This window comes from Chryseobacterium sp. II3a, from assembly GCF_057815135.1.
This window is the reverse complement of sequence record NZ_JBYPZJ010000002.1, coordinates 519,043-574,305: the sequence shown is the minus strand read 5'-3', so window position 1 is coordinate 574,305 and position 55,263 is coordinate 519,043. Positions and strand designations below refer to the sequence as shown.

Here is a 55,263-nt window from a genome sequence, read left to right as displayed (position 1 = left end):
GGAAATGTTTTTATCAATTTTCCAAAGGTTTTCTTCGTTTTGATAAGCTTCAACTTCAGTTTTTAACTTGTTTAAATCTCTTTGATAAAGAGAACGTAAGGGTGTTGTGATCATTGTGGTTCGCTTTAAAATTAAAAATGGGACAGCTAAGATGTCCCATTTATATTGTATATTATTTCTGCTTTTTCGCCCAAAGTTCCATCTTTCTGTTCAAAACATCCAGTGGAAGACATCCCTGGCTTAGTACTTCATCATGGAAGCTTGCCAGATTAAACTTATTACCAAGCTCTTTCTGATACTTTTCTCTCAATTCACGGATTCGTAAAGACCCGATTTTATATCCTAAAGCCTGTCCCGGCATAGCCATATATCTTTCTACTTCAGCAACTGCAGATCCTTCATCATAAGAAATATTGCTCAGGAAATATTTAATAGCCTCTTCTCTGCTCATTTTTCCCGTATGTAAGCCTGTGTCTACCACTAATCTTACTGCTCTCAGCATCTGATCGCTTAAATACCCCATTTTTTGATAAGGATCTGTGTATAAGCCAAATTCAGGGCCTAGAGTTTCACAATAATGTGCCCATCCTTCCCCATAAGCACCAAACCATCCGAATCTCATGAATTTTGGCAGCTTTGTATTTTCCTGCTGAAGGGAAAACTGATAATGATGCCCTGGAATAGCTTCATGTAAAAATAAAGACTCCATTCCTGAAGTAACATTGAATTTGGTGGGGTCAGGAAGTGGAACATAGAAAATTCCTGCTCTTTTTCCATCCGGAGTTCCTGGAATATATTCAGCACTTGCGCTTGCTTCCCTGAATTTCTCTGTCTGTCTGATTTCAAACTTTGTTTTTGGGGTAACATTAAACATCGTCTTCAGCTTCGGAGTAATCTTGGCCAGAATACTGTTGAAACCGTTTAAAACCTCTTTGGATGTCTTATAAGGCATTGCTTTTGGATCTGTTTTCACAAAAGTGATAAATTCTTCCAGTGTTCCTGTAAAACCAACCTGCTGTTTTACTTTTTCCATTTCTGCACGAAGCATAGCCACTTGCTGCTGTCCGATTTTGTTGATCTCTTCCGGAGATTTCTTTGTTGTTGTCCAGCTTTTTACATAATAACCATAAATTTCATTTCCGTTAGGTAGGCTGTTGTATCCATCCGTATCTCTGCCTTTTGGTAAATATTCTTTTTCAAGGAATGTTCCCATTTTAGTATAGGCCGGAATGATTTTTTTAGTAATCGCTTCTTTATAAAGTGCTGAAAATTTATCTTTTTGAGCCTGAGTAAAATTCTTTGGAAAGTTCTTGATAGGACCATAGAAAATATTTTTTTCCATATCCTGAGTAGTGATTTCCTCTGCTTTCATTTGAGGAATCATTTTGACAATCAGTTTTTTAGGAAGAACTACTTTATTACTGATCCCATCACGGAAGTTATCTGCTGCTGCATCCATCCATTCTGGGAACTTTTCCATTCTTTTCAGCCAGTCGCTGTAATCTTTCTCCGTTTTGAAAGGCTGGCTTCCCTGCCCGCTTCCATATAAAGGAAAATTCAAAGGAAGACCCCCAAACTGGGTGAACGGGATATATTCCGGATGATAGGCATAAGCTTCAATTTTATCTTTTAAAGTATAATCCAATACATCGTATACCACCTTGTCTTCATCAGAAAGAGCCTTGTAATCTACGTTTTCCAGCTGCTTCTGTACTGAATTGTAAAAAGCAACCTCTCCTGAAATAAAATCTTTATCAATAGTAATAGGAAGCTGGTCATTGTATCTCAGGTCTCCTTGGGCTGTCGCATCTAAAGGATAGAGTTTAAGATACTGTTCATAATAATTGGATGCAATAGAATCCAGATTGGTAGGGGTCACCTTCGTAAGGGGAGAATCGGTCTTCTTGCATGAAGCAAGGCCGATCATCAATCCCAGTCCCAGAATACTTTTCGATAAAATGTTTTTCATTTTCAGAATCTTTATAAAACAAAAGTAAGTATTATTGGCAGATTCAGACCCATTGTATGAATTGATTTTAAAAAATAATATTCAAAATCCTTTTCACATTAAATCAATTTTTTATCTTTGTCTAAAACGTTTAACAATCATATTATTACAGTTCTTTTTTAAGAAAAAATGAAAGGGATTTTAAAAATTTACCATCCGGAGGAAACGCTAAAATACAATATCAGAAATACTTATTGTAAAGCAGTTTACAGCAACCAGCAACATTTTCTAGAGGTTGAAATTATCACGGATGACGGTTTGGATCACGTAGATGATGATTCATTACAATACAACTTTCCGCAGCTTTCACTTGAGGTCTTCGATTTTCCTATCGACTCTGCGGAAATAGAAGGGAAAACAATCAAAATCAATGATTCTGACGAAGAAACCTATACAGAGGTAGATCTTTTCGATGATGAAGAGGCCTATATCTACGACAACGAGCTTCTTTTCGAAAAGAACGAAGAGGGAGAACTTCAGGTGATATGGAAGGGAACCATTGATGATTTCTATACCGGATCAGATACTCCGATTCCTTTTAGGCTAAAATGCGAGTTCAAGCAGGATGATATTGAGGTAGACGAAGATTAAGCGTCACTTATCATTCTTTTAATATCAAATTTCTTTTCAAAATTTCTTTTGGAAAGAAATTTGCTGTTTATACATCATAACAAAATTTAAGTTGTTTTTAAGCAATTTTTAAGAGAGCAATTCATAATATTCCACTACATTTGTCGTTGAAACTTTAATAAAATTCACATTTAATGCTGTTAACGGAACTTTCTCAGATTTTATTTGCACAAATCACTACCCCTGCAGTTGCCGCAGACAATTTAGAATTTTCATTCTGGAAAATCATGTTCCACGGAGGAGCTTTCGCTAAAATAGTGATGGTAACTGTATTGCTTTTGGGAGTATTTTCTCTGTACCTGTTTTTTGAAAGATTTTTCTTTATTAAAAGGCTGACTTCAAAGACAGATTCCAACTTCATGAATAATATTGAAGACTTTATTAAGGAAGGAAAAATAGAAGCAGCTGCTGATTATTGTAAAACACAGAATTCCCCAGAAGGAAGAATCCTTGAAAAAGGAATTTCAAGACTAGGTCGCCCAGTTTCTGATATTGTAAGTGCGATGGAAGCTCAGGCTCAGGTAGAAGTGGCCAATATGGAGAAAAATCTGAATCTTTTGGCAGTTGTGCCCAGTATTGCACCAATGTTAGGACTTTTAGGAACGGTAATCGGGATGATTATTGCCTTCTTTAATCTATCACATGCAACAGGATCATTCTCTCCGAAAACACTTTCGGAAGGTATTTATACCGCTTTAGGACAGACGGCTGTTGGTCTTGCAGTGGCTATTCCTGCAAACTTCTGTTATAACATCCTTCTAACAAGGATTGATAAGTTTGTACTGAAGGCTCAGAATATGTCAGGAGAATTTTTAGACCTTATCAATAAACCTTTATAAATCTTTCTTAAGATGAAAATTCAGAGAAGAAATAAAGCGAATCCGGAATTCAGTTTAGCAGCGATGACAGACGTTATCCTGTTGATGCTGATTTTCTTTATGATTACCTCTTCTGCAGCCAATCAGAGTGCTATAGAAGTGAATCTGCCAAAAGCCGGAGCTGTTGAAGATAATATTCCAAATCCTGTGGTTGTAAGTATTAAACCGGATGGGGCTTATTTTGTAGATGACAATCCTGTAAATAGAGGTGATTTAGAGAGGGTTATTGTAGATAAACTGACAAGTCAGACCAATAAATCGTTTACCATCAGAGCTGATGAAAACACCATGCATAAAGATGTTGTTTTCGTGATGGAAATCGCTGAAAAACATAAGTTTAACATTGCTATTGCAACCGTTAAGGATAAATAAATGCTAAGATTCATTTTTTAAGATGAGAAGCTATACTGCAAACAAAAACGAGGAAAACCGGGACAGGATAAAGAGTGCATTGCTTTCTATTCTGATTTGGTGTGCCATCTTGCTTTTTGTTTTTTATTATAAATTAAAACCAGAACTGGACAAAGAACCCGAGGTTGTGACTACCATGCTGGTCAACTTTGGGGACAACAGAAACGGTAATGGAACTGAAGAACCTGCTGAACAGCCGGGAAGTTTAGCAGCAGAAACAGAAACGGTAACACCAGAACCGGTAGAAGTTCCTGTTCCTGAAACAAAAACTGAAGTAAAGCCTGAACCTGTTGTGAGACCTGAGCCTAAGAAAGCGGAAGTGAAGGATAAAGTCATTACAGGGAATAATTCAAAAAATACAGTTGCTAAAAAAGAAGAATCTAAAAAAGCAGAGAAAAAAGAAGCAACAAGTACCAGTACTGCTAAAAACACTAAAAAATCAGGAGCAGCAAAAGCTAATTCAAAAACCGGAAATGGTGATGGACAAGGAAATGCTGCAATCGGTAAATTTCTTGGTGGAAAAGGGCAGAAACCTGGTGGACAGGGTGATGGAAATGGGGCAGGAAATGCAGGAGATCCATTAGGAGGAGAAGGAAACGGAGACAGTAAAGTAGGAATCGACAGAAAGTTGGTAGGATATATTCCCGGAACAATGGGTAGAGGAGGAGCACAGCCATCTCACAGTTGTACAGCCAGCGGATCTATAACCATTGCTTATACGGTAGATAAAGCCGGAAATGTGGTGTCAGCCAAAAGAGCAGGAGGAATTTCAGATCCTTGTGTGTCATCTACATCCGTCGCCTGGGTTAAGAAATATGTAAAGGCAGAGAAAGCCAATGTTTCTTCCAGTGGAACTTATAAAATTACATTCTAAAAATACAAAAGCACTTTATTCAAGTGCTTTTTTTAATTCATTTATTCTGTTGATTACAGGAAGGGCAAAGATTCCGCTGGTTTGAAGATACAGCTCATAGAATGTCTTGGCTTTATCCTGAAAGTCTTTATTCTGTTCTTCTCTGCTTTTGAAGTAGAAAAGGTTTCCAAGCATTTCGTAATAGTCTTTATGATCTCTTTCCTGTCTTTCGTTAACAAGAGCGATCATTTCTTCTTTAGTCATTGATGACACCTCTGTGAAATTCATCTTGAAGATATCCCTCATCAGAGTATCAAAATCAAGCTCTTTCTGTAGTAAACTTTCTTCAGGTTTGTCCAGAATTAATTTTTCCAGCGCCTGTGTAAGCTGACGGATAAGTCTTAGGGTGAATTCTTTATCTGTAATCATATACTGATATTTATTTTAATTAAAAGTTTAAATAATCTTCTGTTTGAGTGAGTTCACTCCATCTGGCAGAAAGAAATTTTGCGTAATTAGAAGGGGAAATTCCATAGGTTCCCAAAGAATGTCCGTCATTTACTTCTACCAAAATTGTTTCTCCATTTTCATTTACTCCGAAATCCAAGGCATAAGAACGAGGCTGGGACTGAAATGCTGAGATTGCATTCCGAACAATTTTTAAATCAATTTTTTTATCCCATTCTCCTTTGTATCTTCTGATGTCCAGAATTTCTTTATATCGAATAAAACACCTCCATTCCGTTTTAAAATCTATCAGTTCAGAACACCATATTCTAATATCATTTTCCGGATCAATAAGACCTACGAAATCGATTTCGTTTTTGATTACCTTGCCTGCGAAAAGCTTTGTTTCCGTTTGTGGTTTTATGAAAATGTTCCAGTTTTTGCTGTTGAATGTTTCATTGATGGTTGAATCCCAGATCTTTCTTTTTAAATAGGCTTTCAGTTCAGTGGGATAATCAATCTCTTCATTTTCACGAATGATATTTAAATTTTGCAGACGTTTTCTAACATTTAGAATACCTCCAACGATAATATGCTCAGGGTTGTTATCAGAAATTTCGTCTGAGTCTATGAATTTTTCAACCTCGAATCCAAAGTTTTTAAAACCTTCATATGCTGTAAATGCATTCACATTATAAAACTCACCATCTTTATTGGTCTGAATATATGCTTTCATAGCGTAATAAGGTTAGGCAAAAAACAAATAAGCAAGCGCTATAGAGGTAATAATACCTACCAAATCAGCCAAAAGCATAGCAATTACCGTATATCTTGTATTCTTGATGGCTACGGCACCAAAGTATACTGCAATTACGTAAAACGTTGTATCTGAGCTTCCCTGAAGAACAGCTGCTAATTTCCCCTGGAAACTGTCTGCTCCGAAAGTAGCCATTGTGTCTACCATCATTCCTCTTGCTCCGGAACCGGATAAAGGTTTGATTAATGCGGTAGGGAGACCATCAACGAATCTTGGATCCAGGTGGGCTACATTGGCTACCCATTTCATTCCGTCAATAATAACATCAAAAACGCCGGAAGTTCTTAATAAAGAAATTGCGATCAGCATTCCAACCAGATAAGGAATAATCTTTACGCAGGTAGTAAATCCTTCTTTAGCACCTTCAATAAAGGCATCAAAAACGTTGATTTTTTTATAAACAGCTCCAAGTACAATCGCAAGGAAAATAAAGAGAATAAGGCCGTTACTTAATACTTTACTGAAATCATCAAGTTCGTCTTTACTTAATTGTACCAAATAGACAACTAATAAACCTATGATTGCAGAAATTCCTCCTACATAAGCAATCACTACCGGGCGAAGAAGGTTGATCTTCTGGTATAAAGAAACAATAATCATGGCCGCTAAAGTTGCTGCAAAAGTAGCAATCATACAAGGTAGAAAAATATCAGTAGGCGTTTTGGATCCCATTGAAGCCCTGATCGCAATGATTGATACTGGAATAAGCGTCATTCCTCCTGCGTGAAGGCACAGGAACATGATCTGTGAGTTGCTGGCAGTGTCTTTATTGGGATTTAAAGTCTGGAGGCTTTCCATAGCTTTTAATCCAAATGGAGTGGCTGCGTTATCCAATCCCAGAAGATTGGCACTGAAGTTCATCAGCATATGTCCGAATGCCGGGTGGTTTTTGGGAATATCAGGAAATAATTTAGAAAAGAAAGGTTGAATAAACCGGCTTAAAAGATTGATTCCGCCTGCTTTTTCAGCAATGCTCATGAATCCCATAAAAAGAGTCATGATTCCAATTAATCCCAAACATATTTTTACAGCAGTTTCTGAAGTTCCGATAACGCCATCAGCTTCCTGAACACGGTAAACGATTACATTTTGCTTTAATGAATCTGTTTTATAGTGAATTCTGCTGTCTGCAAAATCGTTTTTTTTCATCAGGCTGTCCTTCACAACAGGAGAGAGGGCGTTCATCGGTTGAGTCGCGATCTTTACCGTGTCACCACCTTTTCCCACTACCATATCATTGAAAATGGTTTTGTAATGGCTTGATGAAATGTATTTTATACTGGCAATGGCAATGGCAATGATAATGAAAGCCGACCAAATTCTGCTGAGAACCATTCGATTGATTTAATTGTTTAAACTTATCAAAAATACTTTAAACCACAAAAGTTACAAAAGAATTAAACACTTAAGTTTTTGAGAGGTGAGAAGGATTCTGTTGATAATAGTTTCAAGTTATTGAAAATCACTTGTTTTAACGCAATGTTCGCAAAGGTTTTTATAGGAAGATGTATATTTTTCGTTCGCAGCGGCATTAACACTTAGCAGAGTACGCAGGTTAGAAATCCTTGCTGAACGAAGTGCCTTTACGCTCAAAAATATGCATAAAGGTTTATAATTTCTTTGCGTATTCTTAGCGTAAAAAATAAAATATATATTAGTCTTCCAGATAAACAAGATGCCCCTCAAAATCATCATCCAGGTTTCTAAGAACTTTAGCATCATTCATTTTTTTGACCAATCCATCTACAAAAAAACTCTTTTCGAAGAATTGGCGGTGGATGCCGGGTAATAATTCCATGAAATAATCCATTCCTAATTTGTTGTTGTGGAGATCCATTTTGGTTTCCAAAGGCTGATTGGGAAACAGTTCTTCGTGAAGATCTGTCATTCTTTTACAGAAATCCAAAGCTTTTTCCGGGGAAGAAATTTTGCAGCAATACATCATGATAAAACAGCACCATAAGGCATGTCTGAATGCATTTCCGATTCCATTATTAGAGGCGGTTTCAGGGAATTTTGCCTGTGCAATGGTAAATGCTTTAACCGTAGCATGAAAGCTCAATATGGCAAAAAGAGGATGGGGGAGAACAAGGGATAAGAGACGCATAATCTTCTTAAAACTCATACTCCGGATGGTGTTGAAAAATATTTTAAAAGTCCTCATAAATAAAAATCTCTCCCTAATTAGAGAGAGATTGTATTGTTTTTGTTACAGAAACTATGCTTTTGCAGCTAATAAATTAACGGTTTTAGCAACAGTGTCCTGAATTTCAGTTCTTTTTACTATGAAATCTACAAATCCTTTTTCTTGTAGGAATTCAGAAGTCTGGAATCCTTCCGGTAAATCTCTACCGATGGTTTCACGAATTACTCTTGGGCCTGCAAAACCGATTAATGCTCCCGGTTCAGCCATGATGATATCAGCAGTCATCGCGAAAGATGCTGTAATTCCACCAAAAGTTGGATCACAAAGGTAAGCGATGTATAAAAGACCTGCTTCTGAAAGCTGAGCCAGTTTAGCCTGTACTTTAGCCAATTGCATCAAAGAATAAGTAGCTTCCTGCATTCTAGCACCTCCGGACTGACAGATAATCATATACGGAAGTTTGTGCTGGATACAGTAATCTACAGCTCTTCTGATCTTTTCACCCATTACAGAACCTAAAGACCCACCAATAAAAGCGAAGTCCATACAAGAAACTACCATTTCAGTTCCTTTTACAGTTCCTACAGCATTTCTGATAGAGTCTGTAAGCTTAGTTTTTGCTTTTACTTCTTTTAAACGGTCTTTATAAGGCTTTGTATCCTTAAAGTTTAAGATATCAATACTTTCAACATTGGCATCCAGTTCGGTAAATTTACCACCGTCAAAAAGGATGTCAAAAAATTCCGCACTTCCTATTCTCACATGAAATCCATCTTCAGGAGAAACGTAGTTATTTCTCTTTAATTCATCATGTTCCACAACTTTTCCGGATGGAGTCTGATGCCAAAGACCTTTGGGAACGTCTTTTTTCTCATCAGTAGAAGTGGTAATGTTTTTTGCTTTTCTTTTAAACCAGTCGAATGCCATTTTTAATTGTATTAATGTATAAATGTAAAATGTACCAATGTAAATGTACTCTGGGAGTCCTTTTTACATTGGTACAAATGTACAGTTCTTATTTTAAAGTATTTACGTTATTTAAATCTTCAAATGCTTGTACTAATCTTGTAGAGAAAGTTTCTTCACCTTTTCTTACCCAAACTCTTGGGTCATAGAACTTTTTGTTAGGTTTTTCTTCTCCTTCAGGGTTTCCGATTTGAGCTCTTAAATAATCAATATTGTTAACCATATAATCTCTTACTCCTTCTGTATAAGCAAATTGAAGGTCAGTATCGATATTCATTTTGATTACTCCGTAGTCAATTGCCTCTCTGATTTCTTCCAAAGTAGATCCAGAACCTCCGTGGAATACAAAGTTAATTGGCTTATCAGCAGTTCCGAACTTCTCCTGAACATATTTCTGAGAGTTGTCAAGGATTTTTGGAGTAAGAACCACGTTTCCTGGCTTGTAAACTCCGTGTACGTTGCCGAATGCTGCTGCAATCGTAAAGTTGTCAGAAATAGCTTTTAATTTTTCATATGTATACGCTACGTCTTCAGGCTGAGTATATAATTTAGAGTTATCAACGTCTGAGTTGTCAACACCGTCTTCTTCACCACCAGTTACTCCGATTTCTACTTCAAGAGTCATCTGAAGCTTAGCCATTCTTTCGAAATATTTAGCTGAAATCTCAAGGTTTTCTTCTAAAGATTCTTCAGAAAGGTCTAACATGTGAGAAGAGTAAAGAGATTTTCCTGTCTGCTTGAAGAATTCTTCGTTAGCATCCATTAGTCCATCGATCCAAGGCAATAATTTCTTTGCACAATGGTCTGTGTGAAGAATTACTGTTGCTCCGTAAGCTTCTGCAAGAGTGTGAATGTGTTTTGCTCCAGCGATAGCTCCTAAAATTGCAGACTTTTGTCCGTCATTGCTTAATCCTTTCCCTGCATTGAAAGCAGCACCTCCATTTGAAAACTGAATAATTACAGGAGAGTTTAATTTCGCTGCAGTTTCCATCGTAGCGTTTACGTTGCTTGATCCAATTACGTTTACTGCAGGCAATGCAAATTTGTTTTCTTTAGCATACTGAAAGATATCAGTAACTAACTGACCTGTGGCAACTCCTGCCGGAAAAATTCTGCTCATGTTTTACTTTTTATTATAAATTTATTAGGTGTTTATTTTCGTGTAAAGGTAATCATTTTTAAGAAATCATTAATTTCTTTTGTCACGCCCCCAAAGTAGCTTCTGACGGATGGTTTCGTAAAAGCTCAGATTATTAGGCTGCACCAGAAGAAGCTGAAAATCGGCTTTCCTGATGATAATTTCCTTATCGGTTTCAATATGAATCAATCTGGAGTCTAAAGACAATGAGTATTGGGGCACTCTGCTTTCCACTCTGAATTTAATTTCTACTTTATCGTTAACTACTAAAGGTCTCACATTCAGATTGTGAGGGGCGATAGGAGTGATGACGAAGTTTTCGTTATTCGGGGAAATGATAGGTCCGCCACAGCTTAAAGAGTAAGCCGTAGAACCAGTAGGAGTAGAAATAATAACTCCGTCGCCCCAGAATACATTTAAAAACTCATTATTGATATAAGAGTCTACCGTAATCATGGAAGTTGTTTCCTTTCTGGACACGGTAACATCGTTCAATGCATAGGGGAAAAAACCTTCAAGGTTGGGGGAAACCACTTCGATTACGGATCGGCGGCTTGTTTTTACATCTCCTTTTAAAATGGAATCCAGTTCTTTAAAAGCTTCCTCTTTTGTGAAGAAAGCAAGAAATCCTAATCTTCCGGTATTTACACCCACCACGGGTATTTCAAGATCTTCAATGAAAGTAAGGGAGTTTACAATGGTTCCGTCACCACCGAAAGTAAAGAAAAGGTCCACCTCTTTATCTAAAAGGTCCTGTTTATTGTTGAATGTTTCGAAAATCTTCGAAAATTGAAGTGCTTCAGCCATTTCATCATACAGAACAGATTTTACACCTCTGGTTTCAAGTTCAGAGATAAACTTGCTTAAATATAAAAAAGTATCAAGATCTTTTTTCTGAGAATATATGGCTGCCTTCATGTTATATTTCTATAAATTTTTGGAAAAAACCGAATCGGTCCTTAAACAGATCGGATTTCTCATCAGAATAGTATTTTTCAACAATTCTGTAGTCGTACCGGTCAAAAGTTGAGTCTATCGAGGCTAGGTTTTCATTGCTGATCTTGATGGTAATATGAATTACTTCATCAGACATAAAGCTAATGAACCCACCATAAAATTTCGAATTATTGCTTTCTACAATATTGGCAATTTCCGTCATGGAATACTTTCTGGCAGGAGTTTCTACGGTAAGAATAGCTCCTGATTCCGAAAATAATGGATAACGGGAAAGATCCTGGAAAATATCATCACAGGTAATATAGCCCAAATATTTCTCATTCTTGTTAATCACTGGGATTACATTGGTGTTGAATGTATAAAACAGGCGGATACTGTCCATGATATTATTATCATCCAGAATGGCAAATCGCTCGATCTGATGCTCAAGATCCTTCAAAGTTCCCCCATCTTCTTCGTATAAAAAGTCCTTGGCAAGGGCTCCGTAAAAATGATGGGATTTTTTGATGAAAATATGAGAATATCCGAAGTCATCCAATGTATTTCTTGCCGACTCTATAGAGTCCGACAGGCTAAAACATGGGAAATCTTTTGAGATATAGTCCTTGATAAACATTGTGCTAATTTATAAAAAATTAAACGAAACTGTTTCTGAAAACACGACTTTTTTTAAGTAAAAACAAAAAAAGTGCCGTTAAAATTTGTTTGTAAATAAAAAAAAGGTACCTTTGTCGCCTTTCATTTTTACTTTTTATTAGATTTATTTCAAACTGCACTGTCTACTAACGACATATGCAGTTTTTTTATTTTAGAGCTTTAGCAAACTCCCACATTACAATTCCGCCACATACACTTACATTAAGAGAATGCTTAGTTCCCAGTTGTGGAATTTCTAAGAATACATCAATATTAGGAAGTACCTCATCGCTGATTCCCTCTACTTCATTACCTAATATTAAAGCATATTTTTTAGACTTGTCAATAGTAAAATCTGTAATCATCTGGCTTCCGGTAGTCTGCTCTATACCTATGATTTCATATCCTTTACTTTTCAGATCTGAAATAGCATTGTTGGTATCTTCTTCATGAGACCAGTCTACACTTTCTGTAGCCCCTAATGCGGCTTTGTGAATCTCACGGTGGGGTGGTTGCGGGGTAATTCCGCAAAGGATTATTTTTTCAATTAAAAAGGCGTCTGCCGTTCTGAAAGCAGCACCTACATTGTGCATACTTCTGATATTATCTAAAATGATGACCAACGGAATTTTTTCAACTTTCTTAAATGTTTCTACATCTATTCTGTTAAGTTCCTCCAGTTTTAGTTTCTGTACCAATTGTTTTATTTTGTTGAGATTAATTTTCCGTCTTTATAGACCTCTGTTTTTTCAATGCTTCCGTCTTCACGGTAATGGATTCTATTGCCATTCCACTTGTCATTGACAAATTCTGTTTCGCGCTGTAGCTTTCCTGATGGATAGAATACTTTCCATTTTCCAGTGGCATGCCCGTTATCATAAGTTCCGGTCTGCTTTATAGATTTTCCATCTTCGTGAAAAAGTTTGGTTTCTCCGTGCAGTTTTGCAAATTTATAGTTGGAAACTTCCTCTGCAACTCCTTTGGGAGAATAGAAGGTGGCAGTAAAGCTGTTGTCATAAACATTTTTATCTCCGTTTCTATACATTTCCTTAGCAGTAAGAGTACCATTTTTATCATAGTAAACCCATTCTTTTACCTTGAAATCTTTCTTGAATTCACCTTTTGCATTGACTTTTCCGTTTTCGTGATAAAAAACAGCATCACCTTCTTTTTTTCCCTTCTTCCATTCAATCTCATTCTTTACCTGTCCGTTATCATAGAATTCTTTGCAGTTTCCTTCCTGCAATCCGTCTTTATATCCACAAGGTTTCTGTGCGAGGCCCATGATGGAAAAAGAAAAAAACAATAGAAAAATGTATTTCATAGCTATTTTTATTTCAAAAATAGTAAAATACTTATATTTGATTCAAAAATATACTATGAAAAAATTAATGACTTTATTTATACTGATGTTTGCTTTTTTGCACACACAGGCACAAAATACTTATTATCCACAAGCTTTTTTCGATAAAAAATTAGCCCGCGATATGCTTGCTTTCGGAAATTCAACCATTGAAGGGGTGGCTTCTACCAAACAAAAAAATAACTGGGGCATCAAACCACTGCTTGGACAGAAACATTATGCTCCGAAAGGAACGGTTATCATGCTTTTTCCGGTAACTCCTTATTTTGAAGAGTTTTATAGCATGAGAAAGAAGTATGAAAACAAGAAAACTACGGTGTATATGTCTGAAGAGGCTTTTAAATATAGAGTAGAAGCTTTAACAGACGACCACGGACGATTTAAATTTGAAAAGCTGAAACCCGGCAAATATTACCTAGAAACGATCGTTAATTTTACGGCAACTGGAAGTTATCAGCAGCAAACCGGAACAACAGATACTTATAATGGATTGGGTAACTATTTGTACTCATCACCCATTTATTCCACTTTTTTCTATGGTTATGATGCAGCGAACAGGGAAAGTAAGTTTGTAGAGATCAAACAGGACGGAGAACTTAAAGAAATCAACCTTTAAAGGGTTGATTTCTTATTTTTTGTTCATGATCTGGTGAACATTTTTTTCAATATTCTGGGCTATTGTTTCCATAGGAATATCATTCTCATCATTGTTGAACGGATCTTCAATTTCTTCAGCAATCATTTCAAGGCTCATGAGTACATAATATACAAAAACAGTAAGCGGAATCATGAAAAGCCCAATAGTAATTACATAAGCAATAGGAAGGGCAAGTACATATAAGATGATGAATTTTTTAATAAAAGAGGAATAAGAATAAGGAATAGGAGTATTTTTAATTCTTTCACATCCGCCGCATACTTCCAGAAATCCTGAAAGCTGAGTATCTAAATACAGCATTTCAATTTCTGAAATTTTCCCTTCTTTCTTTAATTGATTCAGTTTATGGCTTAGAAGGATAATAATCTCACTGGGACCATGGTTTTTCAACGTTTTTTCAATTTCTGTATAATCTTCATCCAATGCCAGACGTGTTGACTCTTTGGACAGATGCTTGGCTAAAAAGTGAGGGAAATATTTCAGGTATCTTGAAATCTGTTCCACATCCTGGCGGTTATCTCCAAGGATGGTATTGATCTTTATCGCAAAATTCCGGGTGTCATTCACCAGTTTTCCCCAGAGTTTTCTTCCTTCCCACCATCTATCATACGCCGTGTTGGTTCTGAAAACCAATAAAAGAGAGAGTACAAATCCAAGAAGAGAATGAATCATTCCTACATTACTTATGCCTGATTTTGCCGTAAGATGAAAATATCCTACCTCCAAATACTGAATTCCCCAGGAATATAATCCCACCATAATCATGCTTGGGAAAAGGATCTTCAGCGTATCACTTTTATGTAAGCTGAAAAGGATCTTAATGAAATGTTTTGTGTTATAGACTCTCATAAATTGGCTTAATATCACAAATATAAATTTTTCAGAATAAAGTAGGAAGTCTGAAGCTGGAAGAGAGAAGTTATTGAAGTTGTAGAAGTGGTTTAAGTTTTTTATAAAAATCTTTTATGAAAATGATCCATAGAGTTTGCCAACAATTAGAAACTTCCAGCCTCCTTCTTCCAGCTTCCAACTTAACAATCTTAATTTTTACAGTTTTCAAAAAAACACTATTTTTAGTTCACATTAAATACAAAATACATGATCCTCGAAAACGTAGATGTAGTGAATGATATCAGTAAAGAAGATTTTCAGAAGAATTATTTCAAAAAGCAAAAGCCTCTTTTAATTAAGAATTTTGCAAACCGCTGGGATGCTTTTGACAAATGGAATCTTGCCTATATTCGTGAAAAGGCCGGCGATCAGGATGTTCCTTTGTATGACAATAAACCCGCTGATGCGGCTAAAAGTTCTGATGCTCCGGTAACGAATATGAAGATGAAGGATTATATTGATACTATAAAAAGTAGACCTTCAGATCTCAGAATCTTCTTTTATATTATTACAGACAGACTGCCGGAACTTCTTAAAAACTTTACGTATCCTGATTTGGGAATAAAGTTCTTCAAAAGGCTTCCTACGTTGTTCTTTGGAGGAAGTGAAGCCCATGTATTGATGCATTATGATGTAGATTTGGGAGACTTCATGCATATCCATTTTGAGGGGAAAAAGAGAATTTTGTTATTCGATCAGAAACAGTCTCCGTTTTTATATAAAGTTCCATTATCCGTTCATACGATCTATGACGTAGATTATGAAAATCCTGATTATGAAAAGTTTCCAGCTCTGAAATATGCAAAAGGATACGAGATCTTCATGGAACATGGAGATGCCCTTTTTATTCCTGGAGCATTCTGGCATTTCAACCGATATCTTGAACCTGGATTTTCGCTGTCATTGAGAGCTCTTCCTAATAAACCCAATGTGTTTGCCAATATGCTTTATCATGTTTTTATTATGAGGTATACAGATAAAATTATGCGTAAGCTGTTTAAAGCAAAATGGGTGGAGTATAAGCAGAAGTGGGCTTATAAGAAAAGTTCAGAAGCGCTGGAAAAGCATTTGCAGAAAGTGAATTAGTATTAAAAGATGGAAGATGGAAGATGGAGGTTGGGAGTTATTTTTGCCGGAAATTCAATGTAAGTCTTTCATAAAAATATTCTGTTCTTATATCTAATGTTGTGTTATTGTAATTGGTTACACCGAATCTTCGATTTCTGACGAAGGAAGAGTCTTCTATACCCTTACAGATGTATAAAATGATAAGTAGATGTTTATAGCCAAATAGTAACTTCCAGCTTCCCGCCTCTGGCTTCCTGCTTTATTTATTAATCAATCCGAAAATTTTAGCATCCACAAATTTTCCTTTTTCAAAGAAGTAATCTCTAAGAGTTCCTTCTTCCTGAAAATTTACAGAAGTAAGAAGCTTTTCGGAGGAAATATTAGCGGGATCAATAAATGCATCTACACGATGTAGTCTCATGCTTTCAAACCCAAATGTAAGAATAGGGAGGATGGCTTCTTTCATATAACCTTGTCTCCAGAAAAGAGGATTAAGTTCGTAGCCAACTTCAGCCTTGAAATGTTCTCTGTGCCAGTTATGATAACCGCAGGTCCCAATTACTTTACCATCAGATTTCAATTGTAGAGCCCAACGGAACCCTTTTCCTTTCTCAAATTCACTGTTGAAATGTTGAATGATTTTCTGTGCATCTTCGGTAGATTTGAACGCTTCGAGATCATAATATTCCATGACCTTATCTTGGGAAAAATATTCGAATAGATCTTCGCAGTCATCAAGGGTGAGTTGTCGCAGAATAAGTCTTTCAGTTTCTAGAACAGGAAATTTCATGGATTTGATTTTATGGTGAAAATACGATTAATTCCTGACAGAGAAAAGTTATTCAGGATAACGATGAAACAATTCTGCAACCCTGGATTTATTTTTTTAAATTTGGGGCTCATTTTTTACTATGGCAAAAACGAAGAAGGAAACCCCATTAATGACTCAATATAATACCATCAAGGGCAAATACCCTGATGCACTTTTACTTTTCAGAGTAGGGGACTTTTATGAAACTTTTGGGCAGGATGCCGTGAAAACCTCTCAGATTTTGGGAATTGTCCTTACGAAAAGGAATAATGGAGAAGGAAGTGTAGAGTTAGCAGGATTTCCACATCATTCTATAGATTCTTATCTGCCAAAATTGGTAAGAGCTGGAATGAGAGTTGCGATTTGCGATCAGCTGGAAGATCCTAAAATGGTCAAAGGAATTGTGAAAAGAGGGGTTACAGAACTGGTAACTCCAGGAGTAACGTTCAATGACCAGGTTTTAAACTCAAAAAAGAATAACTTCCTGCTTTCCCTTCATAAGGAAAAAGAAAAATATGGAATTGCTTTGGTGGATATTTCTACCGGAGAGTTTTTGGTAAGCGAGGGTAACCTTGAAAAGCTGTTGCATATTATTAATACTTTTGATCCGAGTGAAATTATTTTCCAGAGAAGTGCACAGATTCCGGAGCAAATTAAGAACAAGAATGCTTTTAAACTGGAAGACTGGGCTTTTCAATACAATTTTGCCTATGAGAAATTAACCAGCCATTTTAAAACAAACTCATTAAAAGGGTTTGGAGTAGAAAACCTCCCATTAGCCATTACAGCAGCCGGAGCTGTTTTTGCGTATCTGGTAGAAGATACCCATCATAACCTACTTTCTCATATTACCAAACTTCAGATTATTCCTCAGGAAGATTATCTGATGATGGATAATTTCACCTTAAGAAATCTGGAAATCGTTTATCCAAGCAATCCGCAAGGAAAGTCATTGCTGGATATTATTGATAAAACTTCAACTCCGATGGGAGGGCGATTACTGAGGAGAAGAATTATTCTTCCTTTAAAATCTGTAGATGAAATTGCAAGAAGACTTTCGCTAATTGATTTCCTAAATGAAAATGATCACCTTAAATATGAAATAGGGCAACTGTTAAAATCAATTTCTGATCTTGACCGATTGATGGGGAAACTGGCCGCAGAAAAAATCTCACCCAGGGAATTTGGACACTTGCGTCAAAGTTTAATCAATATCCATACAATCAAAGCATTATTACATCCTCATGCGGATGTACTGGCATGGCTGGAACCTTTATTTGATCTTGAAGAACTGATTAAATTCCTGCAGAATCATCTGAATGAAGAACTTCCGGTAAGTATTGCTAAAGGTAATGTAGTAAAAGACGGGGTTTCTGAAGAACTGGATCGATTGAGAAACCTTCAGAGTAAAGGACGTGGTTTTCTGGATGAAATGTGCCAGAGAGAAATTGAAAGAACAGGAATTACAAGTCTTAAAATCGATTTTAATAACGTTTTCGGATACTATATTGAAGTCCGAAATACCCATAAAGATAAAGTTCCAAGCGATTGGGTGAGAAAGCAAACCCTTGTGAATGCAGAGCGGTACATTACCGAAGAATTAAAGGAATATGAAAACCAGATCCTGGGCGCTGAAGAGAAGATAAGCGTTCTGGAAAACCAGTTGTACAGAAATGTGTGCTCTGAAACGATGGTTTATATCGATCAGATCCAAGGAAATTCTAATATTATTGCACAGATTGATGTGGCTGCAGGACTATCTGAATTAGCAGTTTCAGAAAGCTATACCAAACCTATTTTGAATGACGGTTATGCAATTGATTTGAAGGAAGCAAGACACCCGATTATTGAAAATGCACTTCCATTAGGAGAAAAATATATTCCGAACGATATCTTCCTGGATAAAGACTCCCAGCAGATTATCATGGTGACAGGTCCCAACATGGCCGGTAAATCGGCAATTCTGCGTCAGACGGCTATAGTTTGTCTTTTGGCTCAGATCGGAAGCTTCGTGCCGGCTAAACATGCAGAAATCGGGATGCTGGACAAGATCTTTACAAGGGTTGGAGCAACAGATAATATTTCTGCAGGAGAATCTACATTCATGGTAGAAATGAATGAAGCAGCCAATATCCTGAATAATATTTCAGAACGAAGCCTTATCCTTCTGGATGAAATAGGGCGTGGAACTTCTACCTATGATGGGGTTTCTATTGCATGGGCTATTGCAGAATATCTTCATCAGCATGCTGCGCAGGCTAAAACTTTATTTGCTACGCACTACCATGAACTGAATGAGATGACCGTGAATTTTGAAAGAGTGAAGAACTTCCACGTTTCCATCCAGGAGAATAAAGGGAATATTATCTTCATGAGAAAATTGATTCCGGGGGGAAGTGAGCATAGTTTTGGAATTCATGTAGCTAAATTAGCCGGGATGCCTGCGAAAGTAGTCAACAGAGCTAATGAGATTCTTAAAACGCTTGAAGCTAGCCGAACTCAGGATGGAGGAGCCTCAGAGAATATCAAACGGGTAACAGAAGAAAATATGCAGCTTTCTTTCTTCCAGTTAGATGATCCGGTTTTGGAGAATATAAGGGAAGAACTTACTAAAATAGATATCAATACTTTAACACCGATTGAAGCCTTAATGAAGCTCAACGCCATAAAAAAAATGATTGGAGGATAGTCCAATCATTTTTCTTTTTATAAAAGTCCAAAAGACTTAGCAGCAGTATCCATCTTTACCTCTAGGACCGATAATCATAAAATGACTGCTTACTCCTCTGAGTTTGCATAGATCCTCTGCACAGTTGGCCTTAGCACCACCACTGATTTCTTTAAGCTCAGCTTTAGTAAGCTTCTTTTTGTGAGTGACTGATTTCTTCATATTTCCTGATTTGGTAATTTAATCTGTAATTAGCAGCAAGGGCCATCCTGAATTCCGTAAACGCCATATTGTTCCTCTCCGGTATTTCGGTCAAAACAACTAAATACCAGCGGGCAGATTGGGCCTGCTCCGTTAATCGTTTTCATCTCTCTTTTTGTAAGTTTCTTTTTTTGAATGTTTGATTTTTTCATAATATTTTAGTTTGATTGTATTCAAATATACAAAATTATTCAAATAATTCTATTGATTGTGAAAAAATAGATTATGTATAAGATGATAAAAAAGAGAGTCTTAAGATTTCTGGTTTCCAATTATTTATTACTTTTGAATATGAAGAATGTATTAAAAATCCTTGCTGTCCTTTTCTTTTGTGCGATTGGCAAAGCGCAGCAGACCGAAGTTTCAGTTCTGAAATATGAAGAGCTGGAAAAGAAAATCCAGTCAGAGAAGGATAAGTTTCTGGTTGTTAATTTTTGGGCAACTACCTGTGCGCCCTGTGTAAAAGAGCTCCCTCATTTTATGGAACTCAATCATGAATATGCAGGTAATCCTAAGTTTAAAATGATTCTTGTTTCATTAGACAGACTTGTGGATAAAGAAAGGGTTTTAAAATTCATTAAAAATAAAAATCTGACCGCTGAAGTTATTCTTTTAGATGATATTAAAAGAATGAATACCTGGATTCCAAGATTTGAAAAAGAATGGGATGGAAATATTCCTGTAACGATTTTTTATAAAAACGGAGAAAAAGTCTACTTCAATGACGGAGAAATGAGCAAAGAAGATCTGAAAAAAACAATTACTGAAAATCTATAATAAATAATTGATTATGAAAAATCTGAAAATTTTAATGGCTGCTATTATCACCGGATTAGGTTTGCTAAGCTTTACAACAATAGACCGCGATAATAATGAGCCTCAAAAAGAAAACGTCTCAGCTGTAAAAGGCTATGAAGTGGGAGATGAGGCTGCTGATTTTAAACTTAAAAATATTGACGGGAAAATGGTTTCCCTAAGCGATTTTAAAACGGCCAAAGGTTTCATTGTTATCTTTACATGCAATCATTGCCCTTATGCTAAAAAATATGAGGACAGAATCATTGAACTTGATAAGAAATATAAAAGCCAAGGATATCCAGTAATTGCTATTAATCCCAATGATCCAAATGTACAGCCGGAAGATGGTTATAAACAGATGATCGACAGATCAAAAGAGAAAGGATTTACTTTTCCGTACTTGGTAGATGAAGGGCAGAAGGTTTATCCGCAGTATGGAGCCACAAAGACTCCGCACGTTTTTGTACTGCAAAAGGAAAACGGAAAGAATATTGTAAAATATATAGGCGCTATTGATAACAATTATGACAATCCAAATGATGTGTCAGAATACTATGCTCAGGATGCTGTAAATGCTCTTATAAAGGGTGAAGCAGTGAAAATGACAAAAACAGTTGCCATTGGATGTACAATCAAAGTAAAGAAATAATATATTTGTCAAAATAAAAATCGGTATTCATTAAAATACCGATTTTTTATGCCCAAACTTTTTAAAACATAAACATGAAATTCCAATTTAGCCTTAAATATCTTCTCATTTCTATTGTTATTTTCCTGGTTGAAGTGCTGATTGCTACGAAATTGAAGGATATTTTCTTTGTGAGAGCTTATCTTGGAGATGTGATTGTAGTGATACTTCTTTATACTTTAGTGAAAAGTTTTTTCAGGGTAAACAATGAAAGGCTTATTCTTGGAATTTTAATTTTTTCCTGCTTTATAGAATTTGCCCAGTATTTCAATATAGCAGAAAAACTAGGCTTCCGTCCTGGAAGCCTGATGTATATTGTGATTGGAAATTCTTTTTCCTGGATTGATATCCTGTGTTATGCCGTAGGTTGTCTGTTGATCTATCTATTCGTAATAATGACAAAAGGTCAGGGCTTAACTACAACACCTGATCTCTAATACCTGCTACCTATAATCTATTAATCTATCTTCCAAAGCTGTCATATTTATCTTCAGCATATTTAATGAATCGGTTCAATAAAGCTACATTATCCTTTTCCATAGGGGAAAGTTCATTGTCTACATTATTAGAAACCGGAATATACCAATTCGTTTGTTCAAAGAAGTCTCTGTAAGTTTCTTTTTTAAAGGAATAACCATGCCTTGCAAATACTGAGTTTTTAATAATCTCCATATCCAGTTTTCTCAGGTTCTTGAGGTCTTTTTCACTAAGTTTTTGTTTAGAGGCGTTCAGTTTAAAAATTGCTTCCGAAGCAACCCGATTCTTTGATGTTGTGTAGCTTTCTGTTTTTCCATCACTGTCAGTATATTTCTCTACAAAATCTTTAGGATTGTTCCAGTCAACTAAATTGGAATCCGGATCAAGCATAAAATTAGGATTATAAACAAAATCTTTTTTGATAAGTTTGAGAGATTTCAAAGGAGCCTTTACCGCTTTTTTGTTGAAAGCATTCCATCTTCCGGTTAAACTGTCTCCATTCAGTTTTACCTCGAATCTGCCATCCGTTTTGTCGTTGCCTGGCTCGTCCAGAACAAAAGATTTGGATGTTTCATTAAAAACACCTCTTACAGGACGCTGGTTTCCATTTACAATGCTTTGTCCATACACACTGTCCTTGGTAATTCTATTGATTTTCAAAGAGATTTTTTTATAGACATTCTCATCATATTCAGAGCCGTCTACATCATCAACCATTTTTTCCATTCCTGCAAAATCACCTGTATACACTCCGTAATATTCTTTATGAACTTCAGGAATAATCACAGAATCTTTTTTTGCGGTTAGGGAATCCTTGCTGGACTCATTTGTTTTTCCATCTTTTTTGCAGCTTATCAGGGAAACTGCAAACAGGGAAATCAAAGTGTAGTGTAAAGTTTTCATATCTGTTTTTTTGTAATTAGGTATTCAATAAAAAGGATGTTGGGAATCCAGCCCAGCCATGCAATGATTTGGTAAACATCCATGGGATTGGGGTGGAATAAATATACAATAATAACCTTCCACATCCGCAATGTGATGGCCGATAATGTAAAAGCAAAACTCCGCCACATCCACTGCTTATGCTCTTTAAATCTTTTTTGTCTTGCCAGCTGATAAGCCCTGAAGGTAGAAAACCACCATAAAAAGCCTAGTAGAACAAATGAAATCTTCGAAAAAACTCCTCCATTGGCAAAAAAGCCCATATAAATTCCCGAAGGAGCAGCCAAAATCAAAATGAGAAAAATGTATACTTTTCCCATATTCCTGTGGAAGTTTTTTAATCTGAAATCCTTTCTGATGATCGCTAAGAATCCTGAAAGAAGGACAACAATGCTGGTATAAACATGAGTGTAAAAAAAGTAAAGATATTCTGGTCTCTGTTCCACCTCAGTCTGCTTAATCATCAGAAAGCTGACATTGGGATCCAAAGGAATATATTCCACTGTAATGCTAAGCATCAGCCAAAAGAAATACACAAATCCTATAATGAGAAGGATTTTGAAAAATGTGATATTTCTTTTGGCTGAAAGCATATTATTGAAGTGTCAAGTTTGTAGGAAAGCTGAAATCGCTGTTGACAGGTACTCCGTTTGACTCTGCAGGTTTCCATTTGGTTTTCAATGATTTTAAGGCTCTTTCTATTTCATTGTTAAGACCAACATTATCTCCAGTTACTTTGATATTTTCTATGTTACCTTTAATGTTAACTGTAAATATTGCTTTCGAAACGATTGTTCCTCTTGTTCCTCTTATTTTATCGGTATTTATTTTTTCAGCAATATCTTTTCGAAGTGTCATTAATCCTCCTGGATATTCCGCAGGTTTATGATCATTTTTTTCCTTAAAAATACCGTGGGTAGGAAGAGGATCTTTTATCTGAGAAAAAGCTAATTGAGTTGCTAATAATAAAATTAATAGTATCGTTTTTTTCATGTATTATTATTTTTTTTAATGTTTATAGGGTATTCAAATCCTGTGCAATCAGCCAACCTTCACTCCAGCATGCCTGAAAATTGAAGCCTCCTGTTACTGCATCAATATTTAATACTTCTCCCGCAATATAAAAATTAGGCAGCAATTTTGAAGACATGTTTTTGAAGTTAATTTCTTTTAGATCAACACCTCCTGCGGTAACGAACTCATCTTTAAAAGTTGATTTTCCAGTAACCTGAAATTTCTTTTTACATAGATTTTCCAGGATCTTCTGCATCTCCTTTCCTGAGATATTGGCAACCTGCTTATTAAGATCTACTTTTGAAATCTCCAGGATTTTTTGCCAGAATCTGTTCGTTATATCAAATATTTTTGATTGTCCAATCGTCTTTTTAGGGTTGCTTTGTTTGAAGCTTTGGAACATTTCGTCTGCATCTTCAATATCTACAGACACAAAATTAACCTCAATTTCAAAGTTGTATTTAAGTTTCGCAAGACTTATTGCTTCCCATGCTGAAATTTTCAGAACAGCGGGTCCTGAAAGTCCCCAATGCGTAATCAATAGTGGTCCGCTTTCTTCAGTTTTTAACTTAGGAATTGAAATCCCTGCATTTTCAAAACTGGTTCCCGGAAGATCTTTTAAAAGTTCATCTTTAATATTAAAAGTAAACAGCGATGGAACAAGGTCTATGATCTTGTGCCCCAAATTTTCAATAATTTTTAATGATTTTGGTGAACTTCCGGTAGTATATACGATATAATCTGCCTCAAAATCTCCGGAATTGGTTTTTACAAGATATTTTTCATCCTGTTTTTCAATCTCTTTTACACTGCATTTCGTTTGCACCACCACATTTTTCTTCTGAGTTTCATTCAGAAAAGTATTGATGATGGTTTGGGAAGAATTGCTTTCAGGAAAAGTTCGGTTGTCGTTCTCTATTTTCAAGGGAGCATTGCGCTGATCGAACCATTCCATAGTATCTCCCGGCTGAAATTTGGTGAATACACTCAATAATTCTTTGTTTCCACGGGGATAGAACTGTACCAATTCTTTTGGGTCAAAGCAGGCGTGGGTGACATTACAGCGTCCGCCTCCGGAAATCTTAACTTTCTGAAGGACATCCGAGTTTTGTTCTAAAATCGTAACCTTATATTTCTTTTCGTCTAGATTGGATGCGCAGAAAAAGCCTGCAGCACCACCTCCGATAATGATGATCTGTTTCATGTATATGTAATCTTATGCTGAAGATTATTTTTTCAAAAGTACAATTTTTATAAACCATCTTATTTGAGTATTTTTGAAGATTATAATTTTTAATTATACCAAAAACGATTTCAGTATGATTTTCTACCATAAATTTGAAGTACGTTGGAGCGATCTTGATGCCAACAAACACCTAGCTAATTCATCCTATGTACAATATTGCGCGCAAGCCAGAATGGCCTTTATGACCAAGGAAAAAATGGGGGTTACCCAATTAAGCAGATGGGGAATAGGCCCTGTAATCCTGCATGAAAGATATTCTTTCTTCAAGGAGATCTATGCTGATCAGACCGTTATTGTAAGTGTAGAGATTGATGGATGTTCAGATGATTCTTCTATCTACCGTTTCGTGCATAAATTCTATACTCCGGATGGAGTACACTGTGCAACTGCGGAGGCAACAGGAGTATGGATCGATATGATGTTAAGAAAAATGACCACTCCACCAGATGATGTAGTGGAAGCAATGAATAAATACAAAAGCGCGGAAACAGTAGTGTTATCAAAAGAAGACTTTAAAAAGCTTCCTTTCCACCCACACAATATTGATCCGGCAGAAATTAATATATAAATGATAAAAGATAATTGATACCCACAGAAAATTTGTATTCCTGATCTATCAATTATCTTTTATCAATGATCACTTATAAACAGAAATTTATGTTTGAAGATAAATCACAGGAGCTTACGCCCATTTCAAAATTAGGAGAATTCGGTCTGATTAAACATTTAACAGAATATTTCCCCTTATCCAATGAATCTTCGGAGCTTGGAGTAGGAGATGATGCGGCAGTGATTAACCCTAATAATAAAAAAGTGGTTCTTACCACGGATGTTCTGGCGGAAGGTGTACACTTTAACTTAGGTTATGTTCCATTAAAGCATTTAGGTTATAAAGCCGTAGTGGTCAACCTAAGCGATATTGCAGCAATGAATGCCGTTCCTACACAGATTCTGGTTTCTTTAGCTGTTTCCAACCGTTTTCCAGTAGAAGCTTTGGAAGAACTTTATGCAGGAATTCAGGCAGCATGTGCCAGATACAAAGTTGACCTGATTGGTGGAGATACTACAAGTTCTAATTCCGGATTAGTAATGAGCATTACAGCAGTAGGTATTGAATCTGACGAAAATATTGTGAAGAGAAGTGGAGCGAAACCTAATGACCTTCTTGTAGTAACAGGAGATTTGGGTGGAGCTTATATGGGACTGCAGATTTTGGAAAGAGAACATGCCGTTTATCTTGCTGATCCAAATATGCAGCCGGAGATGGAAGGATACGATTATATCTTGGAGAGACAATTGAAGCCTGAAGCAAGAACCGATGTTAAAACAATTCTGGAAGAACTGGATATTAAGCCAACTTCCATGATCGATATTTCTGATGGTTTGGCTTCGGAAATTCTTCATCTTTCCGATCAGTCTAGAGTAGGATTCAGACTGTATGAGGAAAAAGTACCATTGGATAATCTTACCATCTCTACAGCGGATGAAATGAACTTAAATCCTGTTATGACTGCATTAAGCGGTGGTGAAGATTATGAATTACTGTTCACTATTTCACCAAATGATTTTGATAAGATTAAAAACCATCCTGATTTTACCATCATAGGACATGCTGTGGAAAAAGAAGAAGGAAACTTTATGGTAGCAAGAGGATCCAACCAATTGGTAGCGCTTACTGCTCAGGGATGGGATGCCTTTTTAGGGAACCAAAACGGATAAAATTATTTAATTTTAAATATTGTAGAGAAAACCGCAGCACTTTTTTTGCTGTGGTTTTTGTTTGTAGCTTACTTATTTTAAACCCCCAGTGATGATTATACCAGAAAAAGAAATACCGATGCATCATCTTACCTCTGAAGAATTTCAGATGAGTACCCTAAGTGCAGCAGGCCCGGAGAATTTTCATGATGTACACCGGCATAATTTTTTTGAAATTATTTGGTTCAGAGAAGTCTATGAAAAAAGCTGCCTGGAACTGGATTTTGAGAGCTATAAACTAGAGAATAATCAAATCTGCATTATTGCACCGGGACAGGCATTCAATATGAAAGTAGAAGATGAGGAGGGATATGCTATGGCGATAAGCCGTGAAATTTTCAATGAAGCCTGTAATATTGAATCTGTACTTACCGGAGGTGTACTTCCGTTTCTTTTAGATCCTAAAAATGAGAAAACCTGCATTACACTCATCTCATTGATTGAAGAGGAGTATAAAGCCACCTCAAGGACTGAGCTTTTGAAGGCCTATCTGAAAGCATTTTGTATCATCATTGGAGAACAGATTAACCCACAGGAACCTTTACTGAATGACCGGCAGCGTGTTCAGGACTTGGTCGCTCTTATTGAGAAACATTATATTGTACATAAAGAAACGGCTTTCTATGCTGGAAAATTAAAAATAAGTACCCACCACCTCAATGATATTGTACGTCTTCTGAGGGGAACAACAGTAAAAAAAATGATCAATCAGCGTCTTATCCTGGAAGCCAAAAGAGAACTCAGTTTTGGAGCACTCACAGTGAAGGAGATTGCTTTTAAACTCGGTTTTAATGATGCTTCATATTTTTCAAGGTTTTTTAAGAAACATGCAGGGCAAAATCCTGAAAATTTTAAAAATAATGAAAAATAACAATCTTCAATATTTACAATTATGATGGTTTAAAATTGATTGTTTTTTATCTGGTATTATGTTTTAATCTTCAGTTTGTCCTATACTTCCTTCAGTTCTTTTATTGTGTTCACTTCCTTTTTAAGGCAATTTTGCACCCTGAAAAAAATCGCCTGTGAGGGCTTACAATTATGAAGAAGTTAGGTATTGTAGTGTTTATTTTAGCATTACTCAACACGTTAGAATCCTTAAGTATAGATCTTTATCTTCCTGCTTTCCCAAGCATGGCTGAAATTTTTAAAACGGATATCGGGCATATCCAGATCTCTATTTCTGTTTTCTTTGCCGGATTTGCTTTCGGACAATTATTATGGGGACCTTTATCGGACAAAACAGGCCGTAAACCTATGCTGTATTGCGGGCTTCTCCTTTTTATCATAGGAGCTACAGCCATTTATTTTACCTCAGATATTTACGTTTTATGGGCTATGCGTTTCTTACAGGCATTTGGAGGAAGTGCAGGGATTGTGATCGGAAGAGCTATTATTATTGATCTTTATGATAAACAAAAATCTGTAACCATCTTTGCACAGCAATCTCAGATCAGTGGTATAGCACCTATTGTTGCTCCTTTGATGGGAAGTGTATTTCTGAAATATTGGGGCTGGAACAGTTCGTTTGCCTTCTTATGCATTATGGGGATGATTACCTTCTTTATGGTATACAAATATGTTCCGGAAACAAATAAAAGAATCAGCCGGCCGGACCATGAAATAACGGATGAAAAAGGGTTGAAAGAACAGCTGAAAATGATTATCTCCAATAAAGAGTTCATCAACAGTACAATGGTAGGAAGTATTGCTTTTGCCTCCTTGATTATTTATATTTCAAATGCTCCGTTCCTGTTTATGGAAATTCACGGGTTTTCCAGTGAGACTTTCAGTTTCATATTTGCATTTAATTCATTAGCCTTGATTACAGCGGCTTATATTACACCAAGACTAATTAAAAGAATCAGTAACTCAGATCTTTTATTTGGAGCAACATTGATGCTATTGTTGGTCTGTGTACTTCACATTCTGATTGCTGCAGGAAGTGTTTCTGTAGCTTTGGAAATAGCAATGCTGTATCTATCATTACTGGCGATCGGAATACTATTTCCTATTACTTCGGCACATGCTTTATCCCCGTTTAAAGAAGGGAGAGGCACAGCGGCAGCATTATTGGGGTTCACACAACTGATGATAACCTTTTTAGTTTCGGGAATATTAGGCCTTTTGGAGGCGGATTCTATTATACCAATGGTGACTACCCGTGCAGGAATGGCATTGGTTGCTGTATGGTTTGGATATCAGATATTTAAAAGTAAAAAAACAGCAGTGCAGCAACAATCTGTAGCTTAATAAGTAAGTAAGCGGAAAGCTTGTGGATAAAAGCTATTGAAGGAAGAAGAGCGAATAACGGGTTAAATTTTTCTGGATTTTAGGGTTTGATTTATAGTAACTTTCATCTTCTGGCTTCCATCCCATTGAGCTTTATCCTGCCATTGCTTCGATTGGTCATACCATTTAGGCACTTAATCAAGTAATTTTTGTAAAAAATAGTCAAAAGGTTCTCTTTGCATAAAATTTAAAATATGAAAAGGAACCTTTTGACGGCTTTATGCTGTCTGTTGCCGTTAGGATATTGGGTAAGTGCCCAATCGGGAATCTCTGCTGAACTTAAAACAGAATACATCCCATCCTCTAATTATATCCGTCCGGAAGACAGTGTAAAGACGAATTCTAAAAGTGATTTTAAAAGGGTAGATCTTACTCTGAGTATTCCGTTATCAGTAAAAAAAGATAAAGAAGGTAAGGTAAAAGCATGGTCTATGCTATTGAGTGGATCTTATGCAAAGATGTCACACAAGAATTATGAAACCCAGTTATTTCCGGATCAGATGCTAAATGCCCAGGTGGGATTGCAACATGTAAGACCTCTAGGAAAAAAATGGAGCATGATGATGATGGCTTCTGTTGGAGTTTACACAGACATGGAAAGGGTAAGCTTTGATGATGTATTGGGGCAGGGAGGAATTGTCTTTATCAGGCATTTTAATCCTAATCTTGCCTTGGGAGCGGGGCCAGTGCTTACAACAGCATTTGGGGTTCCAATGGTGTTGCCATGGATCTATTTCGACTGGAAAACTAATGGAAAGGTAAAATTCAGAATTAATTTCCCGGAAGGTGCAGAAGTTGGATATCAGTTCTCTGAGGCTTTCACCTTAAAAGCTGTAGTTAATCTTAACGGAATGACAGTAGAAAGGAATAAAAACGGGGAATCTTTTATGTTTGGTTATCAGCAGATCACAGCGGGGCTCCGACCGGAAATAAAGATCAATGATAAGTTAAAAATAGGGATTACAGGAGGATCAACTCTGGTGAGAAGTTTCACAGAAAGCGAACGGAAAATCAAAAGTATCTTTAAAGAGAAAAACGTTGCAGATCCTAAGTTTTCCAGTACATTCTACGCTGCTGTATCTTTACGCTGGAATCTACCTTAAAATATAATAAAAGAGGCCGGAATGTATGTATTTGATCTAATTTTAACTTGAATAATTCCCCCCAAGCTTCCGGCTTTCTTTTTTATTTACTGATAAGCTTCTTATAAACTACTTGATTAAGTAATTCTTCTTTTCGGGTACGGGAAATAGGGAGTTCTGTTTTATTGATAAACAGACGGCCGCCAGAAATCATATCAATGTGTGTAATGTTGATTAAAAATGATTTATGAATCCTAAAGAAATGCTCAGAAGGTAAGGATTCTTCAATGGCTTTCATGGTCTGATGAATCACAAGGGACTTATCCTTAAAATGCAGCTTGGTATAGTTCTGCATACTTTCAATATATAAAATATCTACCCAGGAAACTTTGATAAAGGTATCAGATTGTCTTACGTACAAAAAAGGATCATCCCAAGGAGTGTTTTTCTTTAATTTTTCACTGATGATAAACTGTTGCTGGGCTTTATTGACCGCCTGATAAAAACGGTTAAATGCAATAGGCTTTAATAGATAGTCTACTACCTGAAGGCGGAACCCTTCCAGCGCATACTCAGAGTAAGCGGTTGTAAAAATACATAAAGGTGGATTTTCAAGCTGCTCCAGGAAATCAATACCATTCAGATAAGGCATATTGATATCCAGAAAAAGAAGGTCTATTTCACATTCTTTTACCTTGGCGTCTGCTTCCAATGCTGTAGCATAAGTTCCTTCTACCGATAAAAACTCAATCTTGTCTGCCAGTTCTTTAAGGTGGAATCTTGCCAGGGGCTCATCATCTATAATCAGGCATTTCATTTTGGGGATGTTATTACTCATTTTCGGATAGTTTTAAGGTTAAAGTTACTTTATAGACAAGATGATCAGATTCAATGTTGAGATCATAAGCATCAGGGTATTGCAATTTCAGACGTTTCTGTACGTTTTGAAGACCAATCCCGCCGTCTTTCTTTTTATGAACGGCGATTTCTGAATATGAATTTTCAACATAAAAGAAGAGGTTATTGTTTTCTTCCTTGCAGAAGATCTTTACATAACCGGTTTGCCCCGGAAGCCTGCATACATATTTAAAAGCATTTTCAATAAAAGGAACCAATAGCAGAGGGGCAATAAAAGCTTTTGTATCACTGATTTTCATAGTAGCCTTTACATTAAGTTCATTTCCCCATCTTAATTTTTCTACCTCTACCAGATTTTGGAGATATTCAATTTCTTTGTCAAGAGGAACGAGATTTTGATTGCAGTGATAGAGCTGGTATCGTAAAATGTCTGAAAATTTCATTAATAAAAAATCAGCAAGTTCAGTATCCGTTTTGATGAGAATATGAATGTGATTCAGAATATTGAAAACCACATGGGGATTAATCTGGTCTTGGAGCAGTTTGAGTTGGTTTTCCAAATGGGCCTGCTGAAGAAGGATGTGATCCCGCTCTATTTTTTCATGTTCAAGATAAAATTTAATACCACACGTAGCAACGCTTATCATAAAAGCAGCAGGAATAGCCATATAAAACCCTTGCCATAAAATAGGTAAATGATCGTAGAAGCTGGGAGGTAAATCAACTGTAGGTGCAACCTGAAGATAGGTGAAAATGAAGGAATAAACAACACTCATTATTAAAATATTCAACACAGCCTGTACCAGGAAAATCTTCATTTTTTTTGTCCTTAAGGCTTTGGGAAGAAGCTTTTGAGCAAGATGATAGGTGAAAATAAATGAGGTTATTACAATAGCAATAGTTTGAAGCACAGCAATCAGCCGATCCGTATTGACCTGAAAGTTGATCCATATTACTACGGCAAAAATACACCAAAAGCTGATGTAGAATATATATTCTTTGAAAATAGGAGATTTTGTCATGGGTGGTCTGAAGAGAGGTTACAAAAAATTAGAAACTGCAGGTTCACAGTTTCTAATTGGTCAAAGATAATTCAAGTTTTTAGAATAAGAAATAACCTATTCCAAGGCTAAAGCTGTGGGGTTTGGATTTAAATTCCTTACTGATGTTGGATAGTCCTCTTTCATATCTGAAATCTATGGTGAGATTTTTATAATCAACTCCTATTCCTCCTGTAATTCCGATATTGGATTTATCAAACTTATTAAAACCTTCCTGCAGAGATTCGGAAACCGATAATTTGTTGTTAAAGGCGTAGCTGTACACACCGCCAGCAAATGCTCTTACATTAAAATCATCCGTTTTGATGAATTTATATCCAATTACTACAGGAATATCAATAGAGTTCCATGTTAGCTTTGCAGATCCTTTGTCATTTGCTTCGTAAGAGGTCTTTCTTTTGTTGAATAGAGCTTCTCCTTGTACATACAGGCTTCCAATATCGAATCTTGCCATTGCCCCTGCCTGATAGCCGAAGCCGTATTTCCCTTCCAAGGAAGAAGACTCCGTTGAGGTTTTTGTAAAATTTGCTCCGCCCTTAATTCCGATATGAATAGACGGACTTTGCTGAGCCTGGGTCTCTATAGAACATGTAATACATAATAACAAAGAGCTGAATGCTAAAAACTGTTGTTTCATAATTTTAATTATTGTTAGAAATTTGATGCAAAACAACAAATCCGGCAGGCTGAATAAAATTTTATTTGATGAACGGTAATCGGGTAGTGACGAGCCGTTGGTATTACCATTTTATTTTTTAATCATTAAAAGAAAAATCTCACTTCAAGTGAAATGAGATTGTATATTTGGTATGGCAGAAGGTTTAATTCTTAATAAATTTAGAGCTTTGATCTCCAATTTTATACAAATAAACTCCTGCATTAAGAGATTCTACATCAACGGAAATGTTTTTCTCCCCTGAGCTAAAGCTTTTATAAAGCACCATTTTTCCTGAGGCATCATAAATCTGAATATTCTGGCCTCCGTTTCCGGGATTGATAATATTTAAAAGTTTGTTTGCCGGAACAGGATAAGCTGAAAGCTTACTTTTATTTTGTGCTTGAATCTCTAAAGTAGTTAATGTAGATGTAGGCAAAGCATAAACTTCTGTAATAGTATTGGTACCTGAACTTTTTGAAATGACAAATTTGTTCTGATTAGAGACAGCATCATGAAAAACCTGATATAGAGAATGATATTCATTACCAAATTGTTTGATGATATTTCCGTCTTCATTGATGATCAGCATCAAGTGTTGCCCACCTTGATTATTGATAAAAGTGAGCATAAATTCTAATTGGTCATCCGTATTAAAAATATGTTTTGAAATAGAGTAGTTTTCTTTGAGCAATTCGGGAATATAAAGGTAGTTATTTGGGATATTGGGTGTTAGTGTTTTATACAGTGTATGATTAGCATTATAAATATCAAAAGTATTATTCCCTTTACCAATCAGATAATGAGACGTGTTGCTGTCAGAATAAACATCCCAATGGCTGCTGTCAGAAGTATAAGAGTGTTCAAGGTTCATTTGGCCAAATACAAAATTTGCTGCAATAATGGCTAGTGAAAAAAGAGTTTTTTTCATAAGTGATTGTTGTTTAATGAATTTGGTGCAAAACAACAGATCTGAAAGATGAACATGAATTTTATTTGATAAAAGGTAGAAATGCTATGACAAAAATCTATTTTCAGATGAAAAGAAAATCGGAAGTATCATTACTTCCGATCGTATGTATTATTAATAAGGTTCTTCCACACAAATTGTAGGCGGTGTACATCCGCCAGTACCGCCACCTCCAACGGCAATACACTGCCCTGGGCTTCCGTCTTCATATGTTTCACAGGCTTTTCCCCATGTGCACTGGCAGTCATTTTGGCAATTATAAGAATCTCCGCCCATATGGCAACTGTCTATTCCGTTACCAAGAATAGTTGAAAGATCCCTTCTCAAAAGTTTTTTCATTTGTTTCATAGTTTAATAGTAAATGTTACAGTTTTATGATTTTGTATTCTAAGTAAATATAAGGGAAATTTATTTTAAATAGCTGAAAATAAGCCTAGTATAAGGTGTTTGAAAACAAAGGTAAGCCGCTACATATACGGCTTGTCTATAATTATAATTTTTTCTTTAAAAAATAAAATCCTTTTGATAGAGCAAATATTCTTTTTTAAATAGAGGAATCGTACCTTCATATCTTAATGGGGCAATCCCAAAACCATAAAACATATCCGCCTGAATTCTGCCTTTTACAGAAAAAACACCTTTTCTTTCAGGAATAACTGTTAAGCCCAAAGAAGAGAGTGCAGAAGCCCTTCCTCTTAATCCTGAATTAGCGATAGGTATAGTGAGAAATAGAAGTCCTACAGCTCCTTTTGCCTCAAGACCTGCCTCTGCAGACAAATTTCCTTCCAATCCGGTGATTGCCGGATCTGATTTTTTTTGAAGGTTAATATTCAGAGCTGGTGTTTTGCTTACAAGAAAGCTGGCATTTCCTTCAAGATCCAGAAGCTGTCCTTGTATTTTTCCTGTGGCCTGTAATCCAAGAAATGGCCCCGCAGAAATGGTAGGGCTTAAAATAAGTCCTGTGGGTCCCAGCACGATAGGAGCAATTGGAATATTCAGGTAATCTGTAGTGCTTGCCGTATAACCAAGACTTCCTACAATGCTTGCCGTGCTCTGAAGTTTGATGTCATCCATAATGAGATTTACATAATAATCAGATAAATGGCCCCATGAGAAAGAAATAGTATAATCAATTTTAGGAGTGAACCCTCCTTTTACATTCACACTGGATGTTCCGGCTGAAGATAAAGGAAAGGAGAAGGTTTTGTCAAAATTGAAACGATTGAATTCAACTATTTTCTGCTTTTGAAGATTTTGAGCTTCAATAGAAAGAATTCTATTATTGATTTCTTTGGATACCAAACCTTCGACAGGTACATAATTAACCATTTTCCCATTGATGCTTAACGGTGCTTTATCTGAGGGATCATAGATCCCGCTTAAAGTTCCGCTGTAGATAAATTCCTCAAGCTTAGCACTGGAGGTTTGTACGATAAATTTATTATTGATCTTAGCAACGGAAGTTACTTTTGATAGAATGGTATTCACCTGATCCCCATTTATTTTTGTCCCTACAATAACAGTTCCCTTTGAAATACTATCTGTTTGTGGTGTTACATGGTCAAATGTAATTGTTCCCTCATGATGAGAAGAAATGGCATTTACAGATTCATCATTTAGAATAATCACATTTTTTTGTAAAGTCAGATTTCCTAAGGTTTTCATTGCTGCGGACTCCGTTGTTTTTTCAACAGGATCATCCGCCGGATCATCCTGAGAACAAGACATTAAAAGAAACATGCAGAAAATAGCTAAAAGAATTGAGAAATGAAATTTTCTGCTGATTTTTAAGAAGTTAGATTTCATTTTCATAAGCGTAAATTTGTTTCTCTCTAAATTAGGTGAATTATTTAAAGGCTACAAAATAATCTCATTAAATTAGTGTTGCTAACATAATGATTTACAGTGTTATTTGTATTTTGTACTTGTTTATTTGTGATTTTAATGAAACAAGAAAAATAAAACCCGCTTTTGCAGCGGGTTTATAGTATTTATTTTTTAAATTTTAAAACCAAAGGAATCGATACAGCAGATGATACCGGTTTTCCGTTAGCTTCTGCAGGTTTCCACTTGCCTTTTTCTTTAATGCGATAAAAAGCAGCTTCAATAAATGCATTTACATCTTCATTGTTTCCCTTTACGTGAGCATCAAAAGCATTTCCTTTAGAATCTACTATAAAGCTTAATGTGGCTCTATAGGAATCTGATGCATAATTTAAGAAAGCAAGATCAACAGCATCATACAATGATTTTTGAAAGGCTGTTACTCCCATTTCGTATTCCGCTTCTTTTGTCAATTTAGTTTTAACGGGCGGATCATTGGCTAATACTTTCTTTTCTTCTTCGGAAATTTTGTCTAAAGCATTTTTATAAGATGTTATTTTATCTTCCGTAAGAAGCCACTCTAGCTTAGTTCTGAGATCATTAGGCTTAGGGTATTTGTTGTACAATGCCGTTTTCTTTCTTTCATATTTAGAATCAGCCTTTTGAAATGCTGATACCTGAGCACTTCCGAAAGTATAAGATACTATGAATGCTAATGCTAAGAGTCTTTTCATCTTGTTAAGCTTTTACAATATTAATAATCACTTCTGTAGCCTTTTCCATACTTTCTAATGCTACATATTCATATGGCCCATGGAAGTTGATTCCTCCTGCAAAGATATTGGGGCAAGGAAGTCCCATATAAGAAAGCTGAGCACCATCTGTACCTCCTCTGATCGCTTTGATCTTAGGTTCAATACCTGCCTCTGTCATCGCTTTGGCAGCAAGATCCACAATGTGCATTTTACCTTCAAATTGCTGTTTCATATTTCTGTATTGTTCCTTGATCTCTACTTCAGCGGTTCCTGCACCATGTTTTTGGTTGAATTCAGCTACTTTTTCTTCCATGAATTTCTTTCTTGCTTCAAATTTATCAGCGTCGTGATCTCGGATGATGTATTGGAGTTTCGCTTCAGAAATATCAGCAGTAATGTCCATTAAGTGATAGAATCCATCAAACCCTTTAGTGGTAGACGGGGTTTCATTGGCAGGTAACATTTGAGCAAATTCAGAAGCTAATAAAGCCGCATTGATCATTTTACCATAAGCATATCCTGGGTGTACGCTTAGTCCATGAATTTTTACCACAGCACCGGCAGCGTTAAAGTTTTCGTATTCAAGTTCTCCAACTTCTCCACCATCCATTGTATAGGCCCATTCAGCACCGAATTTAGCGACATCAAACTTGTGCGCACCTCTTCCGATCTCTTCATCAGGGGTGAATCCTACTGCAATTCTTCCGTGTTTGATTTCAGGGTGAGCGATAAGATATTCTGCTGCTGTTACAATTTCTGCACAACCTGCTTTATCATCAGCTCCAAGAAGGGTATTTCCGTCAGTAGTAATTAACGTCTGGCCGATATATTTTTTTAAGCTTTCAAATCTTGAAGGTGATAAAGTGAAACCTGTAGTCTGGTTTAATAGAAGGTCATTTCCATCATAATTTTCCCAAACCTGAGGATTTACATTTTCTCCGTTGAAATCAGGAGATGTGTCGTAGTGTGAAATGAACCCAATCGTAGGTCTGTCATCATTTTCAAGGTTAGAAGGAACATAGCCCATAATATAACCGTGTTCATCAATTGAAACATTTTCTAAACCGATTGTTTTCAGTTCTTCTGTAATATAATTGGCAATATCCCATTGGCGTTCAGTAGAAGGTGTAGATTCACTTTCTGCATCACTTGTAGAATATATTTTTACATAACTAAGAAAACGGTTCAGTAATTTCTCTTTCCATAAAGGATTGAATTCTATTGTACTCATCAGATTTATTCTAAATTTTAACAAAGTTAGCAAATTTGATGCTCAGAATGTATTATTTGCAACCGAATATCAGGTATTGAAATTATAAATCAAATATAAAACTTTGAGAATCAAAACAATGTTAGCTTTGTATGTACAGTATACTAAATAGTTTAGTTTTACTATATTTGAGAAAATGAAAGTACCAATGTTTCTTACCGAATGCCCTAGAGATGCTATGCAGGGATGGGGAGAATTTATCCCTACAGATAAAAAGATAGATTATATCAACTCCTTAATGGATGTTGGTTTTGATGTGTTGGACTGCCTGAGTTTTGTTTCTCCAAAAGCAATTCCCCAGATGGCTGATTCCAATGAAGTAGCTGAAAATATTGATAAATCCCGCTCAAAGACTAAGGTTTCTGCGATTATTGGGAACTATAGAGGTGCTGAAAAGGCACTAAAGCACCAGTCTGTGGATATCCTGGGCTTTCCTTTTTCTATTTCTGAAACATTTCAGCACAGAAATACCAATAAGAGCCAGGAAGAGGCTTTTGATGAGATTATTAAAATGCTTGAACTGGTAAAAAGCGAAGGAAAACAATTAAATATTTATTTTTCTATGGCTTTTGGAAATCCGTATGGTGAAATGTGGAAATGGGAAGATGTAGACCAGTGGGCACAAAGGTTTTCAGATATTGGAGTAAAAGACATTTTGCTTTCTGATACAACAGGGGTGGCAACACCGGAAACCATTGCTCTTTTATTTGAAAAAATTCCATCAAAATATCCTGGAATCAATTTCGGAGGACATTTCCATAACCGTTATGAAGAATCTTATTCAAAACTGAAAGCTGCTTATGACAAAGGCTGCAGAAGATTTGATAGTGCCATCAAAGGAATTGGCGGATGTCCTATGGCTAAAGATGACTTGGTAGGAAATATGCCTACGGAGCAGGTAATCAACTTTATGAGTGTTGAAAAAGTAGATCACAAGCTGAATCTTTTAAACTTTGAAAGTTCTTACAACAAGGCTAAAGATATTTTCCATTTTTAAAATGATTTAAAATCTTTCGCAAGTTACGCAGATAAGAAAACTGGAAAATTAGAATCTGAGAAATCTCTGTGATATGTGTTACATTGAAAATATAAATAGGAGCGGACTTTAGTCCGCTTTACTATATTCATCAATCCATTGGCTTTAGCAAAAAAACCTAATTAAAATAACCTAAAATTCAACAAAATGTCTCCAATAATTTCACCTTCTGAATTAAAAAACCTTCCAACAGGTAACCTCATCATTCTTGATGCAAGAACGGGTAAAGATGTAAAGCAAAATTATCTTGAAAAACATATTAAAGGAGCAAGATTTATTGATCTGGATAAAGACTTGGCTGAAATAGGAACAGATGCTGCTTTTGGAGGAAGGCATCCGCTTCCAAGCCCGGAAAAATTTGCAGATATACTTTCCAACCTCGGGATCACTGAAAATGCTCATATTGTTGTATATGATGATAAAAACGGTTCAAATGCTGCTGCCAGAGCCTGGTGGATGTTGAGAGCTTTCGGGTTTGAAAATGTGCAGGTTTTGGATGGCGGAATACAGGCTGCAGAAAATAATACTATGGAATTTTCGTCAGGAGAAGAAACGTTTGAGAAGGCTCCACCAATTAAAAAGGAACATTGGTCTCTTCCGATTTCAAGTCTGGAAGATGTTGAAAATGAGTTAAAAAACAATACTTCTACTGTAATTGATGTAAGAGATGCTTATCGATACAGAGGAGAATCTGAACCCATTGATCTGGTTGCGGGGCATATTCCGAAAGCCATTAATATTCCTTTTTCTGAAAATCTGGATGAAAACGGACTCTTCCTGAGTCCTGAAGTGCTGAAAGAAAAATATACTCAGTTATTAAAAGATAAGCCTGAAAGTCTGATTATTCATTGTGGTTCAGGGGTTACGGCATGTCATACGATTTTAGCACTAGCACATGCCGGTTTTAGAATCCCGAATCTATACGTGGGATCATGGAGTGAATGGAGCAGAAGAGAGGGGAAAACAATAGCGAAAGAAGTGTAAAAATGACCCGAATTTAGGATTCAACAATGCAAAAAAGGATGTCTCAGAGTATGACATCCTTTTTATATTTTCAATTCTATATTACTTTTATCCAGTTGCAGCAGTGAAATAATGATAAATCCTATTCCTATTATAAAATAAATAAAGCTTATATACTCCTAAGAAAGCTGTTGCTATCTTTTTAATCTGATCACTGAATAATAATGGGTAATATTAATTCTATCTGCGAAGCAATACTTAAGGTCTATAGCATTCCCAATTCAAATTTTGCTTCTTCACTCATCATATCCTTATTCCAGCTCGGTTCAAAAGTAAGCTCAAGGTCAACACTTTTTACATGCTCTACTTCTGCTACTTTATCCTTAACTTCCTGAGGCAGAGTTTCTGCTACCGGGCAGTTGGGAGTGGTAAGGGTCATTATAATTTTTACGTCAGCATCATCGGAGATCTGCACATCATAAATAAGCCCTAATTCGTAAATATCTACCGGAATTTCGGGGTCATATACGGTTTTTAGCACACTGATGATTTCTTCACCAATGTCTGCAATTTGATCGTCTGTAAATTTCATTTTTTAATCTAAATTGATATTCCTTTTCAACAAATCTTCCTGACGCATACGCCGGAAAATATTCGCCAAAGTTAAGACATCTTTTTCACAATAGTCAACAATTCGCTGCAAGTCTTTTTCTATGTAGTAAATTGATGAAACCATTGAGCCGTCAATATCATCCTTTGGAGTGGGAATACCAAAGACATGAGCCAGTAATTCCAATGATACAAAACTTTTATAATCTCCAAATTTCCATAGTTCCATAGTGTCTATGTGAGGAATCTCCCAAGGCTTTTTTCCAAACATCTGGAATGGAGCCGGAGGCTGCATCCCATTGATGAGATATCTTCGCGCAATCCATGGAAAATCAAATTCTTTTCCGTTATGGGCACAAAGAATTACATTATAAAGCCTCGGACTGTTGAATATCTCTCCAAACTCCTGAAGCATTTTTTTCTCATCATGTCCGGAGAAGCTTTTGATCTTTAAGGTTTCATTCTTTTCCACCATTCCGATCGTGATGCATATGATCTTTCCGAACTCTGCCATGATTCCGGCTCTTTCATAAAATTCAGCTGCAGAAACATCGTCTTTTCTTTGAAATTTTGTCTTTTTATCCCAAAGATGCTGATCGGTTTCAGATAAATCGTCCCAGGAACCAGCCTGTGGAACGGTTTCAATATCAAGGAATAAGACCTTTTCTAATGGTATGTTCTGTATCATTGTGTTTTTTATTTTCTATCCTACCTGCATTCCGTTTTTAGTAGGTAATGAAGGTGCTAAAAGAGTGACATCGCTTTTATCTTCTCCGTATAATCCTAAAACCAGGCATTCACTGAAGAAGTTGGCAATCTGTTTTTTAGGGAAATTAACGACAGCTAAGATCTGTTTTCCCACCAGTTCTTCTTTTTGATATAGTGAAGTAATTTGTGCAGATGATTTTCTGATTCCCAAATCACCAAAGTCTATTTCCAACTGATAGGAAGGATTTCTGGCTTTTTCAAAATCATTTACTGAAAGAATCGTTCCGCATCTGATGTCTATTTTTTCAAAATCTGCCCAAGTTATGTCTGGTTTTACGTTCATGGTAATGTATTAATTAAATGTTCTACTTCTATTTTCTGTTCTGCATATTTTTGTTGTAGTTCTGAGCCTTCACCCATTCTTTTATAATATTCCAGGGCTTTTCCGCCAAAGAATTTTTTATGAAAGTCTGAAACTTCAGGAACTTGTGGGAAGACTTTGTGAAAGAGCATTTCATAATACGCCTGAAATTCTCTTTCATTTTTATCTTCAACCACCTGTCCCGGAGCCTTTTGTCTTACATGGAGCATTTCGTGAGCAACCATATTCAGGACAAGGTTCAGGTCAAAATCAAATAAATTTCTGGGAATCATCACTGTTTGAGGCCCACCCAATTCTCCTTCTGCAGTAAGAAGCATCGAAGTAGGAGAAAGTTCTTCCCTGAATCCAAATCCTGCAAAATTATCATGTTCCAGCTCAAAAGAGTGGATCAGATATTGTGCAGCATCCAGAATCTGGTTATGTTCTTTATAGGCTTCAAGGTGTAGATTAACCTGCTCGAAATTCATTTGAAGTATGTTTTATAACAAATGTATTAAAATATTGAGAAACCCATTGATCGTCATGCAGAAAATCTAAATTTAGCTTTTGCTTTGACCAATGAATAGGGTCATTCCAATTTTAGAATTCTTTTCCAGCTATTTCCATCAAATTCTAACACATCATTTGCTCCAATAGACCACATAATTCCATCAGCTGCGGATAAATGATAGCAGGAAAATGGTTCAATATCTTTATCAAAATTAACAGGAATTAATTCCTGACCTATTAATTCATAAATAGTATATAAACTTGAAATGTAGATGGTATTATTAAATTCTACCAGCCCCCAAAGGTCTTCATGCTCTGTTTCAATGACTTCCCAATGGTCTCCACGCCCCTTAATAATAACTCCAGCCATACCACATCCGTAGATAAGACCATCACTGGCTGTTCTTATTTTTGTTAAATGTTTTTTAATTCCTAATTCTATTTTTCTGAATTGATTACCATCATACATCCAAAAGTCACCTTCCCAGCCGGCACAATACACTTCATTATCTGAGAATCCAGCCACAGACTCAAAACATTTGTCATATTTTTCTTCGTCTTTTGCATAGATCTGTGCTGTTTCATCCAGACATTTCCATTGGTCCCTGTCTGTTCTCATATAGACCTGGCGGCAGGTGCCCACAGCGTAAGCTTTGCCCTCAATAGCATTAATCTCTCTTAAAGGTCCTCTTTTTTGGGGTCCTCCATTTTCCGTGATCTCTTTTTCAGTTGTAATTTCACCTCCACCAGAGGTTTCTATCTGTCCATATTCACCAAGCCTGATGCATTTTTCTTCCGGATAATGGATAACCGCTTCTGAAACTACGAGCCAATTTAGCAGGTCGCATCCCCAAATACCCCTATCAAGTTCAGTATCATATGAATGTTTGCGGCCATCTTTTAATTGCTCGTTATCAACCATTGAAAGGTAAAATAAATCATTATAGCGGACAATGCCGGTTGTAATACTGCAGCCTTTCATGGCGTTTGCAATATCCTGTTGTGTACTCATTAAAATCTGTAATTTAAGTGTTCATGTTTTCTATTAAATGTAATATATCTTCTTTCGTTACCAAATGGGTAATTTCATTTTTTACCGGATATATTATCATTTTTCAGAATTGTTATCTGTTGAACAAATCTACAAAATACAGGATGATGCAGCCCTCAGAATATTTTAAAATTATTATAATGGATTTTATTGTTTATGGCTGTATCCATTTAAATAAAGAAATCTGTGTCTGTGTTCATTCATAATTTATTTGCAATTTTATACTAAGAAAAAAGCATAATAACGGAAACATGAAAATTACATTAGTAGGCTTTAAAAAAGAAGATCGGTTTTCGGTGGGAGTGGCCAATGATGAGGATTCAGAATTAATCGGCTTTTTAAAAGACAAAGGTCTGGATGTAGTTCCTACCATTTGGAATGATGAAAATATAGATTGGAGCAGTTTTGACGTTGTGGTGATCAAGTCTCCGTGGGATTATCATAACCACTTAAACGAATTTTTGAACTGGCTGGATCATCTTGAAACAGTAGGGGTTAAAGTTTTAAATCCTGTAGAAATCATCAAGTGGAATTCAGATAAGCATTACCTGAAAGATATCGCCGATAAGCAGCTTCCGGTTATTGCATCAGAATATCTGGAAAAAGGCTCTTCTTTTGGTCATCATTTCTTTGATCTTCTTAATGCAGATAAACTTGTAGTGAAGCCTTGTGTGAGTGCTGGTGCACAGAATACTGTTACGATCAGCAGAGATAATTTTGATGAACGTTCTAAAGGGATAGACCAATTTCTGAAAGATCAGGATTATATGGTACAGCCTTTCGTAGAAGAAATCAAAAATGGGGAATGGTCATTCGTGTTTTTCAACGGGAAATACAGTCATTGTTCGTTAAAAATACCTAAACAGGGAGATTTCAGAGTGCAGCATTATCATGGTGGAAGCATCAGCTATCCCACGCCGGATCTATTGCATATAAAGCAGGCTGGGGTATATTTAGAAAGCTTATCTCAACCTACATTGTATGCGAGAGTAGATGGTGTATTAATCAACAACTCGTTTCACTTAATGGAACTGGAGCTTATTGAGCCCTATTTATTTCTCAATGGCAGCAATGAGTTACAAGAAAACTATTATCAGGCATTAACAACTCAGATTTCCTGATAGTTTTTTATATTATTATATTAAGGATGGCCTTCTACGTTGACAGCGTAGGAGGCTTTTTTTTAAATTAGAATTATTTTATAACCTCCATATTTGAAACAGGAATAATTGCTGTATTCTCTGGTGAGTCAGTTGTATTGGAGAAAGTTAATCCCTGCGGGTTTGTTTTCAGTATAAATCCTCCGTCTGAAAAGCTTCCGTCAGGATTATTATTTTCTATCCTATATACAATATTTCCAGACGTCAATTCTTCATTCATCTCACATTTAATTTCCTTAATCTTATAATTGGTGACCTTTTTATCTTTTTTATTGGGCATTTGAATCGTCGTTCTGATAGAGGAATTAGCTGGATCGATGATAATTTCAGTTTGAACAGGCTGTTCATAATGATTGAAGGTTAATATAATTTTATCAGAAGTCAGTTTCAGCTTTTGCAGGCATTGTTTACTGATCTTTTGTGCAGTCAAAGGAATACTTCCGATGAGCAGCAGACAGAAAGTAAGGGATCTGTAATAAAAATAATTAGATTTCATAATACTTTGTTTTACAATAAAAGTACAATTTATATTATAATAAAAAAGATTGTTTTAATCTGAATATTGATCTTTCTATTTGATTTGCAGAGAGTATGGGTTAGAAATCAAAATAAGACCGAAGAAAACTCCGGTCTTATTAAACAAGATTAAGTGTAAAATTTAACCTTTAAAAAGGCAAAAAAGGATAATTCAAATGTTGATTTTTATTGATTGAGCCTTAATCTATGTTTAGGGGGATTGATAGTAATGGAACTTTATTTTTATAAGCCATGATGGCTGTTTTGCTTCGATGGAAAAGAGATTCCACAAGATTGTACCGGTAAGGAACCATGGTCAGCAGATCAGCATTAACCAGTTTTACTTCCTCCTCAATCGCTTTAGTGATTTCAATAGACTGAATCATCTTGAAGCTGTATTTAATATCATCTAGGTCATAGCCGGAATTCAGATCAATGTCATGTATAACTTCCGTAAAATCTTCTACACGCTCACCTACATTAAATACCTCAATTTCAGCATTGAACTCATTAATAAAGGTATAAATGTCATTCATTGTAGACCATGTTATGGATTTATGAGTGTCATAGGCAAAAAGAATTTTTCGGATACCTGTGTATTCTATATGGCCAGGAATAATTAATATAGGCTTTTTAATCCTGTGAATAGCCTTGATGACATTATTTCCCAAAAGTCTTTGCTCAAGAGTCTTTTCTGCCATTCCCATCACGATAAAATCAGCATTAGTAGTCTGTAAACAGTTATTAAGTTCCTCAATGAAGCTCCCCGAAGCCAGGTGATATGCTGTCTTTATAGCATATAAACTACCGATTTCCGAAGCTTTATCTGTAAGTTTCTTTTGGTTTTTAAGAGTCTGTTCGTAGAAAAAATCAGCAGAAGCCTGAGCATTCAGAGCATGGATAGAAACGCTTTGCAGATTGAACAGAACAATATGATATTGGTTTTCCTTTGCCAGAGAAGCTGCATAATGAATCGCATTTTCAGCTTCCTGGGAAAAGTCTGTGCAGACAATTATTGTTTTCATTGTACCGATTTTAATACTGTAAAACTAAGACAGGAAAAGCAAGAGTTATAATAAAAATATTGTGATGTTGTATAAAATGATGATGAAATGTATTTTTCAGGTGATGAAACGTCATCTTCATTTGAACTCGTCTATTTTACGTTTCAGGTATGGTTTTGGCGGTCTCGTTGAAAATAGAGAAAACTCTTCTGAAATCTATTTTTATATTTACATTCACAAAGTCCCGGATAATGAATAGGATTGCAACCATCAGAAAAAATTTAATACGAAGTAAAAAGTTTCTTTCCACAATGAAAAGGAGGCTGGTAATCTGGGCTGTAGCGGTGATTGCTTTTTGTGGCTTCTCTTATCTGATTGATCCATTTGACCCGGTTTGGCAGGAATATTTGAACACTCCGCTAAAGATGATTATTGAAGACGCTTCATGGGTGTTTCTTTTTTCAGTTATCATATCGGAGGTAAGTATCCTTATTGATGCGTCACTCAATAAACTGCTTCCCTGGAAAGACAGAACCATCAAGCGATTGTTGATACAAGGATTTCTTCAGATTGTAGGAAGTGTCCTGATTGTGATGATCATTAATACCATTGTAGACTGTACCTCAGACAATTTACCTGAAATGGACTCCCGGAAAGAATATACCTTATTAGGACAATGGGTAGCCACCAATATTGTAATATCTCTTATTATAAGTGGTTTTAATACAGTGGATTACCTGCTTCAAAACTGGAAAAGAACTGCCGTGGAAGCAGCACAGCATAAATTAAGAGCTTCTAAGCATAAGCAAGCTGCCATGGCCGCTGAACTTCAGGCGCTTAAGCTGCAAATAGATCCGCATTTTATCTTTAATAACCTAAGTGTACTTTCAGAGCTTATTCTGGAAGATCAGCAGCTGGGATATGAATATTCAGAAAAATTTGCCCGGGTATATCGATATCTGCTGGTCAATTCCAAGAAAGATATCATTGCTGTAGAAGAAGAATTGAAGTTTCTAGACTCTTATATTTTCCTGATTGAAAAAAGAATTGGGGAAGGTGTTGTATTTAAAATTGATATCCAGGAAGAATACAGATCCATGTACACGCTTCCATTATCTCTACAATTGTTGGTAGAAAACGCTATCAAGCACAACCAGACCTCAAAGGCGAATCCATTGGAAATTCATGTGTATACAAACTCGGAAAAAGAGCTGGTGGTCGCCAATACCTTTTTACGGTTACTCAATAAGCCGGACTCTTCAGGAGTGGGGCTTACCAATATTATTGCCAGGTATGAGATTCTAGGTTATACAAAACCGATTATAGAAAAAACAGAAGATAAATTTATTGTAAAACTCCCGTTGATATGAAGATTAATAAAATTTTAATAGTCGAGGATGAAAGACCTAATGCAGACCGATTAAAAAGGCTGTTGCTAAAGCTAAGACCACACATTGAAATTCTTTCCGTAGAAGATTCAATAACCTCTACGGTAAATTGGCTCGAAAATAATGTCGTTCCGGATATCATTATGATGGATATTCGTCTGGCAGACGGTCTAAGCTTTGAGATTTTTAATAAACATGAAGTTAAAAGTGCTGTGATTTTTACAACAGCATATGACGAATATGCAGTACAGGCCTTCAAATATAACAGTGTAGACTATCTTCTGAAACCCATAGAAGAAGAAGAACTGGATGCCGCATTAAAGCGGTATGAAACCTTTATGGAAGCGGTTCCTGTTGTAGGATCAGCTATTGAAGGATTGCTCAATTATATCCAGCCTAAAGATTATAGAAAACGATTTCTTATCGTTCATCGTGACGGATATAAAACAGTATTGTCAGAAGACATTTTATACTTTTACACAGAATTGGGTATCAGTAAAGCAATGCTGAATACCGGCGTTGTAGAAAATATTCCACAAACACTTGAAGAACTTGAAAAACAATTGGACCCAAAGTTTTTCTTCCGTGCTAACAGGCAGTTTATCATTCACATAGATTCTGTAAAACAGATCTTTAACCATTTCAATGGAAAACTCAAACTGGAATTGAGAAAACAACCTGAAATGGAAGTGATCGTAAGCCGCGAAAAAGCTTCTATTTTCAAATCCTGGATGGATTATTAGTGAAAGGAAGCTGGGAGAGGGAAGTTATTGAGGTCCGAAAACAAATTAAAACTATTTTTAATTATCTAGTAGTTTTTATAATGATTAGAAGTTCTTTGTACAATAGTAACTTCCAGTTTCCAACCCTACACCTGCCAAAATCCCCTCACGAATTGCTCATGAAGGGATCATATGAAGAAAAAGCTATGAATTAAAGATTATAAAGGAATAGCATATCCCAGAGAAATCGCAAAACCTCTGTTTTTCACATCTGCCCCTTTCTCATCAGAGATATTATTTAATCCTAAATTATATCTGCCATCTATAATCACTTTTCCTGGCCCGGCAGGAATGGCTACTCCTGCACCCATCTGCAATCCAAAATCTATTGATTTGGTTTTGCCATATGCAGCTTTCATTTTATCATTTTTTCCCATAAGGAACCCAATAGAAGGACCTGCATTTACATACAATGGACCGAAGCTGTATTTAGCTAATACCGGAATTTCTAAATAATTAAAATTGTACGTTTCGCTTCCAAAGCTATTTTTAAACTTTGTTCCTTTGCTGATGAAATTAACCTCGGGCTGCACAGAAAAGTTTTTTATACCTGTTTGAATATTTACCCCTAAACCAGCTTGAAAGGAGGTCTTTGATTTCTCACCATTCACATTTTTAATGGATTGATTGGCAATATTGATTCCAGCTTTTGGAATTAATTCTATTCCTGATTCCTTTTTCGGTGTGGTAGTTTGAGCCTGTACTCCTAATCCTAATACGATCGCTGTGATTGCTAAAAACTTTTTCATTTGATAAAAATTTAAATTATTGACTTATTTTTTGATGTTTTGATACTGCGAAATTAGAAGGGAAAATAACCTGAGCTATGAGTTATAAAAGCGAAGCGTATAAATTGAAACCTCAACCGTATTTTTGAAATACTAAAACGAAAAAGTCCTTTTTTACCGATCTGAATCACCGAAATATCTCCTTTTCTTTTCATTTTTGGTATGATACGTTTCATCTGCTATTAACTACGTTTCACCAGATTTTTGCACTCATATCCTTATTATATGAACTTATTTTGCTGTTGTAAAATTTAAAAACAAATGTTATGAACTATAGAAAAGGATACCTGGCACTTTCACTTATGGCTGCAGCAGTACTGTACTCCTGCGGTTCAGGAAATGCTCAGGAAAATGCACAGCAGGTGCAGGCACTTCCTACCGATTTCATCCAGGTGAAATCAGGAAATGAAGACGTTACAACAGGATACCCGGGAAGTATGGAAGGACAGGATAATGTGGAAATAAAAGCACAGGTAACAGGATACCTTGAAGCGGTATACATAAAAGAAGGTCAGTTTGTAAGCAAAGGGCAAACGTTGTTCAGAATTAATCCATCAGTATATAATGAGCAGGTGAATACCAATGAAGCAGCATTAAAGTCTGCTTTGGCAGCCCAGGAAACAGCAAGATTGGAAGTTGAAAAGCTAAGACCTCTTGTAGAAGGAAAAGTAGTTTCTGATATGCAGCTGAAAACAGCACAAGCGAGTTTGAAAGCAGCATCAGCACAGGTAGCTCAGGCACAATCTTCTTTAGGTTCTTCAAAAATCAATGCTAATTTTACCTACATTAAAGCTCCTGTGAGCGGTTATATAGGAAGAATCCCGAACAGGGTAGGAAACCTTATCAGCCCTTCTGATGCTTCACCATTAACAACTCTTTCTAATATAAGCAGTATAAATGTTTACTTCTCCATGAACGAAGCAGACTTTATTGCTCATAGCAGAGCCGCTGCTTCAGGAGAAAATACTGAAAACGTAGAACTTATTCTAGCAGATGGTTCTAAGTATGGTTTCAAAGGAAGATTGGAAAATGCAAGCGGAAACTTTGACAGAAATACAGGAAGTATTCAGATGAAAGCAGTTTTTCAGAATCCGGATAAATTACTAAGATCAGGAGGTACAGGAAGAGTAATGATTCATAATGCATTAGATGGTGTGGTAAAGCTTCCGAAAACCTCCGTAAAAGATATTCAGGATAGGTTCTTTGTCTATAAACTTGAAGGAAAAGATAAAGTGAAAATGACGCAGATCCAAGTCTCAGGAAGCACTTCCCAGGACTACTTTGTGAAGAATGGAGTGAATGCAGGAGACAAGATCGCTATCAACAGGATAGATGCCCTTACAGATGGAGCACTGGTTGTAGCTAAAGTAACTCCTTCGAAATAATTTTATAATCATTCTTAGAAAATTCGAAAATGTTAAAAAAGATAATAGACCGTCCGGTACTGGCGACGGTAATATCCCTTATCATTGTCATTTTGGGGATCATAGGATTAAACCAGCTGGCAGTGACCCGATTTCCGGACATTTCTCCACCTACCATTACGGTTTCAGGTTCTTATCCTGGGGGAAATAGTGAAACGGTAATTCGTTCCGTAGTAACACCGCTGGAAGAGCAGATCAACGGGGTGGAAGACATGAGTTACATGAAATCCACGGCAAGTAATGACGGAACATTTACCATCTCAGTGATATTTAAGCAGGGAGTAAATGCCGATCAGGCTGCAGTGAACGTACAGAACAGAGTACAGCAGGCGACTCCGATATTGCCTCAGGAAGTGATAAGAATGGGGCTTACTACCTCTAAACAACAGAATAGTATGGTATTGATTTTCAATATCTATACTGAAGATAATGAGCAGTATGATGAAACCTTTCTTCAGAACTATGCCAATATTAACCTTATTCCACAGGTAAAAAGGGTGAAAGGAGTAGGGCAGGCACAGATTTTCGGAATTAAAGATTATTCCATGAGAATATGGCTGAATCCTCAGAAGATGGCCTCTTATGGATTGGAACCTTCTGATGTTTCCAACGCGATTGCTGATCACAGTTTAGAGTCTGCTCCCGGTAAATTAGGAGAAGAATCTAATGCTGCATTAGAATATGTAATCCGATATAAAGGGAAAAAAAACAAGCCTGAACAATACGAAAATATCGTCGTTAAAAATGACGGAACCAATGTGATCAGGCTTAAAGATGTTGCCAGAATAGAATTTGGATCCATCAATAACAGTGGTGATAACCTTTCTAATGGTAAAAATGCGGTTACTGTGGCCATTATGCAGACTACAGGATCCAATGCCAATGAAATTGAAATAGGAGTCAATAAAGCGATTGACCAGCTGTCAAAATCTTTCCCTCCAGGAATCAAATACACTAAAGTGATGAGTACCAAGGAAAGATTGGATGAAGCGACAGGACAGGTAAAATCTACTCTGATAGAAGCATTTATCCTTGTATTTATTGTAGTGTTTATCTTCTTACAGGATTTCAGATCTACCATTATTCCGGCCATTGCAGTTCCGGTAGCGATTATTGGTACTTTCTTCTTCCTTTTGGTATTAGGATTTACCATTAATGTACTGACTCTATTTGCCCTTGTATTGGCAATTGGTATTGTCGTCGATGATGCCATTGTAGTAGTGGAAGCAGTTCACAGTAATATGGAAGGAACAGATCTTTCCGGAAGAGATGCTACGCATAAGGCGATGAGTGAAATTACAGGAGCTGTTATTTCCATTACTTTAGTGATGTCTGCGGTATTTATTCCAATTGGGTTTATGTCAGGTTCTGCGGGATTATTCTATAAGCAGTTTGCCTATACATTAGCGATTGCGATTATTATCTCAGCGGTAAATGCTCTTACTTTAACACCAGCTTTATGTGCGGTATTTTTGAAAAATCACCATGCAGAAGAAGGCGGAAAGAAAAAAGGATTCGGACAGAGATTTGCCGTTGCTTTTAATGCTGGATTCAATAATATGACGGAACGTTATGCGAAAGGAGTAAGATTTTTAATTGGGCGTAAATGGATTGCAGCGGGATTGGTAGCCGGAATTATAGGCCTTTCAGCATGGCTGATGACCAGTACAACCAAGAGCTTTGTTCCGATGGAAGATGACGGATTCTTCATCTATTCATTAAGTATGCCGCCAGGAACCGGATTGACCAAAACTACAGAAGTATCCAATAAGATCAATGCGATTTTGAAAACGGTAGATGCTGTTCAGGAAAATACGTCCATTACAGGATTTAATTTATTAAGTAACAGTGCCGGACCTGCTTATGCAATGGGGTTTGTGAAGTTAAAGCCTAAAAAAGAAAGAGGAGCGGTTCAGGATATTGACGAGATTATGAATATTGTAAACGGAAAGCTGTCCGTGATCAAAGAAGGAAGTGTAATGAGCTTCAGAATGCCTCCGGTAGAAGGATATGGAGTAACGAATGATGCTGAGATTGTTCTTCAAGATCGTATGGCCAGAGATCCACAGGTTCTTAAAGCAAAAGCAGATGATGTGATTGGACAGTTGATGCAGGTTCCGGAAGTGGCATATGCCTATACCATGTTCAGAGCAGATTATCCGCAGCTGGAGCTTGAAGTGAATGAAGATAAAGCCAAGCAGTTAGGAGTTAGTATTTCCAATTTATTAAACTCTATACAGACCTATTTCTCAGGAGATCAGTCTCAGAATTTCTCAAGATTCGGAAAGTTCTATAGGGTGAATATCAAAGCTGATGGGGTCTTCAGAATGGATGAACAGGCGTTCAATGATATTTTCGTGAAAAATAATAAAGGAGAAATGGTTCCTGCCAATACCTTAATCACTTTGAAAAAAGTATACGGCCCGGAATCTGTTCAGCGATATAATCTTTATAATTCATTGAACATTAACGTGGTACCGAAACCAGGAATCAGTAACGGAGCTTTAATGGATAAAATTGAGCCAACCTTGAATAAGCTTCCTTCTGATTATAGTTATGAATGGACAGGATTAAGCTTGGAAGAAAAATCAGCAGGAAGCCAAACCGTTGTGATCCTTGGATTATGTTTACTGTTTGTGTATCTGCTTCTTGCAGCCCAATATGAGAGTTATATTCTTCCATTGGCGGTAATGCTTTCCATTCCAACAGGAATTGTAGGAGCATTCTTAGGAATCAAAGCCATTGGGCTGGATAACAATATCTATGTACAGGTAGGATTGATTATGCTTATTGGTCTTTTGGCGAAAAATGCGATCCTTATTGTAGAATTCGCTGTCCAGAGGCGAAAATCAGGACTTTCTATTCTGGATTCGGCACTGGAAGGAGCAAAAGCTAGGCTGCGTCCGATCATCATGACCTCATTAGCCTTTATTGTGGGGATGATTCCGCTGATGATTTCTACAGGAGGAATGGCTTCAGGAAATAAATCCATCAGTGTAAGTGCTGCCATAGGAATGTTGAGTGGAGTTGTATTAGGAGTATTTGTAATTCCTGTTCTGTATATGTTCTTCCAATATCTGGATGAGAAATTTTCATCCAAAAAGAAGTATCCTGTAATCCAAAATCAATTGACAAATGAGAATATTTAATATAAAAAATTTCCTTATTTCTGGCGCAATGGCATCAATACTGGTGTCCTGCGCCGTGGGGAAACCTTATGCAAGGACAGATCTTCAGATGCCGGAAACCTACAAAGAATCTGTGCAGGTAACAGGAGATACCGTCGTGCTTCCATGGAAGACATTCTTTAAGGATTCTAAGCTGATTGGCTTAATAGACAAAGCGCTGGCTAGAAATAATGAAGTAAATGTTGCCCTGAAAAATATAGAACAGCTTGATTTGATGTACAAGCAAGCTAAGTTATCCCTTCTTCCAACACTCGATCTTAGTGCCGGAGCAAACAGAAGCTGGGCTTCCAAAAATACGCTTAACGGATCATTGAATGAGCAGTTTGTAGGAACCACCCATATGGATGACTTCAGTGCCAATCTGAGGCTTTCATGGGAAGTTGATATCTGGGGAAAAGCGAAGATGCAGAAAGAGTCGGCAGCAGCAGAATACTTTGCCCAAAAAGAAAATTTAAATGCTATAAAAAGCAGAATCATTGTTCAGGTAGCCCAGGCTTATTATAATTTGATAAGTTTAGATGAGCAGATGAAAATTGCAGAACAGAATATTGAGCTAAGCAATAATACTCTTAAAATGATGGATCTTCAGTTTAAGGCAGGGCAGATCAATTCATTGGCAGTACAGCAATCCGAAGCGCAGAAGAAAACGGCTGAACTTCTGATTCCCCTGGCCAAGCAGAATATATCCATTCAGGAAAATGCTTTGAGTATCCTTTGTGGTGAATATCCGGCGAAGATTGAAAGATCAGGAGAGCTGAAAATGATGATCCCTGGAAATAAACTTTCAGAAGGGCTTCCTGCACAGTTGTTAAGCCGAAGACCGGACCTTAAGATGGCTGAATTCAATGTTATCAGTCTGAATTCAAAAACAGGATTGGCAAAAGCAGCGATGTATCCAAGTATCAGCCTGAGCCCGCAGATTGGAGTAAACTCGAATAAATTCAGTTCATGGTTTGATATTCCGGGTTCCATTACTAAAGCCGTGGCAGCAAACCTGGCGGCACCCATTTTTCAGAAAAAACAATTGAAAACGGCTTATGAAACGGCATTAATTGAACAGGAAAAAGCAGCAATCAATTTTAAGCAGTCAGTGATGACAGCGGTTGGTGAAGTTTCTGATGCCATGGCTAAAACTCAAGGGACTTCTGAGAGGCTGCAGCTTTTAGAGCAAAGAACCGCCATTCTTGATAAAGGAATTGGAGATGCTTTGAAACTGTATAAAAGTGGAATGGCAACTTATCTTGAGGTGATTACAGCCCAAAATAATAAACTTCAGAATGATCTGGAAGCAATCAACGTTACGTTGGAAAGATTAAATGCTGAGGTAGATCTATACCGTGCACTAGGTGGAGGTATAGAGTAATGCAGATGAAAAGAGAAGAAAGGAAGTTATATAATGTAGCTTCCTTTTTTTGTTATATACATATAATGCTTTTGAAAGGTAAGTTGATTAAAAATCAAATGATAGCCCTATAGATTTCAGAACAATGATTATTTTTTATTGAAAAAAACATTTGGATGAATTTTTTTTGGCTCATTAAATCAATGAGTTATAAGAAAAAATTATTTTTTTTGAATAATGCGTGCAAGATTTTCGGAAAATGAGATTTATATCAATGAGTACTCAAAATAATTAATGTTTAATGAAAAAATAATGCAATGAAAAAATTTACAGTATCTCAATTTTTAACAGCTATTGTAATAGTATTAACAGGGATTACTTTGTATTCATGTAGTGTGGACAGTCCGGAAATTATCCCGGTAAAACTGGAAGATGTAAATGGAAATTATAAAGGAAGGCTCATTACTATACAGGGAGAAAGCAAAACAGAAAAAATAAAGAATTTTAAAGCAAAAAAAGATACGATTATGTTTTCAGAATTTCCAGTGGAAGAGATTGTGAAAACAGTAGTAAAAGACCCGGTAAAAGCAGACGAGGCTATTAAAGCGTTAGGAAAGGTAAAGTATGAAATTAAATATACCGCTTCTATCAATACAGTGAGCAATGTAATCGAGCTATCTTTGGCCCCCAAATCTATGGAGCTCCTGATCCCTGTAGATGGGAAGACTAAAAAGACAGAAGTGACATTGAATGCTAAGCAGAAAGGGTTTTATGTAGGGATGGACGGTTCATTGCGATTTGCTTTGACTGCTGAGAAAATTACCGTAGACGGTACAGTACTTGCCCCTTATGAAGCGATTAATTATAATTTTCCGTTCTGTGTAAAATATTAGTTAATGGTTATTACTATAAATAGATTGTATTTATACGATGCAATCTATTTTTGCTTTAAAATTTTAATCAATATATCGTATACTGGAGCAGTACATGGGAGAAAGTAAAGAACAGATTTTGGTAAACCGCCTTCTGGAGAAGGAGGAAGCCGCCTGGAAAGAGCTTTTTGGAGCTTATTCAGGAAATCTGGCTTATGTATGTTCCCGGTATATCACTGAAAAAGAAGATGTGCATGATGTGCT

At 36.4% G+C, this 55,263-nt stretch carries 61 protein-coding genes (2 of these 61 cut by a window edge); 25 read left to right on the top strand and 36 right to left on the bottom strand.

Annotation, left to right across the window (positions count from 1 at the left end; all coding sequences use genetic code 11):
- Together AC3HD6_RS07425 and AC3HD6_RS07420 are read right to left on the bottom strand one after the other, a co-directional pair.
- On the bottom strand, nt 1–114 hold the 5' portion of the coding sequence (locus AC3HD6_RS07425; RefSeq protein WP_488895769.1) for a DinB family protein. Its footprint begins 333 nt before the window's first position; only the first 114 of its 447 coding nucleotides appear in the window; its start codon is at nt 112–114; the stop codon falls past the left edge of the window.
- Between the two features lie 58 nt (nt 115–172).
- A complete protein-coding gene (locus tag AC3HD6_RS07420) occupies nt 173–1,969 on the bottom strand; it encodes a DUF885 domain-containing protein (protein WP_488895768.1) in 1,797 nt (598 codons plus the stop codon).
- Between the two features lie 168 nt (nt 1,970–2,137).
- Between AC3HD6_RS07420 and AC3HD6_RS07415 the strand changes: the two genes are divergently transcribed.
- From AC3HD6_RS07415 to AC3HD6_RS07400, 4 genes are all read left to right on the top strand, one after another.
- On the top strand, nt 2,138–2,599 hold the full coding sequence (locus AC3HD6_RS07415; RefSeq protein ID WP_488895767.1) for a hypothetical protein: 462 nt from the start codon (nt 2,138–2,140) through the stop codon (nt 2,597–2,599).
- A 173-nt stretch (nt 2,600–2,772) separates the two neighbouring features.
- Complete coding sequence (locus AC3HD6_RS07410) at nt 2,773–3,477, top strand: MotA/TolQ/ExbB proton channel family protein (protein WP_068941094.1); 705 nt, start codon at nt 2,773–2,775, stop codon at nt 3,475–3,477.
- Nucleotides 3,478–3,489: 12 nt separating this feature from the next.
- Nucleotides 3,490–3,888 carry an ExbD/TolR family protein gene (locus AC3HD6_RS07405; protein ID WP_488895766.1) on the top strand — a complete coding sequence of 133 codons (399 nt, stop codon included), beginning with the start codon at nt 3,490–3,492 and terminating at the stop codon, nt 3,886–3,888.
- 22 nt (nt 3,889–3,910) lie between these two features.
- Entirely contained in the window at nt 3,911–4,801 is an 891-nt protein-coding gene (locus tag AC3HD6_RS07400; protein WP_488895765.1) for a ferric siderophore ABC transporter substrate-binding protein, read from the top strand.
- 15 nt (nt 4,802–4,816) lie between these two features.
- Here the strand turns inward: AC3HD6_RS07400 and AC3HD6_RS07395 are convergent, their stop codons facing one another.
- The 10 genes from AC3HD6_RS07395 to AC3HD6_RS07350 all read right to left on the bottom strand — a co-directional run bounded on the left by AC3HD6_RS07395 (nt 4,817) and on the right by AC3HD6_RS07350 (nt 13,211).
- On the bottom strand, nt 4,817–5,209 hold the full coding sequence (locus tag AC3HD6_RS07395) for a hypothetical protein (RefSeq protein WP_160138193.1): 393 nt from the start codon (nt 5,207–5,209) through the stop codon (nt 4,817–4,819).
- Between the two features lie 19 nt (nt 5,210–5,228).
- Complete coding sequence (locus AC3HD6_RS07390; protein ID WP_488895764.1) at nt 5,229–5,963, bottom strand: ATP-grasp domain-containing protein; 735 nt, start codon at nt 5,961–5,963, stop codon at nt 5,229–5,231.
- Between the two features lie 12 nt (nt 5,964–5,975).
- A complete protein-coding gene (locus AC3HD6_RS07385) occupies nt 5,976–7,379 on the bottom strand; it encodes a nucleoside recognition domain-containing protein (protein ID WP_488895763.1) in 1,404 nt (467 codons plus the stop codon).
- Between the two features lie 319 nt (nt 7,380–7,698).
- Nucleotides 7,699–8,208, bottom strand: coding sequence for a DUF6973 domain-containing protein (locus AC3HD6_RS07380; RefSeq protein ID WP_488895762.1), 510 nt, complete (start codon nt 8,206–8,208; stop codon nt 7,699–7,701).
- A 54-nt stretch (nt 8,209–8,262) separates the two neighbouring features.
- A complete protein-coding gene (gene accD / locus AC3HD6_RS07375; protein ID WP_347217710.1) occupies nt 8,263–9,117 on the bottom strand; it encodes an acetyl-CoA carboxylase, carboxyltransferase subunit beta in 855 nt (284 codons plus the stop codon).
- Between the two features lie 88 nt (nt 9,118–9,205).
- The gene (gene fbaA / locus AC3HD6_RS07370; protein ID WP_047095042.1) at nt 9,206–10,276 is read right to left on the bottom strand and encodes a class II fructose-bisphosphate aldolase; all 1,071 of its coding nucleotides are present in this window, start codon (nt 10,274–10,276) and stop codon (nt 9,206–9,208) included.
- A 69-nt stretch (nt 10,277–10,345) separates the two neighbouring features.
- On the bottom strand, nt 10,346–11,212 hold the full coding sequence (locus AC3HD6_RS07365) for an NAD kinase (protein ID WP_129058052.1): 867 nt from the start codon (nt 11,210–11,212) through the stop codon (nt 10,346–10,348).
- Nucleotide 11,213: 1 nt separating this feature from the next.
- The gene (locus tag AC3HD6_RS07360) at nt 11,214–11,867 is read right to left on the bottom strand and encodes a CBS domain-containing protein (protein ID WP_488895761.1); all 654 of its coding nucleotides are present in this window, start codon (nt 11,865–11,867) and stop codon (nt 11,214–11,216) included.
- Nucleotides 11,868–12,054: 187 nt separating this feature from the next.
- The gene (locus AC3HD6_RS07355) at nt 12,055–12,585 is read right to left on the bottom strand and encodes an RNA methyltransferase (protein ID WP_488895760.1); all 531 of its coding nucleotides are present in this window, start codon (nt 12,583–12,585) and stop codon (nt 12,055–12,057) included.
- Between the two features lie 5 nt (nt 12,586–12,590).
- The gene (locus AC3HD6_RS07350) at nt 12,591–13,211 is read right to left on the bottom strand and encodes a toxin-antitoxin system YwqK family antitoxin (protein WP_488895759.1); all 621 of its coding nucleotides are present in this window, start codon (nt 13,209–13,211) and stop codon (nt 12,591–12,593) included.
- Nucleotides 13,212–13,266: 55 nt separating this feature from the next.
- Here AC3HD6_RS07350 and AC3HD6_RS07345 point away from each other — a divergent pair, with 55 nt between their 5' ends.
- Entirely contained in the window at nt 13,267–13,866 is a 600-nt protein-coding gene (locus tag AC3HD6_RS07345; RefSeq protein ID WP_488895758.1) for a hypothetical protein, read from the top strand.
- A gap of 12 nt (nt 13,867–13,878) precedes the next feature.
- Here AC3HD6_RS07345 and AC3HD6_RS07340 read toward each other — a convergent pair whose 3' ends face one another.
- A complete protein-coding gene (locus tag AC3HD6_RS07340; protein ID WP_488895757.1) occupies nt 13,879–14,757 on the bottom strand; it encodes a bestrophin family protein in 879 nt (292 codons plus the stop codon).
- 249 nt (nt 14,758–15,006) lie between these two features.
- Between AC3HD6_RS07340 and AC3HD6_RS07335 the strand changes: the two genes are divergently transcribed.
- Nucleotides 15,007–15,885, top strand: a complete 879-nt coding sequence (locus tag AC3HD6_RS07335) for a cupin-like domain-containing protein (RefSeq protein WP_488895756.1) — start codon at nt 15,007–15,009, stop codon at nt 15,883–15,885.
- 241 nt (nt 15,886–16,126) lie between these two features.
- Here AC3HD6_RS07335 and AC3HD6_RS07330 read toward each other — a convergent pair whose 3' ends face one another.
- On the bottom strand, nt 16,127–16,657 hold the full coding sequence (locus AC3HD6_RS07330; protein ID WP_488895755.1) for a GNAT family N-acetyltransferase: 531 nt from the start codon (nt 16,655–16,657) through the stop codon (nt 16,127–16,129).
- Nucleotides 16,658–16,778: 121 nt separating this feature from the next.
- Here AC3HD6_RS07330 and mutS point away from each other — a divergent pair, with 121 nt between their 5' ends.
- Complete coding sequence (gene mutS / locus AC3HD6_RS07325) at nt 16,779–19,367, top strand: DNA mismatch repair protein MutS (RefSeq protein ID WP_488895754.1); 2,589 nt, start codon at nt 16,779–16,781, stop codon at nt 19,365–19,367.
- A 36-nt stretch (nt 19,368–19,403) separates the two neighbouring features.
- Here the strand turns inward: mutS and AC3HD6_RS07320 are convergent, their stop codons facing one another.
- Together AC3HD6_RS07320 and AC3HD6_RS07315 are read right to left on the bottom strand one after the other, a co-directional pair.
- A complete protein-coding gene (locus AC3HD6_RS07320; protein ID WP_428141806.1) occupies nt 19,404–19,568 on the bottom strand; it encodes a bacteriocin in 165 nt (54 codons plus the stop codon).
- Between the two features lie 29 nt (nt 19,569–19,597).
- Nucleotides 19,598–19,759 (bottom strand): hypothetical protein, encoded by a 162-nt coding sequence (locus AC3HD6_RS07315; RefSeq protein WP_167386962.1) that lies wholly within the window; start codon nt 19,757–19,759, stop codon nt 19,598–19,600.
- Between the two features lie 82 nt (nt 19,760–19,841).
- Here AC3HD6_RS07315 and AC3HD6_RS07310 point away from each other — a divergent pair, with 82 nt between their 5' ends.
- From AC3HD6_RS07310 to AC3HD6_RS07300, 3 genes are all read left to right on the top strand, one after another.
- Nucleotides 19,842–20,384 carry a TlpA family protein disulfide reductase gene (locus tag AC3HD6_RS07310; RefSeq protein WP_488895753.1) on the top strand — a complete coding sequence of 181 codons (543 nt, stop codon included), beginning with the start codon at nt 19,842–19,844 and terminating at the stop codon, nt 20,382–20,384.
- Nucleotides 20,385–20,397: 13 nt separating this feature from the next.
- Complete coding sequence (locus AC3HD6_RS07305; RefSeq protein WP_488895752.1) at nt 20,398–21,054, top strand: thioredoxin family protein; 657 nt, start codon at nt 20,398–20,400, stop codon at nt 21,052–21,054.
- A gap of 74 nt (nt 21,055–21,128) precedes the next feature.
- A complete protein-coding gene (locus AC3HD6_RS07300) occupies nt 21,129–21,530 on the top strand; it encodes a ribosomal maturation YjgA family protein (protein ID WP_488895751.1) in 402 nt (133 codons plus the stop codon).
- A gap of 25 nt (nt 21,531–21,555) precedes the next feature.
- Here AC3HD6_RS07300 and AC3HD6_RS07295 read toward each other — a convergent pair whose 3' ends face one another.
- The 4 genes from AC3HD6_RS07295 to AC3HD6_RS07280 are packed head-to-tail and all read right to left on the bottom strand — an operon-like array spanning nt 21,556 to nt 24,730.
- On the bottom strand, nt 21,556–22,473 hold the full coding sequence (locus AC3HD6_RS07295) for a YARHG domain-containing protein (protein ID WP_488895750.1): 918 nt from the start codon (nt 22,471–22,473) through the stop codon (nt 21,556–21,558).
- A complete protein-coding gene (locus tag AC3HD6_RS07290; RefSeq protein WP_488895749.1) occupies nt 22,470–23,105 on the bottom strand; it encodes a DUF2306 domain-containing protein in 636 nt (211 codons plus the stop codon). The genes AC3HD6_RS07295 and AC3HD6_RS07290 overlap by 4 nt, the downstream gene beginning before the upstream one ends.
- Nucleotide 23,106: 1 nt before the next feature.
- The gene (locus AC3HD6_RS07285; RefSeq protein WP_488895748.1) at nt 23,107–23,505 is read right to left on the bottom strand and encodes an energy transducer TonB; all 399 of its coding nucleotides are present in this window, start codon (nt 23,503–23,505) and stop codon (nt 23,107–23,109) included.
- Nucleotides 23,506–23,527: 22 nt separating this feature from the next.
- Entirely contained in the window at nt 23,528–24,730 is a 1,203-nt protein-coding gene (locus AC3HD6_RS07280; protein ID WP_488895747.1) for a BaiN/RdsA family NAD(P)/FAD-dependent oxidoreductase, read from the bottom strand.
- Between the two features lie 115 nt (nt 24,731–24,845).
- Between AC3HD6_RS07280 and AC3HD6_RS07275 the strand changes: the two genes are divergently transcribed.
- The 5 genes from AC3HD6_RS07275 to AC3HD6_RS07255 all read left to right on the top strand — a co-directional run bounded on the left by AC3HD6_RS07275 (nt 24,846) and on the right by AC3HD6_RS07255 (nt 29,925).
- On the top strand, nt 24,846–25,340 hold the full coding sequence (locus AC3HD6_RS07275; protein ID WP_488895746.1) for an acyl-CoA thioesterase: 495 nt from the start codon (nt 24,846–24,848) through the stop codon (nt 25,338–25,340).
- Nucleotides 25,341–25,429: 89 nt separating this feature from the next.
- The gene (thiL, locus tag AC3HD6_RS07270; protein WP_488895745.1) at nt 25,430–26,491 is read left to right on the top strand and encodes a thiamine-phosphate kinase; all 1,062 of its coding nucleotides are present in this window, start codon (nt 25,430–25,432) and stop codon (nt 26,489–26,491) included.
- Nucleotides 26,492–26,582: 91 nt separating this feature from the next.
- Nucleotides 26,583–27,401 carry a helix-turn-helix domain-containing protein gene (locus tag AC3HD6_RS07265; RefSeq protein ID WP_488895744.1) on the top strand — a complete coding sequence of 273 codons (819 nt, stop codon included), beginning with the start codon at nt 26,583–26,585 and terminating at the stop codon, nt 27,399–27,401.
- Between the two features lie 170 nt (nt 27,402–27,571).
- Entirely contained in the window at nt 27,572–28,783 is a 1,212-nt protein-coding gene (locus tag AC3HD6_RS07260; protein ID WP_488895743.1) for a multidrug effflux MFS transporter, read from the top strand.
- Between the two features lie 233 nt (nt 28,784–29,016).
- Entirely contained in the window at nt 29,017–29,925 is a 909-nt protein-coding gene (locus tag AC3HD6_RS07255) for a DUF6268 family outer membrane beta-barrel protein (protein ID WP_488895742.1), read from the top strand.
- Between the two features lie 82 nt (nt 29,926–30,007).
- Here the strand turns inward: AC3HD6_RS07255 and AC3HD6_RS07250 are convergent, their stop codons facing one another.
- The 8 genes from AC3HD6_RS07250 to pepT all read right to left on the bottom strand — a co-directional run bounded on the left by AC3HD6_RS07250 (nt 30,008) and on the right by pepT (nt 37,258).
- Nucleotides 30,008–30,742, bottom strand: coding sequence for a LytR/AlgR family response regulator transcription factor (locus AC3HD6_RS07250; RefSeq protein ID WP_488895741.1), 735 nt, complete (start codon nt 30,740–30,742; stop codon nt 30,008–30,010).
- Entirely contained in the window at nt 30,735–31,784 is a 1,050-nt protein-coding gene (locus tag AC3HD6_RS07245) for a sensor histidine kinase (protein ID WP_488895740.1), read from the bottom strand. The genes AC3HD6_RS07250 and AC3HD6_RS07245 overlap by 8 nt, the downstream gene beginning before the upstream one ends.
- A 79-nt stretch (nt 31,785–31,863) precedes the next feature.
- A complete protein-coding gene (locus AC3HD6_RS07240; RefSeq protein WP_488895739.1) occupies nt 31,864–32,460 on the bottom strand; it encodes a porin family protein in 597 nt (198 codons plus the stop codon).
- Between the two features lie 184 nt (nt 32,461–32,644).
- The gene (locus tag AC3HD6_RS07235; protein ID WP_488895738.1) at nt 32,645–33,409 is read right to left on the bottom strand and encodes a T9SS type A sorting domain-containing protein; all 765 of its coding nucleotides are present in this window, start codon (nt 33,407–33,409) and stop codon (nt 32,645–32,647) included.
- Nucleotides 33,410–33,562: 153 nt separating this feature from the next.
- Entirely contained in the window at nt 33,563–33,787 is a 225-nt protein-coding gene (locus AC3HD6_RS07230; RefSeq protein ID WP_488895737.1) for a hypothetical protein, read from the bottom strand.
- 165 nt (nt 33,788–33,952) lie between these two features.
- Entirely contained in the window at nt 33,953–35,260 is a 1,308-nt protein-coding gene (locus AC3HD6_RS07225) for a hypothetical protein (protein ID WP_488895736.1), read from the bottom strand.
- 179 nt (nt 35,261–35,439) lie between these two features.
- The gene (locus AC3HD6_RS07220; RefSeq protein WP_488895735.1) at nt 35,440–36,006 is read right to left on the bottom strand and encodes an energy transducer TonB; all 567 of its coding nucleotides are present in this window, start codon (nt 36,004–36,006) and stop codon (nt 35,440–35,442) included.
- 4 nt (nt 36,007–36,010) lie between these two features.
- Nucleotides 36,011–37,258, bottom strand: a complete 1,248-nt coding sequence (gene pepT / locus AC3HD6_RS07215) for a peptidase T (protein ID WP_488895734.1) — start codon at nt 37,256–37,258, stop codon at nt 36,011–36,013.
- A 187-nt stretch (nt 37,259–37,445) separates the two neighbouring features.
- On the opposite strand from pepT, the gene AC3HD6_RS07210 reads away from it, so the two are divergent.
- Together AC3HD6_RS07210 and AC3HD6_RS07205 are read left to right on the top strand one after the other, a co-directional pair.
- Nucleotides 37,446–38,294: a hydroxymethylglutaryl-CoA lyase gene (locus AC3HD6_RS07210; RefSeq protein WP_488895944.1), complete on the top strand. Its 849-nt coding sequence runs from the start codon at nt 37,446–37,448 to the stop codon at nt 38,292–38,294.
- A 186-nt stretch (nt 38,295–38,480) separates the two neighbouring features.
- A complete protein-coding gene (locus tag AC3HD6_RS07205) occupies nt 38,481–39,317 on the top strand; it encodes a sulfurtransferase (RefSeq protein ID WP_488895733.1) in 837 nt (278 codons plus the stop codon).
- Nucleotides 39,318–39,561: 244 nt separating this feature from the next.
- Here the strand turns inward: AC3HD6_RS07205 and AC3HD6_RS07200 are convergent, their stop codons facing one another.
- From AC3HD6_RS07200 to AC3HD6_RS07180, 5 genes are all read right to left on the bottom strand, one after another.
- Nucleotides 39,562–39,888, bottom strand: coding sequence for an SUF system Fe-S cluster assembly protein (locus tag AC3HD6_RS07200; RefSeq protein ID WP_027372057.1), 327 nt, complete (start codon nt 39,886–39,888; stop codon nt 39,562–39,564).
- A gap of 3 nt (nt 39,889–39,891) precedes the next feature.
- The gene (locus AC3HD6_RS07195) at nt 39,892–40,593 is read right to left on the bottom strand and encodes a 3'-5' exonuclease (protein WP_488895732.1); all 702 of its coding nucleotides are present in this window, start codon (nt 40,591–40,593) and stop codon (nt 39,892–39,894) included.
- Between the two features lie 15 nt (nt 40,594–40,608).
- The gene (locus AC3HD6_RS07190) at nt 40,609–40,956 is read right to left on the bottom strand and encodes a tRNA-binding protein (RefSeq protein WP_488895731.1); all 348 of its coding nucleotides are present in this window, start codon (nt 40,954–40,956) and stop codon (nt 40,609–40,611) included.
- Nucleotides 40,953–41,462, bottom strand: coding sequence for a hypothetical protein (locus tag AC3HD6_RS07185; protein WP_488895730.1), 510 nt, complete (start codon nt 41,460–41,462; stop codon nt 40,953–40,955). Before AC3HD6_RS07185 ends, AC3HD6_RS07190 begins: the two co-directional genes overlap by 4 nt.
- Nucleotides 41,463–41,563: 101 nt before the next feature.
- Nucleotides 41,564–42,496 carry a hypothetical protein gene (locus tag AC3HD6_RS07180; protein ID WP_488895729.1) on the bottom strand — a complete coding sequence of 311 codons (933 nt, stop codon included), beginning with the start codon at nt 42,494–42,496 and terminating at the stop codon, nt 41,564–41,566.
- Nucleotides 42,497–42,786: 290 nt separating this feature from the next.
- Here AC3HD6_RS07180 and AC3HD6_RS07175 point away from each other — a divergent pair, with 290 nt between their 5' ends.
- Entirely contained in the window at nt 42,787–43,656 is an 870-nt protein-coding gene (locus AC3HD6_RS07175) for an ATP-grasp domain-containing protein (RefSeq protein ID WP_488895728.1), read from the top strand.
- Nucleotides 43,657–43,729: 73 nt separating this feature from the next.
- On the opposite strand, the gene AC3HD6_RS07170 is transcribed toward AC3HD6_RS07175, so the two are convergent.
- Entirely contained in the window at nt 43,730–44,191 is a 462-nt protein-coding gene (locus AC3HD6_RS07170; protein WP_488895727.1) for a hypothetical protein, read from the bottom strand.
- 220 nt (nt 44,192–44,411) lie between these two features.
- Nucleotides 44,412–45,236 carry a universal stress protein gene (locus AC3HD6_RS07165; RefSeq protein WP_488895726.1) on the bottom strand — a complete coding sequence of 275 codons (825 nt, stop codon included), beginning with the start codon at nt 45,234–45,236 and terminating at the stop codon, nt 44,412–44,414.
- Between the two features lie 290 nt (nt 45,237–45,526).
- Between AC3HD6_RS07165 and AC3HD6_RS07160 the strand changes: the two genes are divergently transcribed.
- Together AC3HD6_RS07160 and AC3HD6_RS07155 are read left to right on the top strand one after the other, a co-directional pair.
- Nucleotides 45,527–46,585 carry a sensor histidine kinase gene (locus AC3HD6_RS07160; RefSeq protein ID WP_488895725.1) on the top strand — a complete coding sequence of 353 codons (1,059 nt, stop codon included), beginning with the start codon at nt 45,527–45,529 and terminating at the stop codon, nt 46,583–46,585.
- Nucleotides 46,582–47,346, top strand: coding sequence for a LytR/AlgR family response regulator transcription factor (locus AC3HD6_RS07155; protein WP_068940985.1), 765 nt, complete (start codon nt 46,582–46,584; stop codon nt 47,344–47,346). Before AC3HD6_RS07160 ends, AC3HD6_RS07155 begins: the two co-directional genes overlap by 4 nt.
- A gap of 197 nt (nt 47,347–47,543) precedes the next feature.
- Here AC3HD6_RS07155 and AC3HD6_RS07150 read toward each other — a convergent pair whose 3' ends face one another.
- Nucleotides 47,544–48,134: a porin family protein gene (locus tag AC3HD6_RS07150; protein ID WP_488895724.1), complete on the bottom strand. Its 591-nt coding sequence runs from the start codon at nt 48,132–48,134 to the stop codon at nt 47,544–47,546.
- A 305-nt stretch (nt 48,135–48,439) separates the two neighbouring features.
- Here AC3HD6_RS07150 and AC3HD6_RS07145 point away from each other — a divergent pair, with 305 nt between their 5' ends.
- The 5 genes from AC3HD6_RS07145 to AC3HD6_RS07125 form a co-directional block, all read left to right on the top strand.
- On the top strand, nt 48,440–49,558 hold the full coding sequence (locus AC3HD6_RS07145; RefSeq protein ID WP_488895723.1) for an efflux RND transporter periplasmic adaptor subunit: 1,119 nt from the start codon (nt 48,440–48,442) through the stop codon (nt 49,556–49,558).
- Nucleotides 49,559–49,587: 29 nt separating this feature from the next.
- Nucleotides 49,588–52,746 carry an efflux RND transporter permease subunit gene (locus tag AC3HD6_RS07140; protein ID WP_488895722.1) on the top strand — a complete coding sequence of 1,053 codons (3,159 nt, stop codon included), beginning with the start codon at nt 49,588–49,590 and terminating at the stop codon, nt 52,744–52,746.
- Between the two features lie 28 nt (nt 52,747–52,774).
- Nucleotides 52,775–54,148, top strand: coding sequence for an efflux transporter outer membrane subunit (locus tag AC3HD6_RS07135; RefSeq protein WP_488895721.1), 1,374 nt, complete (start codon nt 52,775–52,777; stop codon nt 54,146–54,148).
- A 296-nt stretch (nt 54,149–54,444) separates the two neighbouring features.
- Complete coding sequence (locus AC3HD6_RS07130) at nt 54,445–55,020, top strand: DUF4840 domain-containing protein (RefSeq protein ID WP_488895720.1); 576 nt, start codon at nt 54,445–54,447, stop codon at nt 55,018–55,020.
- A 94-nt stretch (nt 55,021–55,114) separates the two neighbouring features.
- On the top strand, nt 55,115–55,263 hold the beginning of the coding sequence (locus tag AC3HD6_RS07125) for an RNA polymerase sigma factor (RefSeq protein ID WP_488895719.1). The gene runs 418 nt beyond the window's last position; the window shows 149 of its 567 coding nt (coding positions 1–149); it begins with the start codon at nt 55,115–55,117; its stop codon lies beyond the right edge, outside the window.

What these genes read in the sequence shown, in the direction of transcription:
- AC3HD6_RS07200 (WP_027372057.1), bottom strand. Translation starts at nt 39,888, where the DNA reads ATGAAATTTACAGACGATCAAATTGCAGACATTGGTGAAGAAATCATC.
- AC3HD6_RS07275 (WP_488895746.1), top strand. Translation starts at nt 24,846, where the DNA reads ATGATTTTCTACCATAAATTTGAAGTACGTTGGAGCGATCTTGATGCC.
- AC3HD6_RS07160 (WP_488895725.1), top strand. Translation starts at nt 45,527, where the DNA reads ATGAAAAGGAGGCTGGTAATCTGGGCTGTAGCGGTGATTGCTTTTTGT.
- mutS (WP_488895754.1), top strand. Translation starts at nt 16,779, where the DNA reads ATGGCAAAAACGAAGAAGGAAACCCCATTAATGACTCAATATAATACC.
- AC3HD6_RS07305 (WP_488895752.1), top strand. Translation starts at nt 20,398, where the DNA reads ATGAAAAATCTGAAAATTTTAATGGCTGCTATTATCACCGGATTAGGT.
- AC3HD6_RS07140 (WP_488895722.1), top strand. Translation starts at nt 49,588, where the DNA reads ATGTTAAAAAAGATAATAGACCGTCCGGTACTGGCGACGGTAATATCC.
- AC3HD6_RS07265 (WP_488895744.1), top strand. Translation starts at nt 26,583, where the DNA reads ATGATTATACCAGAAAAAGAAATACCGATGCATCATCTTACCTCTGAA.
- AC3HD6_RS07130 (WP_488895720.1), top strand. Translation starts at nt 54,445, where the DNA reads ATGAAAAAATTTACAGTATCTCAATTTTTAACAGCTATTGTAATAGTA.
- AC3HD6_RS07310 (WP_488895753.1), top strand. Translation starts at nt 19,842, where the DNA reads ATGATAAAAAAGAGAGTCTTAAGATTTCTGGTTTCCAATTATTTATTA.
- AC3HD6_RS07145 (WP_488895723.1), top strand. Translation starts at nt 48,440, where the DNA reads ATGAACTATAGAAAAGGATACCTGGCACTTTCACTTATGGCTGCAGCA.
- AC3HD6_RS07410 (WP_068941094.1), top strand. Translation starts at nt 2,773, where the DNA reads ATGCTGTTAACGGAACTTTCTCAGATTTTATTTGCACAAATCACTACC.
- AC3HD6_RS07225 (WP_488895736.1), bottom strand. Translation starts at nt 35,260, where the DNA reads ATGAAAATGAAATCTAACTTCTTAAAAATCAGCAGAAAATTTCATTTC.
- AC3HD6_RS07335 (WP_488895756.1), top strand. Translation starts at nt 15,007, where the DNA reads ATGATCCTCGAAAACGTAGATGTAGTGAATGATATCAGTAAAGAAGAT.
- fbaA (WP_047095042.1), bottom strand. Translation starts at nt 10,276, where the DNA reads ATGAGCAGAATTTTTCCGGCAGGAGTTGCCACAGGTCAGTTAGTTACT.
- AC3HD6_RS07180 (WP_488895729.1), bottom strand. Translation starts at nt 42,496, where the DNA reads ATGAGTACACAACAGGATATTGCAAACGCCATGAAAGGCTGCAGTATT.
- AC3HD6_RS07250 (WP_488895741.1), bottom strand. Translation starts at nt 30,742, where the DNA reads ATGAGTAATAACATCCCCAAAATGAAATGCCTGATTATAGATGATGAG.
- AC3HD6_RS07300 (WP_488895751.1), top strand. Translation starts at nt 21,129, where the DNA reads ATGAAATTCCAATTTAGCCTTAAATATCTTCTCATTTCTATTGTTATT.
- AC3HD6_RS07235 (WP_488895738.1), bottom strand. Translation starts at nt 33,409, where the DNA reads ATGAAAAAAACTCTTTTTTCACTAGCCATTATTGCAGCAAATTTTGTA.
- AC3HD6_RS07395 (WP_160138193.1), bottom strand. Translation starts at nt 5,209, where the DNA reads ATGATTACAGATAAAGAATTCACCCTAAGACTTATCCGTCAGCTTACA.
- AC3HD6_RS07170 (WP_488895727.1), bottom strand. Translation starts at nt 44,191, where the DNA reads ATGAAATCTAATTATTTTTATTACAGATCCCTTACTTTCTGTCTGCTG.
- AC3HD6_RS07360 (WP_488895761.1), bottom strand. Translation starts at nt 11,867, where the DNA reads ATGTTTATCAAGGACTATATCTCAAAAGATTTCCCATGTTTTAGCCTG.
- AC3HD6_RS07380 (WP_488895762.1), bottom strand. Translation starts at nt 8,208, where the DNA reads ATGAGGACTTTTAAAATATTTTTCAACACCATCCGGAGTATGAGTTTT.
- AC3HD6_RS07175 (WP_488895728.1), top strand. Translation starts at nt 42,787, where the DNA reads ATGAAAATTACATTAGTAGGCTTTAAAAAAGAAGATCGGTTTTCGGTG.
- AC3HD6_RS07315 (WP_167386962.1), bottom strand. Translation starts at nt 19,759, where the DNA reads ATGAAAAAATCAAACATTCAAAAAAAGAAACTTACAAAAAGAGAGATG.
- pepT (WP_488895734.1), bottom strand. Translation starts at nt 37,258, where the DNA reads ATGAGTACAATAGAATTCAATCCTTTATGGAAAGAGAAATTACTGAAC.
- AC3HD6_RS07185 (WP_488895730.1), bottom strand. Translation starts at nt 41,462, where the DNA reads ATGAATTTCGAGCAGGTTAATCTACACCTTGAAGCCTATAAAGAACAT.
- AC3HD6_RS07330 (WP_488895755.1), bottom strand. Translation starts at nt 16,657, where the DNA reads ATGAAATTTCCTGTTCTAGAAACTGAAAGACTTATTCTGCGACAACTC.
- AC3HD6_RS07210 (WP_488895944.1), top strand. Translation starts at nt 37,446, where the DNA reads ATGTTTCTTACCGAATGCCCTAGAGATGCTATGCAGGGATGGGGAGAA.
- AC3HD6_RS07385 (WP_488895763.1), bottom strand. Translation starts at nt 7,379, where the DNA reads ATGGTTCTCAGCAGAATTTGGTCGGCTTTCATTATCATTGCCATTGCC.
- AC3HD6_RS07240 (WP_488895739.1), bottom strand. Translation starts at nt 32,460, where the DNA reads ATGAAACAACAGTTTTTAGCATTCAGCTCTTTGTTATTATGTATTACA.
- AC3HD6_RS07390 (WP_488895764.1), bottom strand. Translation starts at nt 5,963, where the DNA reads ATGAAAGCATATATTCAGACCAATAAAGATGGTGAGTTTTATAATGTG.
- AC3HD6_RS07220 (WP_488895735.1), bottom strand. Translation starts at nt 36,006, where the DNA reads ATGAAAAGACTCTTAGCATTAGCATTCATAGTATCTTATACTTTCGGA.
- AC3HD6_RS07150 (WP_488895724.1), bottom strand. Translation starts at nt 48,134, where the DNA reads ATGAAAAAGTTTTTAGCAATCACAGCGATCGTATTAGGATTAGGAGTA.
- AC3HD6_RS07260 (WP_488895743.1), top strand. Translation starts at nt 27,572, where the DNA reads ATGAAGAAGTTAGGTATTGTAGTGTTTATTTTAGCATTACTCAACACG.
- AC3HD6_RS07415 (WP_488895767.1), top strand. Translation starts at nt 2,138, where the DNA reads ATGAAAGGGATTTTAAAAATTTACCATCCGGAGGAAACGCTAAAATAC.
- AC3HD6_RS07365 (WP_129058052.1), bottom strand. Translation starts at nt 11,212, where the DNA reads ATGAAGGCAGCCATATATTCTCAGAAAAAAGATCTTGATACTTTTTTA.
- AC3HD6_RS07290 (WP_488895749.1), bottom strand. Translation starts at nt 23,105, where the DNA reads ATGCTTTCAGCCAAAAGAAATATCACATTTTTCAAAATCCTTCTCATT.
- AC3HD6_RS07285 (WP_488895748.1), bottom strand. Translation starts at nt 23,505, where the DNA reads ATGAAAAAAACGATACTATTAATTTTATTATTAGCAACTCAATTAGCT.
- AC3HD6_RS07135 (WP_488895721.1), top strand. Translation starts at nt 52,775, where the DNA reads ATGGCATCAATACTGGTGTCCTGCGCCGTGGGGAAACCTTATGCAAGG.
- AC3HD6_RS07340 (WP_488895757.1), bottom strand. Translation starts at nt 14,757, where the DNA reads ATGAGAGTCTATAACACAAAACATTTCATTAAGATCCTTTTCAGCTTA.
- AC3HD6_RS07345 (WP_488895758.1), top strand. Translation starts at nt 13,267, where the DNA reads ATGAAAAAATTAATGACTTTATTTATACTGATGTTTGCTTTTTTGCAC.
- accD (WP_347217710.1), bottom strand. Translation starts at nt 9,117, where the DNA reads ATGGCATTCGACTGGTTTAAAAGAAAAGCAAAAAACATTACCACTTCT.
- AC3HD6_RS07205 (WP_488895733.1), top strand. Translation starts at nt 38,481, where the DNA reads ATGTCTCCAATAATTTCACCTTCTGAATTAAAAAACCTTCCAACAGGT.
- AC3HD6_RS07155 (WP_068940985.1), top strand. Translation starts at nt 46,582, where the DNA reads ATGAAGATTAATAAAATTTTAATAGTCGAGGATGAAAGACCTAATGCA.
- AC3HD6_RS07230 (WP_488895737.1), bottom strand. Translation starts at nt 33,787, where the DNA reads ATGAAAAAACTTTTGAGAAGGGATCTTTCAACTATTCTTGGTAACGGA.
- AC3HD6_RS07245 (WP_488895740.1), bottom strand. Translation starts at nt 31,784, where the DNA reads ATGACAAAATCTCCTATTTTCAAAGAATATATATTCTACATCAGCTTT.
- AC3HD6_RS07400 (WP_488895765.1), top strand. Translation starts at nt 3,911, where the DNA reads ATGAGAAGCTATACTGCAAACAAAAACGAGGAAAACCGGGACAGGATA.
- AC3HD6_RS07195 (WP_488895732.1), bottom strand. Translation starts at nt 40,593, where the DNA reads ATGATACAGAACATACCATTAGAAAAGGTCTTATTCCTTGATATTGAA.
- thiL (WP_488895745.1), top strand. Translation starts at nt 25,430, where the DNA reads ATGTTTGAAGATAAATCACAGGAGCTTACGCCCATTTCAAAATTAGGA.
- AC3HD6_RS07420 (WP_488895768.1), bottom strand. Translation starts at nt 1,969, where the DNA reads ATGAAAAACATTTTATCGAAAAGTATTCTGGGACTGGGATTGATGATC.
- AC3HD6_RS07165 (WP_488895726.1), bottom strand. Translation starts at nt 45,236, where the DNA reads ATGAAAACAATAATTGTCTGCACAGACTTTTCCCAGGAAGCTGAAAAT.
- AC3HD6_RS07320 (WP_428141806.1), bottom strand. Translation starts at nt 19,568, where the DNA reads ATGAAGAAATCAGTCACTCACAAAAAGAAGCTTACTAAAGCTGAGCTT.
- AC3HD6_RS07190 (WP_488895731.1), bottom strand. Translation starts at nt 40,956, where the DNA reads ATGAACGTAAAACCAGACATAACTTGGGCAGATTTTGAAAAAATAGAC.
- AC3HD6_RS07295 (WP_488895750.1), bottom strand. Translation starts at nt 22,473, where the DNA reads ATGAAAACTTTACACTACACTTTGATTTCCCTGTTTGCAGTTTCCCTG.
- AC3HD6_RS07280 (WP_488895747.1), bottom strand. Translation starts at nt 24,730, where the DNA reads ATGAAACAGATCATCATTATCGGAGGTGGTGCTGCAGGCTTTTTCTGC.
- AC3HD6_RS07350 (WP_488895759.1), bottom strand. Translation starts at nt 13,211, where the DNA reads ATGAAATACATTTTTCTATTGTTTTTTTCTTTTTCCATCATGGGCCTC.
- AC3HD6_RS07405 (WP_488895766.1), top strand. Translation starts at nt 3,490, where the DNA reads ATGAAAATTCAGAGAAGAAATAAAGCGAATCCGGAATTCAGTTTAGCA.
- AC3HD6_RS07255 (WP_488895742.1), top strand. Translation starts at nt 29,017, where the DNA reads ATGAAAAGGAACCTTTTGACGGCTTTATGCTGTCTGTTGCCGTTAGGA.